Below are 56,475 nucleotides of genomic sequence, written 5' to 3'. Positions count from 1 at the left end.
GCATTGTTTAAGAAGATAGTTTCTGTCAACATCAACACATAAAAGAAAGGTTTCTTTTGGATAGCAAGTGTCGCCTCCTCCACTCGTGCCTCTAAAAACGATTCTCGTTTTAACAGCGTTCACTTTTTCTGGAATCCACTGCGTATATGCAGTGAAATCTAACCATTCCAATTGTTCGCCGCTTCTTATTAACGCTGTTTTGGCATACCACGAGGAACCGTCATAAATCTTGACATCCAATTGTTCTCCAGCACTTGTATAGCCTTCCAATCCAACCTCAACCTTATTTATCGTCGCATTTTCTGGAACCGCAAAGCCATATCCGCCATACTCTTGTTCTGCATTTTCTATGTTCGCCGATGCTCTTGCATTATCGCTTGCATAAGCATTTTGTGGGTTAGTCCATCCAGCAACAATTGTCGTGGTTGAAGTAGGATTTTTCGTAACAACTTGCTGCGACACTTTACCAAGTCATCCCCAAAAAAGCTTCAACGTTTCCCGTTGCAGCTGCGTAAACTTTAAGAGTTAATTGTGTTGCGCCATCACCGACAACTTTAATCGGAGTCTTAAACTGCTGACCAACGCTTGCGTCTGCCAAGAAGCGTCCGCGCCACTTAACCGTGGAACCCCAGTAAATCGTAACGTAGCCTTTCACATTTCCTCCGCCTATAACTTCCGTAACATAACGTGTTTCGCCGTTGGAAGGTGTAACCGTCAAAATTGTTAGTTCTCCTGCAGCTGAAGGCGCGGCGACACCACCATCAAAAATGTAGTTGGATTCTCCAGGCGGAGTATTCACGTTCACGCTTGACAGTTTCGCGAGAATTTCCACTAACCTATCGTGTATGCGCTTATACGCTTGGTCATATTGACTCCAAGGAGGCTCAACCATCATGCAACCCAACTCAAACGGTTTTGTGCATAAACTAAAAAGGGAGGAATAGAGAAAATGCGGGTTTACTGTTGTTTAGCGTCTTCGCTTAGCGTCGCGGCTATCGCTCCTCCGAAGCCTATGATGAAGGCAACGTACGGCGTCAAAACTGGCAGACTTGTCATTACAGTCGTCGCCACAGAACCAATGAACCACATTATGGAACCCAAAACGAAGCCGCTGGAACCCGCAACAACCAATTTGCGGTTAATGCTCACCATTTTTCTATTTTCACCTCCTAACACGCCTTCTGGAAATGTTTGGCGTGATTTTGAAAGCGAGTTTCCCGCCTCTTGGAAGATGTATGTGGCATTTCAGTTGAGAGGGGAAAGGAGAACAAGAAAGAGGCGTCATTTTGCTGCACCTTCCAGAGAGGTTTCGGGCTGCGTTTTTTCCCAAAGAATCCAGCCAAACTTCACAGCGTTTCTGCGGAACTCTTCAGGACGGATTAATCCAAGCTCTGCGGCTTTCAACATGTCAGCCGTTACGATTTCAGGTGTTTTTTCAGCGCCCCAGTTCAGTCGAACCTGCGCCTTCAACGGGTCTAATCCAGACTGAGTTAATACGACATTGAAAATGTCATGTTCAACTTGGCGCTTAATGTAACGCTGAATAGGCTTAATTAGCATGTTTTGCAAGTCCAAGGCAGCTCGAGCTGAGGCTTCCGTAAAGCCGGAGTGCTGAAAAGCCGAGGCAAGGGTGTTTCGCATCCAAGATAAAACTGGTTTATCAAATGGTCTATGTAGTATTCAAAGCGGGCTCGCGGGTCAAGAGCGACTGGTTTTATGTCTCCTTTTCCGCTGTAGAACAGCCACGCGCCTTCTTCGCTTCGGCTTTTGATGGCTCTCTCGAATTTTTGGATTGTTTCCTCATCCGCCTTTTCTAGTAAAGCCAAAACATCTGGTCCCGCATATTTTTCGAAGATTTTTGGCATGATGCGTTCAATTTTGGCTTTTATCCAAGCGTATGCGGGTCTCTTATCATTGTTAATCGTTAAAGTATGAAGCAAGACTTGTAGAATGCCAAGTCCAAAGCCAGACGGGTTAAGATTGTTAATGCGCCAATGAATAATTGCTTCAGGCCTGAGAGTCTCTCCGCCATAAGCGTAGCGAAGTTTGTAGCCTTCTACTTTATAGGGAATCTTTAAACCACTATTTTGTATGTAGTTTTGCTCGATGCGTTCTACGGCGTCCACTGAAAGCCTACTTAGCCTGTGGAGATTTTGCGGCGTGATTTTAAGCCAAAAGTCGTTTCCACAAGCGATTAATACACGCGCCATGTCACAGAGCAAAGCATCCAAATTCACATTTTCGTTAAACTGGTCTATGACACGTTTTGCTTCTGTAGCCTTCTCGTAATTTTCGTTCACAGTCGTGTAAAAGCCCATGCCAACAGCTGAGGCTGCAAGAAGGTCAACGCTTGCCTTGCATGCTGGGTCTCTTTCATAAAGTTTCATCACATCAGCTAATGGGATAGTGGGCGTTTCATATACTATGGATGCTTGTGGAGAAGCGTAGCCGCCTCTGTTTTTGAGCGAAAAAGCCTCAACAAGCCGCTTCAAAACCTTGCTCACTGTAAACCCTCCAAAAGCTTAAGTCCCTTTTCAGTAATCACGTAAGGCGCGCGGTGTTTCTGTTCGCTTTTCTGCACGTAGCCGTTCCGCACGAGATACGCAAATATGCCTTCAAAAGTGGCGTGTGTGCCAAGTTTTCTAACAGTGCGTTTTTCCAGTTCTGTTCTGCCTAAGGATTGTCTGCTGAGCTCCTTCAATACGATTTTTGCGAGAGTTAATCTTTCATGCAAATTTCTCAAGTGCAAACAACCTCCATTGGTTTCTGTGCGCTAAAAAATGGGGGATTGTGAAGCGTGCAAACCATCAGAACCTGTAAGTCTTGCTTGTTGTCCATGCCGTAAGTGTTTGAAGCAGTGTCTGGCGTGTACCGTGTCATTTCGGTGCCGCATAAGGGGCAGTGTTGCCAGCAATCGCAAACGATTATGTCGCTCTTGCGTTTTGAGTAGTAAACTTTTCCGCATGAGAGACATTTGCCTTCAAAAGTTGCCATTTTCATCCTAGCCTGAAAACGCTTATAGGGACGTGCTAATGTTGGTCATTTTGGCTACTGCTTTGCTTCGCAAGATTCCCAAGCCGAATCTTGTTGTTGCTCTCACGCCGAACTCGCCTGTTTTCGGGTCTGCCCAATCTTCAACCGTGACGTCTCTTCGCAGAAGCATGACCGCTGCCACGCGGGTGTCGATTGCGTAGGCTGTTCCGTTAGGCACTAATGTGCTTGCCATGACTTTCATTCCGAGAACACTGCCTATAACGCCGCGTTCAAGGTCTACTTGTTCTGAGGGCAAGTATTGTGCGTGGATGAATTTGTCGTCGCTCAAAAGTTGATGTAGCTGAATTTCGTTCACTGCCAAAACTGTGGGACGCCAGTTTTCACCTCTCACTGCATTATGCAGCTTGAGCAATCCAGACCAGTTTAGTGCTGCGCCTGCATTATCGATTGGTGCTCCACCGGCTAAATCAGCATTCACTATTGCGCCGTAAAGTTCCAGTATCTTGTTTGTTTCGTTTTCGCCGAGTGCTCTGCCCACTTTTTCCGTCATACTGTCCATAACGTTCCATGTAGCGTCTTCCAAAAACTCTCTCGTCCACATTTCAGAGGCTTCAGCGACAATGTTAGTGTATATGTCCACGGTGCTGATTTTCTTGCCGTTCAATCTTGTGTATGCGCCTTCTGCGTAGCGATATGCAACTGCTCTCTCGTCGAGTGGAAATCTTTCCATGGTTTCGGTTGTTGGTCTAACCGTAATTATGTCTCTGCCTATCATTTCAGGATTTGCGGCCTGCACGAGCGTGTCATGCATGTGTCCCAACGCGTTTGCCGTATCGCTGAACAAGCGTTCTTTGATGCCGACTTCGCAGTATCGCTTTAGGAATGGGTGAGTGATTGTCTTATGCTTTAGGTCTTCCATGAGCTGCTTGAATTCAAAGTCTGATTGCATGAGGCTTTCGAAAAGTTTAGGCTTCATTCATAATCACTTCCCTACCACGATGAAGATTAAGTCGTCAGCTGCCGAAGCAGATTCTAGTGCGGTTCCAAGCTTGCGGTTGTAATAAATAGTGTAGGTGCTCGTGCCTCCTTCATTTACTGCCTGGTCTGTCAGCTGAAGTATTCTTTTGGACGCATCTCCACCGTACACTGCTTTGCCACGTGTTACGGTTCCGCCAACCTTAACTTTGACCCTGCCTCGAACGAGAACTGGACACGGCTGCCCTGAAGCAACGGTTTTGACAGCTATGCCTATGCAATCTTGAGCTGAAGACGCTGGGCTAACCTTGTCGTCAGCACTTAAGTAAACCGGGTCTCCTTTTGTTATTGTCGCTGCAGCTTCGAAAGTTTCAATTATTGCGTTTGGGTCATCTGTTTCGCCTATGCTCATCCAAGTTTTGCCTGTATTATCTGCCATAAAATTTTCACTCCACATTTTCAATTTTGGTTTCAGCAAGCTCAGCCTTGCTTACTTCCCAAGTCACGTTCAGTGACTGTAAAGATTCCAGTTTGCGAAGTCTCTCTTCAATGTTAATTAACCATTGAGTCAGCAAATCATTTGAGAGAACTGCTTTTTTGGCTAATTCATAGACGCGTTTCTCTTGATTATCCATCACTGTTTAGCCTCCTTTGAAGTTTGAAGATGACGCTGCGAAGTTCTTGGCACATTCTCTGCGGACCTAAACCCCAACTTCTCTCAACCATGGAACTTGGCAAAACATTTTGAACCATTTTTATTACATCTTCAATGGGAATAGCCGCTTTCTGGTTTTTCAGTAAACTTTCCGCAAAATTTCGTGGAGCGCTTGTTTGGGTCATGTATTGCGGATGCAAAAGAAACCAGTCGCGAATTCTGGTTTCGTCCCACATCTTCGCTTTAGAGAAAAAGATGCTTTGAACTCTTTGTGTTTCAGGCTCTGCACGCAACTTGCCAATGATAGCCAAAATGCCGTTTTCCTTGTCAAGCCAAACGGTGCTAAAATGTTCGGGCAAAAATGCTGAGATGTCTTGATAAAAGCCAAGAACATATTCGCCAGCAATTATCGGCTCGAATGTTTGTTCCTTAACTTGCAGTTTTTCCATGATTTGAATATTTGTTTCTGGAATTCCAGGCACAGCCACAAGGCTTAATTCTGCATTGTGCAAGCCATGCGGGATTTTGCCATCCAAAATGTCTATTGTTTCATAATCTGCACCAACACTCACGTGTCTAATTAAGCCCTTGCGAATTTTCTCTGCAGTTTCCTCGTCATAAATTTCAGCTTCGTACCAGAGGTTTCGCCCGTCCCATTCCGTTTTGACTATTTTTCCGACTGCATTAGGTACGGTAATATGTTCAACATAGACCGGCGCCGAAACAAGTTTCTCAGCGAAATCTTGAAGCTCTTCGGGCTTGTAGATATTAAAGTTTCGGCTGATGCCCGCAGTCATGGCCACTCCGCGAATCCGCAAAGGCTTTTCAACCATTTTTTCTAAAACTTTGAATGGCAAAATAGCGGAAACATGCTCCTTAACTGGCTGATGCTTTTCGAACCATTTTTTGGCTTTCTCAAGCGTCCATCCCTTAGAAACTTCAAATAGGTAGCTTTGAACTTCCATTGGATGCTTTCCTTTAGGCTTGCCAACAATGGCTCTGATTCCTTCTTCTGCGCTTAACACGATAGTGCGCAGAGTGTCCTGCTGGAATTCTTCTGGGCTGCGATGCCCGCTGCGTATGTAATCGGTACTTGTTTCCCAAGGCAATTTCACATCAACCTCGCACAACTAACACCAAACTAATATACGAAGAAAATGAAAAGGCGAATTGCACAACACAGTAACCCTCGCGTAGACCAATCTACAGTCATAGCGAGTGGACTTAAGCCTAAAAAGTGATTCCCAATGCCTAGAAAATGCATCGTTAAAGTGGTTCTCAGCAAAGAACAGAGAGGAATCCTTGAAGAACTGGCAAAGAGACTTGGAATAAGCGAAAGTGAAACATTACGAATGGCTTTAATGGATTATGCCAAAGAACTAAGTTTGCTTGGAGAAAAAGTTCGCAAAGCGAGTAATTCCACAATTTGATGGAAATTTTTAGACGCAAACGAGAAAACGGAAAAATTTTAATCCGATTCAAACTCCGAGTCAAAGAACAGCGTAGTTTAGGATTAAATTTAAAAATCCACAACGAATTTATTTATAAGCATCGCAAAATAGATTACCCGGCTATATCCCTAAAAGGAGCCCAAAAGTTGAAGGAAACAACTTTCGAAAAAGTTATGCTCGAGGCTGTAGATGAGGCCTTAGCATCCCTTGGTGAATCAGTTAGACAAGCAATCTATTTCCACCTTGAAAAAAAATTTAAAATAGCAAAAAGCGAAATTCCCAACCGCGTTGACGATTTCGCAAAAGGCTTAGAGAAAATTTTCGGCTTAGGGGCTCGTTTCATAGAAATTCTGATAATGAAAAACCTTTACGGAAAAATAGGCGAACCGCTTAAATGGGAAGAAAACAAAGAATTCTCCTTTATTGGTTATGTTGAGGCAGCCAAGCAAAGTTTTTCAGAAAAGGAGAAAATTAAAGCCTAAACAAGCTCGTTTCTCTCTGACTTTTTGAATTCAGATTCAGAGTTCACAAATGATTTATCAATGCTTCATGGATTTCTCTTTAAAACTTACGTTAATCTATCGAGGTAATAATTTGCCACAAAATAACTTTAGCAAGATTCTATTGTCAGCAGTGGAAGAAAGCTTATCCTCCTTAGGAGATTCACCTAAACAAGCCATACTTTTCCATCTGGAAGCCTCTTTCAAAATAGAAAAAGAAAATATACCTGCCAATCTGACAGAATTTACAAAAGCTCTTGAGAAAATTTTTGGACCTGGTGCGTCATATCTTGAAAAGCTCATTTTGTCGCGTCTGTATGAGAAACTTGGTTTAGAGTTCAAGAATTCTGAGAGCGCGGATTTTCTGGAATCTGTGGAGAACGTGAAGAAATGGTTAACAGTTAAGGAGGAGTACGCGGTACGATGCTGAAAAGTTGTAGTTGCAGCAAGGTTAAGGATAGGCTTCGGCACGTTTATGAAATGTTACACGTTCTCACAGACGGCATAGATGAAATAGTATACGTGGTAGACCCTGAAAACTACGAGATATTATTTGCAAACAAAAAAACAAGAAAAGTATTTGGCGCAAAAATCGTCGGAGAAAAATGCTATAAAATTTTTCACGGAAGAAGAAAACCATGTCCATTCTGTACTAACAAAGAACTTGTTAGAAAAGGAACTGAAAGAACTTGCATAAGAGAGTTGCAAAACAAAAAGAACAAGAAATGGTACAAGTGCATTGACAAAGCGATTGAATGGCCAGGAAAAAAGTATGTTCGGTTCGGAATAGCCATAGATATAACGGCACACCAAAAACTGAAGGAGACACTTCAAATCAGCGAAAAACGTTACCGTCACGTCATTGAAAACGCACCAATAGTCATCTATACACTTTCTCCGAAAGGTACGATAACGTCCCTGAATCCGATTTTTGAAAAGATAACAGGTTGGCCGATAAAAGAATGGTTGGGCAAAAATTTCGCGTCAATTTTACATCCAGAGGACTTGCCTCGCGCTAAAGAAGCATTCGAAAAAATTTCGCGTGGAGCACGATTGCCGCCCGTTGAACTGCGTGTCCTCTCAAAATCCGGGAAATATTTAATAGGAGAGTTCATGGGCATACCTTGGCGTGAGAATGGAAAACTTATTGGACAATTTGGCATCGCCCGTGATATTACGGAACATAAACGGATGGAGGAAGCGCTGAGAGAGAGTGAAAGGCGCTACCGAAAACTAATCGAAACTGCACCAGTCGTTATCTATACACTTTCACTTGATGGTACAATTACTTCACTAAATCCAAAATTTGAAGAAGTCACTGGCTGGTCTTGTCATGAGTGGCTTGGCAAATCATTCGTGCCTCTTATTCATCCTGATGATTTGCCTCTTGCTATGGAAACTTTTCAAAAAGCACTTCAAGGTGAGGCTGCCTCATCTTATGAATTGCGTATTCGTTCAAAGTCAGGCGAATATCTAGTTGGAGAGTTCACTAGTGTTCCTTTAATTGAGAATGGAAAAATTATTGGAGAATTTGGAGTTGTCCAAGACATAACCAAAAGAAAACTTGTTGAAAATGCACTGCGCGAAGGTGAAGAACTTTTCCGTTCAGTAGTAGAAAACTCTCATGATACCATCGTAATCATAGATGATGATTTCAGAATAGTTTACGTTAACGACCAAGCTGTAAACTTGAGCGGATATCCCAAGAAGGAAATTATTGGACAAGATTTCAGAAAATATCTCCCAGAAAAAGACAAGGTTCTAGTCGAATCTAGATATATACGCCGCCAAAAAGGCGAAAGCATACAATCGCCATATGAATTCCGAATTGTTCGGAAGAATGGAGAAGAAAGAGACGTTGAAGCCAAAGTCACAATCATAAAAGATTCGCAGGGTAAAGTACGTTCAATCGTTCACTTGCGCGATATCACTGAACGTAAGAAAATGGAAAATGAAAGAAAACGTTTTGAAGAACGCCTCTCTGCATTGAACGTTTATGGCCAAAACTTGAACATGGCAAAGAATTTGAAAGAGCTTTACGAATTAACATTAGATGCTACTGAAAAAACTCTTGGTTTTGAATACGCTTCGCTTCTCATGATAGAAGGAAAAATGCTCTGCATGGTAGGCTACAGAGGCTATTCCAAAAATTTCTCAATTAAACTGCCATTAGACGGAGAAAGAGGCATAACTACAAGAGTTGCGAGAACCGGCAAACCCATTTTCGTTCCAGATGTCAGAAAAGATAAAGCCTACGTTGAAGGCGGAGAAGGCATCCGCTCTGAACTCGCTGTGCCAATTAAAATAGGAAAAAAGGTATTAGGCGTCTTGAATGTAGAAAGCAAAAAAACAGCTGCTTTTAGCGAACAAGACAAAAAACTTCTCGAAATATTGGCTTCTCACGCTGCAATTGCCCTAAGCAACCTCAAAAGGCAAGAAAAACTATCCGCGCTAAACGCTTATGCCAGAAGTCTAAACAGAGCAGAGAATCTGGACGAAATTTGCACTATCACTTTGAATGCCATGGAGAAGGTTTTAGGGTTCAATTTTGTCGACGTTTTCGTGGTTGAAGGAAAGAAATTGCGACTAGCTGCGACCCGCGGGCTAATGAATGGGCCAGTATTCAATCTACCTTTGGATGGACAAAAGGGCATAACCGTCAGAGCAGCAAGGACGGGAAAAACCGTTCTTGTTCCTGACGTTAGAAAAGATAAAGCCTACGTTGAAGCTGGAACGGAAGGCATGCTTTCAGAGCTTGCCGTACCCATAAAACTAAGAAACAAGGTTTTAGGCGTGTTGAATGTTGAAAGCGACAGAATTGCGGCTTTCGATGAAGAAGACAAAGAATTACTTGACCTACTCGCCTCTCACATTGCCATCGCAATAAGCAACCTTCGAAGGCGAGAACGACTGAAGGAGATTTCTAAAAAACTGGAGAATCTCATGAAAAACAGCACGGAAATCATGCACATTAAAGACATGCATACAAGACTTAAGGTAATCGCGAAAGCTATTCAAAACTTTGGATGGCGAAGAGTCGTAATTTCGCTGACAGACGAAAACCTCGACAGAAAAGAAATCGTTACAGCTGGGCTCACAGCAGAAGATAGACGGCTCTTGATGAAAAGAAGAGCGCCAGGACGTGTATGGCAAGAACGTCTAGGACCAAAGTTTGAAAAGTATAGGATAGGAGAGTTCTACTACTTACCATGGAACGATCCTTGGATCAGAGAACATGCTTTCAATGTCCCGCCTGGAACGCCCCAAGATGTGGCTGTAACCATTATGAGTGCAGTTCCAAGCAGATTATCCGAAGAGGAAATGGTTGACTGGCATCCGCAAGATATGGTTTATGCTCCACTTCGTACGCCTACGGGAAGGATAGTCGGCTTGTTAACTATGGACGACCCAGTAGACGGTCGAAAACCAACAAAAGAATCGCTGGTTCCTTTGGAACTTTTCCTGCATCAAGCAGCAATAACAATTGAAAACGCTCAGCTAATTGAAAGCTTGAGAAAAGCAAGAGAACAGCTTGAGACGTATGCTGGGCAGCTTGAACAGAAAGTAGAAGAGCGAACTCGCGAATTGAAGAAATCTCAGGAACAATTGCTTAAAGCGCAAAGGTTTGCGGTTATCGGTGAACTTGCTGGAATGGTTGGGCATGATTTACGCAATCCGTTGACAAGCATTGCAGGCGCCCAGTATTATCTTAAAAAGCGATTGAGTTCAGAGAACGAGAAAATAAAGGAGATGCTGGAACTAATAGAGAAGAACATAGCTTACTCGAACAAGATAATAAACGACCTTCTGGACTACTCAAGAGAAATAGAACTTGAGGCAATAGAAAGCGACCCTCGAACGTTAGTGCAAGAAGTCCTGTCAATTGTGGGCGTCCCAACTAACGTTAAAGTGAAGAACTTTGCTGAACACAAGCCAAAAATGGAGGTTGACACTGAAAAAGTGAAGAGAGTTTTCATGAACTTGATTAAAAATGCCATAGAAGCAATGCCTAAAGGCGGAGTATTAACAATAAAGAGTAGAAAAGTAAAGGACAAAGTGGAAATCACCTTTTCAGACACAGGAGTCGGCATGTCAAAAGAAACATTGCGAAAACTTTGGACGCCGCTTTTCACAACGAAGTCCAAGGGAATGGGTTTCGGTTTGCCAATCTGCAAGCGTTTTGTGGAGGCCCATGGCGGCTGTATAACTGTGGAAAGTGCTCGTGGAAAGGGAACAACCTTCACTGTTACCCTTCCGATTAAGCCGAAAATGAAAGAAGGAGGTGAAAAATTATGGGTGAAACCGCTCGAATCCTCATTGTCGACGATGACGAAAACATAAGAAAAGTGTTAGTGACAATACTTGAAGAAGAAGGATACACCGTTGAATCAGTGGACACAGCTAAAAAGGCAATAGAAGCCACTAAGAAAAAGTTCTACAATGTCGCGCTAATAGACATTAGGCTTCCAGACATGGAAGGCATAGAACTTCTAACGCGAATGCGAGAAACAACACCAAGAATCCGCAAGGTAATCATCACTGGCTATCCGACTTTACAGAATGCAGTTGAAGCCGTGAACAGAGGCGCAGACGCCTACATAATGAAGCCCTTCGACATGGACAAAGTCTTAGCGACAATAAAAGAACAGTTAAAGAAGCAAGAAGAAGAAAAGCGATACAGTCAAGAAAAAGTTGCAGAGTTCATCGAGACAAGAGTCAGAGAATTAGACATCGAAAAAGAAATGATGCGCAAGTAGATTTTCAAAAGTTTTTTCCATAAAATTTTCCCAATTATCTTCTCAAATTTTAAGTTTTTAATGTTTTAGCCGTTGCGTTTAGACAGGGTTTTCTTCATGAATTTCCAATGGTGCCCTATTTGAAAACCGAGTTTTTGTAAAAGCGTCACAGAAGGCAAGTTTTGCTCTGCAGTGTATAACGCAACAGAGTCAAATCCTTTCTCAAAAAGAAAATTCATCGCTTTACGTGTTAGTGCTGAAGCTAAGTTTTTGCCGCGATGCTCAGGAAGCGTAGCTGCGGGTCCGAGGTAGCCGCGTTTTGCTCCAAAGAAATTGTTGTATTCTGTGTCTGGTTTGGCAACCACGACAGAAACTATTTGGTTATTATATTCTGCGATTTGAATCCATTCTTCATTGAAGACCTTATGCTCTTTTTTCCACCGTTCAATTGTTCCTTGCTGCATTCTTTCCCAGCCGAATCCAGCGTTAACGGCTTCGACAAATGCTTTTTCCTCTTCGGGCTTTAAAGTGCGCAAAATGATGCCTTCTGGAATTTCTGGAAGAGGCTTTTTGCCGTCAAGCTTTGCTATCATATGATATAGCCCGCCTTCTGGCATGTAGCCTCTCTCAATCCAGTCGTTAATTTTTGGGCTTCCAGCGTCAACGACGGAAAAGACTGTTTCTCCTTTAACGTGCTTTTCAATTTCACGAACCAACGTGTCTTCTACAAGCTTTTTGTTAGGTCTTTGGGAAACGACGAGCCACTGGATTTCTTCGCCCCAATGTCCACTTCTGTATGAAACGGAACCTATGACTTCGCCATTTTCCTCTACCATTAGAATAGTGAATTTTCCTTCCCGAATCCATGAAAGAAGGTTGTCTTCAGTGTAAGGCGTAAACTCATATGTGCCCTTGTATGCGTCGTTAAGCAGTTTGACAAGGACTGGCAAGTCTTTTTCTGTGAAGTTTCGAATTTTAAATGTCATAGTTTAGCCTTTAAAGCACAAGTTTGAAAGAGTATAATAAATGTTTAGTATGTTGCGTGAATATACAATGGCAATTTTGGGAATAACACGTCAATCAAATGTTTATGAGTTTGTCTTATGATAAAATCTGGATAAATCATCTCAGGTTCCTGCCGGCTTCTATATCCCAGCAGCAACTGCACGAAGACAAGCGGATTCAAACCGAGGTTCTGTCTGCACAGTTTTCTATTCTATAAATTTTCGTGAATAATCCATTTTCTACTATAATCTTGATAGTGTAACGCCTAATTTTGTTTCTTCGAGAAGTGGCAATGCGTATTCGTATCCGAATTGACGGTAAAAGTAGGGGATTCCTTCGATGGCGCAGAGGTCGTATCCTTGCTCTGCCGCTTGCTTGTGGAATTCCTCTACAAGCCTTCTCTGAAGTCCTCGATGACGATATTCGGCGAGCGTGGCAACTTGTCCCATCTCCGCCACTTGAAGAGGTATTCCGCCGATGCTCCATTCGACTGAAATCAAGTTGAGGGTTGCGACGATTTTGTCATGATGTTTGATGACTAAGAAGTTTTTGAGCGTCATTGTTGGGTGAGGATTGATTAGTTTTTAGGTGAAAGTGTCCACGCCGCTGGTTTGTCCGAAAACGATGCGCATCTGCTCGAGATATTGTAGTATATCTTCTTTTTGTAAATAGCCTAAGGTGAATGTGCTATTTTCGCTTTTGATGTTAGACATAAAGTTGTTTGATGCTATTAGGTAATTTATTGATTACTGCTTTTGCTATGGACTTGAGCGTTGTTAATGGCGTTTTAGTTACTAAAATTGACGTTTTGAATAGGTGGGTCATCCATAGGGCGTTGCACACGTTCTTTAATATTGCATTGCCTACTTTCATGCTGAAAACTTCTAATATGGCTAGCTCATCTGTGGTTTTCTTCTTTTTCATCTGTTTTATTTTTATGTTTAAGGTGTTTTCTTGTGTTTTTAGTATGGTTATGATGTTTGTTGTGTGCATCATTTTGCTCGCCACTAGACATCGTGTATAGCAAGTTATAAGATACTTATTTCCATAACCAAATATATCCCAAATCGACACATAAACCAACATTCTATAAAAAGACTCAATTGATAAACTTTAACTCAAAGAGATTACAACCTTCAAAAGAGGTAATCACTTGAAAAACATTCACCAATTTCTTAAAGTTGAGCATGTCAGAAAAACGGGGCATTTATACTTCAACCTGCTCAACTTCCAGTTTTTCAAAAATGGCGAACGAGGACAAGCCCTATTTTTCGGAAGCCCCAAATTGTTGTCGCATGTAGCGGCGATACCATATATCCTAGCATTAGAAATCGTGTTCTTCAGGAAAAGGCGTCATTTTGTTAAGTGTGGCGAGCGTGTTATTGGGATGTTTGTTTTACGAGAAAAGCCAGATGCTTTGTACATTAGCAGTTTGGCTGTTGCTCCAGAATATAGAAGATTCGGCATAGCCACATACATACTTCAGTACGCTAAAACACAGGCTAGACGGTTGAATAAGAAATGGCTTGAGCTTGGAGTATCAAAATTGAATGCGCCTGCACTGCGGCTTTACAGAAAATTCGGATTCGCAAACAAGGAAGAAAGGAAATGGTCTTTTGTCTTAAGAAAGAATGTTAACAACCATTAATAGCTTCTTAATTTTTGGATTTTTATGGAAAATTTTAAGCATGCCATGTATCGTCTGAAATTGAGTTTCTTTCGTCCAAAAAAGTCTGTTTTGCCATCATTTGTTTTCTGTGATAATGTTTAACATGAACATGTTCTGTTAACATGCTTTGTCAAGTATTTCCATATTGTTGTAGAAACATCTTATATAATTAAACTCTACATTTAGCGTCTACTTTAGCTAACAAAACACTAAAATTGGGAAGCATATGAAGTGTCCATATTGCGGGTCTGAAAACCTCAAAACTCTTGAAACAAGAGATTCACCAGACAACACTGTTAGAAGACGCAAAGAATGCGTAGACTGCGGAAAACGCTTCACATCCTACGAGTATGTGGAAACCATAGAACTCATGGTCCGCAAAAAAGACGGCAGACTCGAACGCTTCGACATCAACAAAATTATCCGCGGACTTCAGAAAGCATGCGAAAAAAGACCCGTAACTATGGACCAAATTCACAAGTTAGCGGAACGTGTCCGACAAGACCTCATGCTCCACGGCAAAGAAGAGGTCACCTCGCAAGAAATCGGCGACCTCGTCATGAGATATTTGAAAGGCTTAGACCGTGTAGCATACATTCGTTTCGCGTCTGTTTATAGGCAATTTGAAGAGCCTGAAGACTTTAGAAAAGTGCTCCTTGAGGTGAAAAAGTGAAGTTTGTAAGAAAACGTGACGGAAGATTAGAACCCTTCGACCAAGAACGCATAACAAATGCCATTTGGAAAGCCGCAAAGGCTGTCGGCGGAAAAGACCGCGAAAAAGCCAAACAGTTAAGCGACAAAGTTGTTGCTGAACTGCGTAAACGTTTTGGAGACGAAGGCGTTCCAACAGTCGAAGAGATTCAAGACATAGTTGAGAAAACATTAATCGAAGATGGACATGCGCGAACGGCTAAAGCTTACATTCTCTATCGGAAACAGCACCAGGATCTTAGGGAATTAGCTGCGCTTTTGAGCTCTGCAGACCTTGTGGACCAATATTTGGACATTGAGGACTGGCGTGTCAAAGAAAACTCAAACATGAGCTATTCACTGCAAGGCTTAAACAATTACTTGTCATCCACAATCATAGCAAAATACTGGATAACACGAATCTACCCGCCGAACATTGCAGAAGCACATTTCAACGGAGACATTCACATCCACAACCTAGGCGTCTTGGGACCCTACTGCGTCGGCTGGGACATAAAAGACTTATTACTCTCGGGGTTCGGCGGTGTTCCGGGAAAAATTGAAAGCAAACCTGCAAAACACTTCAGAACTGCACTCGGGCAAATTGTCAACTTCTTCTACACTCTCCAAGGCGAAGCCGCAGGCGCTCAGGCCTTCAGCAACTTTGACACTTACCTAGTTCCCTTCATACGTTACGATGGGCTAAGCCAGAGAGATGTTGAACAAGCGCTTCAAGAATTCTTTTTCAACATGAACGTACCCACACGAGTTGGTTTCCAAACACCCTTCACAAACGTGACTTTAGATTTGAAAATTCCAGATTTCATGAAAGACGAGCAAGTAATCATGGGCGGAAACGTCGCAGATGAAACTTACGGCGACATGCAAAAAGAGATGGACATATTCAACAGTGCTTACGCAGAAATAATGGGTCAAGGAGACGCCAAAAACAGAGTTTTCACCTTTCCAATACCCACTTACAATGTGACAAAAGATTTTGACTGGGACTCGCCAATAACACAGAAAATTTTCGAAGTAACCGCCAAATATGGAGTGCCATACTTTTCCAACTTCATAAACACCGACATGAAACCCGAAGACGTACGCAGCATGTGCTGCCGCCTAAGAATAGACAATAGAGAACTCTATAAGCGAGGCGGAGGACTTTTCGGAGCAAACCCGTTGACAGGCTCTATAGGCGTAGTAACGTTGAACCTTCCAAGAATCGGTTATTTAGCAAAGGATGAAGACGAATTTTTTGAGCGACTAGACGCGCTCATGGAAATCGCCAAAACCAGCTTAGAAATAAAACGCAAAGGTTTGGAAAACTTCACAGAAAACGGTTTATACCCATACTCGAGACGTTACCTGCGTAATGTTAAAGAAACCTATGGAAAATACTGGAAGAACCACTTCTCAACGATAGGTTTGATTGGATTAAACGAAGCTGTTCTGAACCTTCTTGGATGCAACATAGTTTCGCCTGAGGGCTTAGGCTTCGCAGTTAAAGTGCTAAATTTCATGCGGGAACGACTGGTTGAGTACCAAGAGGAAACAGGAAACATTTACAACCTCGAGGCAACACCCGCTGAAGGAACAAGCTATAGGCTTGCACGCCTGGACAAAAAGCGATATCCAGATATAATTGTGGCTAACGAGAAATATCTGGCGAAAGGCGCCGAACCATTTTATACGAACTCTTCGCAGTTGCCAGTGGACTACGAAGGCGACTTGTTCGAAGCATTGGAACATCAAGAACAACTTCAGACGCTCTATACTGGCGGAACAGTCTTTCACATTTACTTAGGCGAAAGACTTTACTCATGGAAAGCTGCGGCTGAACTAATTCGTAAAGTAACTTGGAACTCGCGTCTACCTTACTTCACGTTGACGCCAACATTCAGCATATGCCCAACACACGGCTACATTAACGGCGAACACAAACAATGCCCCACATGCGGCGCAAACTGCGAAGTCTATTCGCGAGTAGTCGGCTACTTACGCCCAGTTGACCAATGGAACGACGGAAAACAAGCAGAATTCGCCATACGCAAGACTTTTGACAAATCAGCCGTCATGCCAGCAATTGCAACAGTGCCAGCGTGAGAGAAAAAGCATGAAATTCAGCGGCATACAAAAAACAAGCCTCATAGACTTTCCAAACAGAATATCCTCCGTATTATTCACGCCAGGCTGCAATTTACGTTGTCCTTTTTGTTACAACTGGCGAATAGTCGTAGACCCTAAACCTCCATTTTTGCAAGAAGAAGCTGCCCTTAAGATTTTGGAGAGCCGCAAGAAATTTGTGGATGCTGTTGTAGTGACTGGCGGCGAGCCAACAATGCATAAGGAAATGCCACGTTTCCTGAAGAAACTTAAAGCGAAGGGTTTCTCGGTTAAGCTTGACACTAACGGGTTTTATCCGAAAGTGCTGGAAGAATGCTTGCCGCATGTGGATTATGTGGCGTTGGATGTGAAAACTTCTCTAGAAAAGTATCCCCGTCTAGGCGCTAAGGATTTCTCGCCGTTGCTGCAAACTATTGAGATTCTGAAAACTGGAAAAGTAGAATATGAATTCAGAACAACTGTGGTTCCAAGCTTCGTTGATTCTGAAGACTTACACAAAATAGCTGAACTTGCGAAAGGTGCAAAAACCTTTGCTTTTCAACAGTTTATTCCAGAAGACACCTTGGACAAGAGCTTCCAAGCTGTTAAGCCTTACCCGCCAGAACACATCACCAAATTCGCTGATGCCATAAAGGGATATGTTGGAAACGTAATACTACGCATTTAAAGGCATAAAGAGAAATTTGAATTTTCTATTATGAAATGTTACAGAGAAGGCTTCAAGCGTGAAAGATACTGTGCTGTTTGACCTTGGCAACACTCTAGCTTACTATTTTGAGAGGCGCGAGTTTCCAGAGATTCTCAAACAAGCCATCACTGAAGTGCAGACGTATCTTCGCAAAAAGTGTCTTCTCCACGTTGCTTCTGATGTCATGTGGAGCAGAGTGGAAGAAGAAAATTATGAAGCTAGCGATTATCGCGTTAGACCTTTAGAAGAGCGTCTCATCCGAATTTTTCAGATAACTGAGTTAGTAGGGTCAAATGAAGTTGTTAAGGACATGTGTTGCTGTTTCATGAAGCCAATTTTTGCCAGAAGCCACCTTTACGAGGACACAGTACCAACTCTTAAGGAACTGAGGGCTGAAGGCTACAAGATTGCTATTGTTTCCAACACAACATGGGGAAGCCCAGCTTTTCTTTGGCGTGAAGAAATAGAACGGTTAGGCTTAAGCAAATATGCGGATGTCGCTGCTTTCTGCAGAGATGTGGGATGGCGAAAACCAGCAAAACAAATTTTTGAATACACGCTAGAAAAATTGCAAGCGTTACCGCAGGACTGCGTTTTCGTTGGCGACGACCCAAGATGGGACATGGTGGGACCGCGCAATGTTGGAATAACGCCGATAATTATAGACCGCAAAAGAATAGTACAGCATGTAGAGGAAGCATATTGCATCAGTAGTCTTTACGAACTGCCTAGTAAATTGAAGGGTCTCTAATTGCAAAGCGTAAAGTTTAAAGGTTTAAGGCTTCGTTTAGGTTTCGAATGTTCCGCTAACTAGAGGTTTATGATTTGAGCAAAGAAGAGGAAAGCATAGAGGAACGCAAAGCTAAAGTTCTAATCAAACTCCGCGGATACAAACTCATAAAAAAAGAGAAACATAAAGAAGCCACAAGCTTCATCGTTGACATTCCCAAAGAAAAAGAAAAAGCCATCATATGGTGTATTCCAGAAGAAGCCACCGTAGGCATAACAGACATTAACCGCTTGCAGAAAGCCATGAAAGACGCAAACATTGAAAGAGGCATAATAATCACTGGCGGAAGATACACTCACGCTGTAAAACAGAGCGCCAAAAAGAAGAAAATCGAGCTTCTGCCCAAAACCTTCCCAGTTTTCGACCTCTTTGAGCATAAGCTTGTTCCAAAACATGAAATCATAACAGAAGAGGAAAAGAAACAGCTACTCGCGCAGTATAAGGTTGAACCTTACCAGTTACCCCAGATTAAGGCTTCAGACCCTGCTGTCAAAGCGATAGGCGCTAAACCCGGCGATATACTGCGAATAATTAGGAAAAGCGCAACCGCAGGCGAGCACATAGCCTACCGCTACGTAGTAGAATAGGCTTGTTCGATTCATAATTTTAGTTGTTTTTCTTCTTCGATAACCTTCTCAAAGTGCTGCTCTGCACGCTTATACTCATTTAACAAAGTTTTGCCAAGTTTCGTTAGCCTTGCGCCTCCGCCTCCGGATTTGCCGCCTCTGTATGTTTGTATTATTGGTTCGCCGAGGATTTTTTCCATTTTTTGCAAGTAGCTCCACACGTAACGATAGGACATGCCAAGTTTTCTTGCGGCTTTTGAAATAGACTGTTCCTCTTCTATCTGCTCTAAAATTTCGGCTCCGCCTTTGCCTAGAACGGGTTTTCCTTTGTATTCTATCCATATTTTGCATGAAAGCTTGAGCGTTTTTTGGGTGGACATGCGTTTAGTGGTATTTGTTTCGTTATGCTTATAAGTTTACTTCGTTATGACTAACAGAGCATATCGAACCTTGAGGAGGCAACGGCATCCTTAACAATTCAAATGTATCCATAAAAAAGGTAACAGCGGCATTATTCTTTGGTTTTTTCATGGGGGCAGTAGCGGGCTTAATTGGTGTGGGTGGAGGAGAATTCCGCATTCCCATACTATTTTACATACTTGGGCTTCCCGTCGTAACGGCAATCGCAGTCAATCTTCTTATTGGACTGTTAACAGTGTTAGTTTCATTTTTGAGAAGAATCCAATTGAACCCCCTCAACGGACATGCAATCAACGTCGGCTTAGCCATGTCAATAGGCTCAATCGGAGGCGCCTATTTAGGAGCGTTATTAACTAACAAAATTCCTGAAAAACCATTAAAAAAGATATTAGCTGTTTTCTTGATCGTCATCGGATTAAAAATTGGACTTGAGCCCTTCATTCACATTCCCTTTTCGCCATTCACATTCACACTGGATATGTGGCAAGAAACAGCGTTGGCTATTCTAATAGGCATCATTATAGGAGTTATTTCTGGAACGTTAGGAGTTGCCGGCGGAGAATTTCGTATTCCAGCGTTAATCTACCTTTTCACTTTCGACATCGTTATCGCTGGAACAACGAGCCTTCTGGTTTCCATACCCACCGTTGCCATGGGCTTTGTTAAACATCATCAGATGGGCCACACAAACCGCGGAGCCACAATAATTGCAATATTAATGGGTGTGGGGTCGGTTTTTGGTGCGTTGATAGGCGCGTCTTATGCGAATGTCATAGAACAGGACATCCTCAAAGTGTTGTTGGGCATGATTCTCATCTTGGCAACTGTGCGAATGATTACAAAGCCTTAGAAGAATGTTCGTTAGCTCCTTCGATAGAAGCTCCTTTTATTATGTTTCTCTCGTTAATCAATTCATATAAAATGACCAGTGCTTCGCCTAAAGGGATTCTTAATCTTGCGGCTAACTCAGTCGGTGACGTGTCTGATTTTTCGTTTAGAACGACTTCTCTTGTGTAAGCTTTATGATGCGGATACATGACGAGTGCGTGAACTGTTTCAATGAGTATTGGCCACAATTTTTCTTTTGTATAATCCTCAATGCTCATACTCCATCAATAAAACTAATATTATGTGAAGCGGGTTATTCAGTTTACTCTTCTTACAGGTTTTGTTAAGGCTGAGAGTTGCATAACAAAGTTTATTTCCGTCCAAACCTTTTAGGATTAAACTCCCAAAAAGTGAAGGATACGCAATGATTAAGGCTGTGATCTTTGATCTTGACGGAACGCTTGCAAGCTTCAATGTAGATTATCGCGTCGTAAGAGCAGAAGTTAGAAGTTTCCTCGTAAATAAAGGCTTGCCAGCTTCAGTTTTATCCATAAACGAAAGCATTTTTGAAATGTTGAAAAAAGCTGAAATTTTCCTCAAAAACAACAATAAACCAGAAAAAGTGTTTACAGAAATTCGAAAGAAAGCTTTGGAGATAGCTGAAAAATACGAGTTGGAAGCGGCGAAAACTACGAGTTTGCTTTCAGGCGTTTTGGAAACTTTAAAGAGTCTGAAGAAAATGGGGTTGAAGTTGGGCGTGTGTACAATAAACAGTAAGAAATCAACCGACTACATTTTGAAAAGATTTAAAATAGCGGAGTTTTTTGATGCGATAACTCCACGCGACAACGTGAAATACGTTAAGCCAAACGTTGAGCATTTAGAAGCCACCTTAAAGGCGTTGGAGGCTAATCCTGAAGAAACTATGGTTGTTGGAGACGGCGTCAGCGACATGAAGTGTGCAAAAGAAGTGAAGGCAATTGCTGTGGGGTTGCCTACAGGCGTTTCTTCTCCTAAAGAACTAATCAGTTCTGGCGCAAACTATTTTGTTACGTCGATTACGGATTTGCCAACGCTTATAGAATACATCAACAAAACTCCAGAAACATAAGGAGTATATTAGAAAAAGCCGTTACAGAGTAGCCTATTGCACCGTGTAAGTCACATACCAGAAGCATTTGCCATAAAAAACGTTTTCTATATCAAATCCGCGGTCATATTTACTGAAAATCTCCACAAGTTCCTCTCTGGAAAAATAATTTTTAAGAACCAAATGTTCACTTCCATTCTTTAGTTTCCTCAATTTATACGTGTCCTCTTCTCCCTTCCTAATCACTAATGTTCCTCCAACACCCGAAACGTAAACATTGTCTGCAATGAACATTTTAGAGCGGCTTTGCAAAATTCGATGAAACCCTTGCATGAAACAGTCAATTTTGCTTTTTGGAATATGCGAAAACCAGAAATTCGCTAGTCCTCCATTAAACGCGCCTTTTTTAAAGGCTAAGGTATACGCGTCTTCCTTGCAGAAATGAACGGGGCATTCATAAAGTTTCCTTTTTGCAATTTCAAGCATCTCTTGTGCAACATCTATCGCTACTATGCTACGTGCGGTCTTTGACAGAATCTGCGTCCAATACCCAGTTCCACACGCTATCTCAAGAACCTTTCTATCCTTCAATGTTTTCTTTAACGCGTTTGCCAAAATTTGCAGTTCTTCTCGACGAGCCGGGTCATCTCGATGATAAATTTCTTCATATTCCTCTGCGCGTCTTCTGTAATATTCTTCCATAACAATCGCAGAAAAAAGGTAAGAATTAAACTGCTTAAATGTTGCGTTCTAAACTGGTTTGAAGAAGTATCTAGGCCACTGTGGCCATTGCTGAGTCGCTGCGCATGTTCCAAAATCCATCGTAAGCTGCATTCCTATCTTTATGTGTTCTGGAGAAGCTCTTATCATTCCTGGAATTTTCACACCACTTTCAAGCTGCACTATACCAACAGCGTACGGAGCCATTCCCTGAAATTGTGAAGGCGCCACGTGAATAACCGTGTAGGTTAGCAGTTTTCCTTTAGGTGAAAGTTCAATCCACTCGAAATCTTTTGAGAAGCAACTGTCACATAATGGTCTCGGTGGAAGGTGCACTTTTCCGCATTTTTTACATTTTGCGCCCATAAGTTTTCCCTGAAGTAAGTGCTTGTAAAACTGCTCTATCGTGAAGGCTTGAGTTTGCTCCGCCATTTTTTTATCCCCTCCTGTAAATATGAACTGTGGCAGTCGCTCCTGAGCCTCCAACATTATGTGTTAAGCCTATTTCCGCGTTTTTCACTTGTCTCTTGTCCGCTTGTCCTGTAAGCTGCAAGAATATTTCGTATGCTTGTCCAGTTCCAGTCGCGCCTACTGGATGTCCCTTAGCTTTTAATCCTCCGCTAGTGTTGACTGGTATTCTTCCTCCGAGTTTTGTTTCTCCTTTTTCCGTTAAGTGTCCACCTTCGCCTGGTTTGCAGAATCCCAGGTCTTCATAAGCAATTATTTCAGCTATTGTGAAGCAATCGTGAACTTCTGCCACGTCAATGTTCTCGGGTTTAACATCAGCCATTTCATACGCTTTTTTAGCGGCTAACCGCGCTGCCGTAAGCGAAGTGAAACTTTCCCGTTCATACAAGCCGATGGTGTCGCTTGCTTGTCCACTGCCTATTATGTGCACTGGTGTGTCAGTGTATTTTTTGGCTAATTCTGGCTTTGTCAAGATTAAGCAGCTTGCTCCATCAGTAATAAGCGAACAATCATAAAGTTTGAGAGGCCAAGCAATGACACGTGAAGACAAGGCATTTTCAAGCGTTATCTCCTTCTGCATGTGCGCTTTAGGGTTTAGGCTGCCATGATAATGATTTTTCACCGCAACAGCTGCCAACTGCTTTTCTGTTGTGCCATATTTGTGCATATGTGCCGTCGCCATAAGCGCATATAATCCTGGAAAGGTTATGCCATGCCACTGTTCGAAAGGATAATCTGAAGCCATGGCTAAATATTCCGTAACTTCAGCCGTGCTTCTATGCGTCATCTTTTCAACACCGCCAACCATCACAACATCAGCTAAGCCTGAAAGCACAGCGTAAACTGCGGCTCTCAAGGCGGCTCCTGAAGAAGCACACGCAGCTTCTGTTCTCGTGGCTGGAACATGCAGCAACCCAGCCCAATCAGCCATTGTTGCGCCAGTATGCCCCTGGTGCTCGTAGGATTCGCCCATGTGTCCAACAAACAAGGCTTGAATGTCTTTCTTCGGGTTTAGGTTTGGGCAGCGGTCAAACGCTTCCTTGGCGGCTTCTGCAAAAATTTCCCTTGCGTATAAGCCTTCTAGTTTTCCAAATTTTGATAAACCAGCAGAAACAATTGAGACAAGAGGTTTTCCCTTCAAAGCCTAATTCCTCTTAAGAGCTTATGCCCATTGTAGAAAGTCGAATAATGTTTGAACGAGTATTTAAATTTCTTCAGTTAGTCACCAAGTTTTTCATGTAAGAAAATATTAACGAACAAATCTGAAAAAAGATAAAAGTGGAAAGGATGTTACTTGGGTCCGAATGTTTTCCTAACCCAAGCCCGCGTTTTTTCCATGTCTTCTCTGAAGCGTTTTAGCTCTTCAGGCGTTCGTTTTGGCGGTTTTGGTTCTTCTGCGGGTGTAGCGTAAACGTCTAAGAGGTCGCCTTTTGGTTGCTTCTCGATGTGTATGTTCACTTTTAAGCCAATGTTCACTTTCTCTGGGTCAATGTCTCTCATGGTCATAGGCAAGCAGGTGTTTGTTCCTTCTATGCGTACCATTGCACCGACCAGCGGCTGTAGGTGAGCCATGGAAGGCCACGCAATCGCCATGACAGTGTATGAAAACACTTCGCCTCTTTTTGGAAGCTCAATCCACTCTGTCTCTTGAAGTCTACATTTGGGATTATAGCAATGCGCACGTGGGGGACAATAAACTAGTCCGCATTTTGGGCATTTTGTTCCGTAGAGTTTCCCTTCTAAAAGCCCCATAAAGAATTTTGAAACCTTGCCATAGCTGTGATGAAACACGCTACCATGAGGTCTATGCACAATTAGAAATCGCTCAGGTTTTAGGTCATTCAATGTAGGGCCATCGTTCATTTCGATTATTTTCCACCCTTCAGGTCTCCAGCCACCTTTACGTTCCCATTCCGTCCACCATTCTTCGTCGATTTTCTTTTCTTTGATTAGCTTTTCTGGACCAGGCTGTTTCATTTGCTACACCTCCAAAACCACGGCGCCAGCTTGACATCCTGTGCCGCCGTGTCCATGTATGAAGCCTCTCTTCGGGTTGCTCAGTTGTCTGCCTGGAGCACCCCATTTTTTGCCTATCTGGTTGCTAAGTTGCCAATACACATCAACAACTTGGGCGATTGATGTTGAACCAACTGCATGTCCTTGAGCTGTCAGAGCACCGCTGAGTTGGCATGGAAGTTCACCGTGCGGAGCGATCACTCCTTCTCGAAGTAATTTCTTTCCTTCGCCTCTCTTACAGAAGTCAAAATCCTCTAGTCCAGCTAAAACCACGCCTGCGTATGGGTCAAAGATTTCGACCAAACTTATTTCTTTTCTTGGATTCTTGATGCCAGCATCCTTATAAGCCATTCTTGCGGCTACGCGAAGTGAACCAAAGTTGGTTAGATCTGGGTAAGGTGACAGAGGGCGTGGAATTTCTTTAGGCCATATTTTTTCGTCTTCTGGATACAAGCCTTTCCATGCTGGATTGTCTGGGCGGTCTCCAGGTCTCATAGTGTCTGTTCCAAAGCCTACGCCAGTAATCCAAACCGGATTGTCCGTCAATTTCTTGGTCATCTCTTCGTTCGCTAAAAGCAAAGCTGATGCGCCTTCGCTTGTCATTGCACATTCATAGAGCCTATATGGCCAAGAGATTAAGCGTGATTTGTAGACGTCTTCCACCGTGATTTTGCTGAAGCCATGTTGGGCGGGCCATTGTGCATAGGGGTTGTCAAGCGAATTGTTGTGGCATAGAACTGCGACTTCTGCTAAGTCTTCTTCTGTTTCGCCGTAAACGTGCATTCGGCGGGTTTCAAGTGTGGCGTAGAAAGCGTTATAGGTGAAGCCTGAAACGAAGTCCCAGTCTGTGTCGCCTGCGATGGCTATGGCTTCGTTGACTTTCTGTATTGGCAGTTCATTCATTTTTTCCCATCCTACCACGAGAACAACTGGAAACATGCCTGAACGTATCCATAATGCTGCGTTTACTATTGCGTCGATTGGGGTAGCTCCGCCAGATTCAACTCGATAGGCGGGCACACCGCTTAAGCCTAAGTAATCGTGGATTATCCAGTGCATGCATTGTTGTTGTTCTAGGATGTCGCTGAAGTAGGAGTAGCAGCATGCATAGCCTTTTCTTATGAAATCTCCAAGTTGTAAGTTTGGCACGTCGTCCAATATCATTTTAACAGCTTCTGCGCACATCTCTTCTTGCAAAGTGTGTCTTGGATTGTCAAATCTTGATATGCTCCCTGCGACTATTCCGACTTTTTTCGTCAATTTCTCCACCTCAATTTTGAAAGTGTAGTTAGTTGATTCCAACAACTATAAGATTTTTGTGGAAAAATAATGCCATAGTCAACATGAAACATTTCAAGAATCCTTTTATAACCTCAATTAGCAATTTCACTGATATGCAAATACTCAATTTAGGCGCAGCCTTGCCAAAAAACGAGTATTCAACAGAAAAGCTTTTAGAAACTTTTCCATGTTCGCTTCCAGAACGCGTCAAACAAAACGTGCTTAACCTTGGGGTTCAGCGGCGCTACCTTATCAACCATCCAGACGCAAAAGAAGCCATGAACGAAGACGCAATAATCGAGTTATGCTCTGAAGCATGTGAAAACGCTGTTCAAAACGCTGGTCTCTCTGCGAAGGATATTAACTATTTTATTGCAGCCTATGACGCCACTCCATTCTTGAGTCCCGGACTCAGCCAACTTCTAGTTCGCAACATCGGCTTCACGCCTTACATTAAGCATGTTAATGCTCAAGGAATAGCCAGCACAGCTTTTCCCAAAGCCTTAGAACTTGCAGAAAACTATCTGGCGGCACATCCGAAGGATTACGCGCTCATCTGCGTTTCCGGAGTAAGCTCCTACTGGTTCCAAAATCAAGTGCGTGGCATGACAAACGTTATGGAAATTAGACAAATAAATCAAATTAAAAGCGTGGCTAAAAGGCGTGTTGAGTTGCAAAAGTGGGTTGCAACTATGGAGTTTTTCCTTTTCGGTGATGGTGCAGCCGCGTGTGTTGTTGCCAATAAGGGAGAAGGCTTAACTGTGGAGAAAAATGTGGAAGTAACAAATGTTGGAAAAAAAGATTACTTAGCAGGATACGCAAAACTTTCAGCTTCAAACAAGCCGTTTTCGTTTGGTTTCTATTCACATCTTGATAGAAAAATTCCAGAACTCGGAGTTAAATACACAAGTTTGGCTCTTAAAAGACTGTTTGGCAAAACCAGCAGAGACGCCATAAAAATGGTTAAAAAATGGGCAGTTCACACCGGCAGCGAAAAAATACTCGCTGCCTTAGCCGAGCGTAACGAGATTCCATACGAAAAAATTAAGGAATCTCACGAGATTCTAAGAGAATATGGCAATTTGGCCGGTGCAAGCTTACCGTTTATTCTTGAAAGAATCATCTCGAACACGAAACTTGTTGAAGAAGACGTTATTACAATGCTTGGATATGGATGGGGATTTTCAGCTGCTGCTTGTCTACTGAAGTTTAAGCACTGACCGCCAGTGATTTGAAGCATCCTTTTTCCTTTCAAAAGCCCAAGATGACAAGCTTTCACTCTATCTGTTGCCTTTTTATTTTTAACGTAAAAACAGGAATTTTTAACCGATAAGAAAATATCTTTTTAGGGTTGATACTCATATGTTCCTCACAAAGTAACGACTCCTTAATGGAGGCAGAGCATGACAATATTTGATGAAAAACAGATTAAAGAACTTAAACAAGAACGTGAACGCTGGGAAAAAACGACGCTTCCAAAATGGCTGGAACAATGCAAAGAGTGCAAGAGTGAATTCAGAAATCACTCTGGAATGCTAATAAAACGTTTGTATACGCCCGAAGACGTTAAAGACTTAGATTACATGCGTGATTTGGGTTTTCCAGGCGAATATCCATTCACACGCGGCGTCCACGCGACAATGTATCGTGGGCGTTTATGGACTATGCGCATGTTCGCGGGTTTCGGCACTGCTGCAGACACTAACAAGCGGTTTAAATATTTGCTGAAGGAAGGCGAGTCTGGCTTAAGCACGGCTTTTGATTATCCTACGATTATGGGTTACGATTCAGACCATCCCATGGCGAAGGGCGAAGTGGGCGTGTGCGGAGTAGCCATATCCTCTTTGCAGGACATGGAAGTCTTATTTGACGGTATACCCTTGGACAAGGTTACAACTTCAATGACAATAAACGGGCCAGCACCCATACTTCTTGCCATGTACGTTGCGGTTGGCGATAAACAAGGAGTGCCGAGAACAAAAATTGGCGGAACCACACAGAACGATAATTTGAAGGAGTTTTTCGCTCAGAAATTGTGCATTTTTCCGCCGAAGCCCTCTGTGAAACTTACCACAGACGTTATTGAGTATTGTGCTAGGCACTTGCCAAAATGGAATCCAGTCAGCATAAGCGGCTACCACATTCGCGAAGCTGGCGCTACAGCCCTTCAAGAATTAGCTTTCACGCTTTATGATGGAATAGCCTATGTAGAATCCACCTTGGAAAGAGGCTTAAAAGTGGACGAGTTTGCACATCGCTTGTCCTTCTTTTTCGCATCCCACAACGACTTCTTTGAGGAAATCGCCAAGTTCCGCGCAGCCCGAAGACTCTGGGCGAGAATCATGAAGGAACGGTTTAAGGCTAAGAACCCGAGGTCTATGTGGATGCGTATGCACGTTCAAACTTCTGGGTGTACACTGACGGCGCAACAGCCATTAAACAACATTGTGCGCACGACAATTCAAGCGTTAGCTGCTGTTTTAGGCGGAACCCAATCGTTACATACTAACTCATTTGACGAAGCCTTGTGCCTACCAACCGAAGAGTCTGTTAGAGTGGCTTTGAGAACGCAGCAGATAATCGCCTACGAAAGCGGGGTAGCTAACACAGTTGACCCGCTTGGCGGTTCATATTACGTTGAAGAATTAACGAACGAGATGGAAGAGAAAGCCATGGAATACATCCAAAAAATTGACGATATGGGTGGAGCAATTGCAGCAATAGAGAAAGGCTTTTTCCAGAAAGAAATCGCAGACAGCGCTTACAAATATCAACGGGAAGTAGACGAGAAAAAACGCATAATCGTAGGCTGCAACGAGTATACCATTGAAGAGGAAAAATGTCCAATAGAACTTTTACGTGTCGACCCAAAGGTTGAAAAAGAACAAGTCGCCAGACTGCAAAAACTAAAAAGGGAACGTGACAACAGAAAAGTGAAAGAAACGCTTGAAAAGCTGCATTACGCAGCAGAGAAGGATGAAAATCTCATGCCAACAATAATAGAAGCAGTAAAAGCCTATGCGACATTGGGCGAAATTACTGACGTGCTGCGAAAAGTTTACGGAGAATATAAGGAGTTAATCATAATTTAGAGAGGCGAAAAAACATGCAGAGTAAAAAGAAAATTAGAGTGTTAATTGCGAAGCCAGGACTTGACAGCCATGATAGAGGCGCTAAAGTCGTAGCCCGCGCTTTGCGAGACGCTGGAATGGAAGTAATCTACACGGGGTTGAGGCAGACTCCAGAGCAGATTGTTGAGACTGCACTGCAAGAGGACGTGGACGTCATTGGATTGAGCATTCTGTCTGGAGCGCATAAGGCTCTCTTTCCACGCATAATGGAGTTACTCTCTCAGAAGGGCTTGACGGACGTGATGGTTTTCGCAGGTGGAATAATTCCAGAAGAAGATATTGCAGAACTGAAGAAAATTGGAATAAAAGAAATTTTTGGTCCAGGCACGCCAACAGAAACCATAATCAAGTATGTATTGGAGAACGTTCCAGAAAGAGCGTAAAATCCGCAGAAAGTGCATGAGCTTTGTTGACAATTGACGAGATAGTCAAGGGTGTTCTAGCCGGAAACCGCAGAAGCATAGCAAGAGCCATAACTATAGCTGAAGACAACACTCCCGAAGCTCAAAAGTTAATAGCTGCAATCTATCCGCACACGGGAAAAGCTCACATAATAGGGCTAACCGGTCCCGGCGGCTCTGGAAAAAGCACGCTCATTGAGAAAATGGTGCGCGAATACAGGCGCAAGGGCAAAACAGTTGGCGTTGTAGCCGTGGACCCATCGAGTCCCTTCACGGGAGGCGCATTTCTCGGCGACAGGATTCGTATGCAAGAATTGAGCACGGATGAGGGTGTTTTTATACGGAGTATGGCAACGCGCAATTACGCCGGAGGAATAGCCAAAGCCACTAAGGACGCGGTTAAAATTTTGGATGCCGCGGGCAAGGATATTATTTTAGTTGAAACTGTGGGAGCGGGGCAGTCAGAAGTTGAAATAATCAAGGTAGCACAATCGATTGTGGTTATTCACGCGCCGGGTCTTGGAGATGACATACAAGCCATAAAAGCGGGGCTGATGGAGATAGCGGATATCTTCGTAGTAAACAAGGCAGATAGAGAAAACGCAGACAAAGCCGTGATGGATATTCAAGCGATGCTGCAACTAAACAGTAAGGAAACTGCATGGAAACCGCCCATTTTGAAAACGACGGCTTTAACAGGTGAAGGAGTCTCGCAACTTATCGAGAAACTGGAAGAGCATAGACATTTCTTGGAGAAGGAAGAAGAACGTAAGAAGAGTCTCTTGCGGGCTGAAGCTGAACTGGTTGAAGCAGTAAAAGAGAAAATAGTTAACGTAGTAATAGACGAGCTGAAGAAAGAAGGAAAGTTTGAAGAATTATTGCAGAAAATTCTAAACAGAAAAATAGACCCTTCATCCGCTGCTGAAAAACTGTTAAGCGGAAAGTTGAAGAAGGCAACACGCAATGCCTAAACTTGAAAAAGGACTCGTTCAAGTTTACACCGGAAACGGTAAAGGAAAGAGCACAGCAGCTTTTGGGCTTGCCTTAAGAGCGATAGGTAGAGGATTAAAGGTTTACATTATCCAGTTTATTAAGGGAGGATTCGACTACGGCGAGCTTTACATTGTGGATAAACTTCCAAACTTAACTTTGAAAGCTTTCGGCAGAGGAAAATTTGTAACAGAAAAGCCTCCAGCAGAAGCGGATATGCAGTTTGCAGAGGAAGCCTTAGCCTTGGCTGAAAAGATTGTTAAAGGCGGCGAATACGACATAGTAATTCTGGACGAAGTTAACGTGGCTTTAAACTTGAAACTGATTAAAACTGAAAGAGTTGTTGCATTGATAAAGGCTAAGCCGAAACATGTTGAGCTTGTTTTAACTGGGCGATACGCGCCAAACGAGCTAATTGAACTGGCTGATTTAGTGACGGAAATGCGTGAGGTCAAGCATCCCTACAACAAGGGCTTCGAAGCAAGAAAAGGAATAGAATACTAAACCTTTGCTTCAACAATGTCGCCATCACACAGTTTAGACAGCTTCAAAATTTTCATTTTGCCCACATTAACAATAATTAGTGACATTGTATTTTGGTTTGTTGACTATTGTGGTGGTGTTGGCAAGTTTTTTGGCGCACTAAAATGTGAATGGCTAAGGTGTCGAATATGCTTCGAAGTCATAACTTACGGAAACAATCGAAGTGTCTGCGGCTATTTTCTGATGGTTGGCGGAATAGCTATCAGCGTCTGGGTTCCACGCACGCCTCTGAGTTGCTGGATTTTCTCGATTATTCTACCCAAATCCTCCATCTTTGGAAACTCCACATAGACTACAGCGTCAAACTGTCCAGTTACCGCATGTGCCCTTCTTACGCCTTCAATTTTAAGCGTAGCTTCTGCGACTTCCCATATCATGCCAGGCTCCGCATTAAGGAGAATGTAGGCTTCCAAACAATCTTTCCTCATTTATTATATCTGTCGGCTAGAACATAAAAAACTTAAGAAAACCATTCATCAAGGCAGTCTATGCTCGCTCTATTTCAACGCTGACTTCCTGATTAGCCATTAGCTTTCCGAGAATTTTTGCTTTATGAATTACTTCCTGTACTATTTCGCTTTCGGGATGCTGAAAGAAACGTAGTTTTATTCAATGATGCACAGACATTATTTAGAAGCTTTGTCTTCTCTTTTCGAAAGAGTCTTAATCATTTGCCCTCACTTATACAATATTGGTGATTGCAAAATGGAGAGTGCAAAACTGAAAGAAGCAAGACGGAATGAAATTGGTTATTGTGGAAATTACTGTCGAACGTGCCATTGGTATACTGACGTTATAAGAATGCCTGCCAAACAGCTATTAAGTCTTGTTAGAGCGCATTTTGAAGTTGAAGGATGGATTGACCACGAAGGTGGCAGTTCTAAAGAAACAATAAAAGGGCTCGAAATTCTCTCTAAATGCGCATGCGCATTTAACTGCAAAGGTGGTAGTGGCTGGAGTGGCTGTCCAGTTCGCAAATGCTGCGTTACGAAGGGAATAGAATTTTGTTTTGAATGCTCCGATTTTCCATGCGAAGCAAACTGGGGAGAAAAAGGCCCATATTCAAAAGTTTTCAATAAGACGAAGATAGAAAGGCTTCGGGAAATGAAAGCGATTGGAGTAGAAGAATGGATTAAGAAGCAATGGATATAAAAACTGCACGAGCCTATTTCTGTTTTTTTCTTAAGAAAGTTTTGAAAGTTTCCTGTAGTTTTTTAAGTGGCAATGTTGGGCGTAGAAATTCTGGTTTGAAAGGGTGAATTTCGCTCTCTAATAACTCTTTAAGCCGTGCATAATAAGCCTCAAACTCCTCCGCGTTGTTGCTTTTGAATTTGAATATGGGAATGCCGCCTTTTGGTGTTTCCCAACGTTCATCCCAAGCAAAAACCGAGCTTGCGTCGCCGAATAAGGCAATGTTTCTTTCGATTATTATTTCTCTTTCGACATTGAATAGAACAACTAATCGATTGACGTTTTTAACTCGTGTTGCGAGCAGAAAAGTACGTGTAACATTATCCGGCGCGGTGGAGTCAATGATGACGCTGTATCCCTTTTCAAGAAGCATGTCACGCGTTTCAGCAATCAAAGAATACACTAGAAATTCGTCGCGGCACGGTGGAACTTCGTTAAAAAGCATCTGCCTTAACTCGTCAACGCCCACTCTCGCAAAATTTCTATGCTCAGCAACCAAGCGTCTTGCAAGCAAGGTCTTTCCAGTTTTTGGATAGCCGCTTAAAACAACATTCCACAATCCTTTAACTGCGACATTCATCCATGAACCGCCCGAATAGAAGTTAACATTTTGGTTATAACTAATTCAGTAAATTATAAATATGTTGGTTCCTTTAGACTTTTGATGCTTTTAAAGGTGGTTAAATGAAAAAGTTAAAGGCGTTAATGCTGGCGCTTGTGGCTTTGCTTCCAATTTTTGCGGCTGCTGCTGCAGCCTATGCTTTTGAAAGCTCAATCTACGGCAGAGTCATCGTTACCTACGCGATTCCGCCTACGGATGACTCCATGACCAATCCAGATTATAAGTTGCTAAGTTACCATTGGTACACAACCATTAACTATTACATAAACCCCAGCAACAAGTACGGCTTTTCCACAACAGCCGTAGTTAACACCATAACTGCTTCAGCCTACACGTGGGACAAAGAAACAGCCTACCAAGTTTTCAGCTATAGAGGCACAACAACCCGAACCGCTGGAAGACGAGACGGCTATAATGTTGTCTCATGGGGCGCATATCAAGCAGGCGTGATAGCCGTCACATACATTTGGGCCAGTGGTTCCAGAATAGTTGAAACTGACTGTAGAATGAACACATATTATACGTGGAGCCTTTCTGGTGAAGCTGGCAAATTTGACGTGCAAAACATTATGACGCACGAGTTTGGACATTGGTGTGGTTTAGCCGACTTATACAATGATGTTGACTATTGGCTGACAATGTACGGCTATGCAAATTACGGAGAAACATACAAGCGGACGCTGGGATTGGGCGACATTCTCGGGTTAGAAGCAGTTTACGGAGCATAAAAAGCTCCAATCTCTCGCCACTCTTCCCTTTTTCTACATACCAATAAGTGTTTGTGCACGATTAAGCCTTTATAAGAAAAGTGCAGTTTTTAGCTATCAACAAAGGATAAAAGATGTCGCAGCAAAAACTATCTGAAAAGCTTCATATTTTACTGTTAGGCGCGGCACATTCACTGAACCATTCATTGTTTGTGATTGCACCGCCTTTGCTGGCTTTGATAATGGCTGACTTGGGCGTGACAAAATCTGTTATAGGCGCCGTTTCGACAGCAGCGTCTTTTCTGTATGGTGTTGGCGCTTTAGTTGGTGGACCATTAGGTGACAAGATTGGAGAGACCAAAACGATTACTGTGTGCCTTGCTTTTTCTGGACTATCCACAGTCATTATGCTTGCTGCAAGCGCGTTTAGAAGCATTTATCTTTACGGTTTAGCGCTAATTTTAATGGCTTCTTGGGCTAGCCTTTACCACCCCACTGCAAACTCGCTTATCTCAAAGGCCTTCAAGGGCAAAGTCGCCGAATCCATGGGATTGCATGGAGTGGGCGGAACGTTAGGCGTCGTGTTAACTCCCACAGTAGCATGGATTATAGGCTCAACTTTTGGTTGGTCATGGGCTTTCGTCACTTTCGGCATATTGTGCATTCTACTTGCTTTTCTTTTTGCGAAAAAATTCAGGAAAACTAACAATGGAAAAAATTATGGCGGAACAATAATTGACGCTTTGAAAATTCGCGAGCTTTGGTTGTTGCTGATTTTCAATGTGGCAATTGGACTTTTCATGAAAGGTGTCGAACTGTACTTTCCAACATACATTAATGAGAATCGGCAAGTTGACCAGGCGTGGGCGTCTGTGGCTCTCACGTTGGTTTTGGCTGCGGGGGTTCCTGGACAATGGATTGGTGGTAAAGCCGCTGACATGTTTGGTTCGAAGAAGGTTTTGATTGCCACATCCTTGGGCGTGTGTGCGGGCTTTTTGTGTCTTCTTTTTGTGCCGATTTATGTGGTGGGAGTTGCTGCTTTCATTCTATTATATGGCTTGTCATTTTATGCGCACCAACCAGCGTTAAACTCGCTTGCTGGTTTTCTTTCTCCACAAAACCAGAGAGGAGCAGTTTACGGCGTGTTCTTCTTCACTTCCTTTGGCATAGGCTCCATTTCACAGTTAATCGCTGGATTCATCGCTGACTCGTATGGTTTGGATGCTGCATTTTACCTCTTAGCAATGTTTGCAGTGGCTGCGCTTTTGCTTTCGTTTAAGCTTCCCAAAAAGACAGAACACACATGAGAGTAATGACCTCTTTTTCCTAGATGGATAGAATTCTGTAGGCTATTCCGCCCAGAAAAAGAGCAAGCCCAACGTCAATCAGCGTTATTGTCAAGGCTTTTCTCCACCCAAACTCCCGCTTTAACGCGGCAATTGTTGCGAGACATGGAATGTAAATCATCGTAACTAAAGCAAAAACAATCATTTGAACAGCCGTCAAGGATTGCAGCGGAATAAGCTCTGCAAGCAAGATAAGCGTTAACTCTTTGCGTAGAATTCCAAAGATTAACGGAATGCCAGCTAATACTGGAAGCCCAAGCCAGCCACTTATGAGTGGACTTGCGCCGTTAACGATGTAATTTGTGAATCCGGTTGCGTCTAAAGCTACTATTGCTAGGCTTCCAGCTATTATTATTGGGAATGCAATGAAAACGAAGTCGCGTGTTCTGCTCCAGGTTTTCACTAAAATGTTCTTGATAGACGGCCTTTTGTAAGGCGGCATCTCCATGATTAAGCCAACTGGTTCGCCTGGCAAAACCTTGAAGGCTATTCTTCCTAGGGCAAAAACAAGAACTAAATCAAAAATGTATAAGCCTAAAGCTGCATGCAACCCAACAAACCTTCCAACGAGCCCGAGAATTACTACGGTTCTGGCTGCGCATGGAATCAGAACGACTACAAATGCTGATAGGAGCCGTTCACGTTGTGTTTCCATGATTCTGCAGCCTATGCATGCTGGAACGTTGCATCCGTAGCCGAGCATTAAGGGTATGAAGGCTTTTCCGTGCAAGCCTATTTTGTGCATGAAATTGTCCATGAGGAAGGCTGCACGTGGTAAGTAGCCGCTGTCTTCTAAAAGTGCAAGGAGTATGTAGAAAGGTACAATGTATGGTAAGGCTACGGAAATTCCAGCAAACACTCCAGACAACACTCCCTTGTTGATTAGGTCAACAGCAATCTCGGGCAGAAACTGCGACAACACATTTGCAGTTTGGCTAGTTAAAATGCCAAAAGTGTAGTCAAAACCTGCGGACACAAAGTTTCCGCCAATAAAAATTAGCGCGAAAATAGCCGCTAAAATACCCGCCAGAATGGGATATCCCAGAATCTTGTGTGTGGTTAAAGCGTCTATTTTTTGCTCTAAACTTATTTTTGGAGGAGTTTCAACGGTTGTTACTGCTTTTGCTATTTTTGTTGCAAGACTGTATCTTTCAGATGCTATGATGACTGGAGAGGGTTCACCGTGAATTTTTTCCAATTCACCAGCTAACTTTTCTGCGTATTCAAGAACTTCTTTGCCATTTTCGTAATTTCTTATTTTTCCACTAACGTCTTCGTCTCTCTCTAGGAGCTTAATTGCAATCCATCTTGCCGGGTAAACTGCACAGATTTGTGGAAGCTTTGTGCTGACAAGTTTTTCGATTGTTTGTACGCGTTTCTCGATTTCTTTTCCGTAAGTGACTCTTAATGGTTTGAACTGTTCTTCTCCGGTTGCAACCGCTATGACTGTCGAAAGAAGCTCGTTTATGCCCGCACCGGTTATTGCAACCGTTTGGGTGACGGGCACGCCTAGAGCTGATGAAAGTTTTTCTGCGTCAATTTTTATGCCTTTTTTTGCTGCAAAATCAACTTGGTTCAAATTCAATATAATAGGCGGGTCAAGCTCTAAAAGTTGAAGCGTAAAATACAAATTACGCTCAAGCATTGAAGCGTCAACAACATTTACTATAACGTCTGGTTTTTCAGTGGCTATGTAATCTCTCGAGACAATTTCTTCCATAGAAAAAGTCGAAAGCGAATAAATGCCTGGCAAATCAATAATGCGTATTGTGTAGCCTTCAAAATGCAGTGTTCCCTCTGCTCTTTCTACCGTTTTTCCAGGCCAATTCCCCACTATCTGGTTTAAGCCCGTGAGTTGGTTGAAGATTACGCTTTTTCCAACGTTCGCGTTTCCAGCCAACGCTATGCGTAATTGTTTACCCATTAGCTTCAGTCCTTGAGGGTTTGACAAAAACTTTTGAAGCGACGCCATAGCCAAGCGCAAGTGCAGTGCCTCTAACTTCGATTTCTAATGGTCCACGGAAAGGGCATTTTCTGAGTAGTTTGACTTCGACTCCCGGTGTCAGACCCATTTCAGCAAGTCTTCTAACGAGCCCGCAACCTCCATGAGTGTAAGCTATTACTCCGCTTTTTCCTTCTTCAAGGCACGTTAGAGAAACCATTTCTTTGCTGTCTGTCGCAACCTGCGGCTTTGCAACCGCTCTTCTGTGTCTGAAACGCATTATTTTTTCGCCTCCATTGGTTTGACCCAAACGCTAGAAGCATCGCTGCAGCTCAGACTGCGTTCTTTTCCGTCTACGCAGAGAATGAGTCGAGCACCTTTTTGCTTGGCAATATGGATTGTTGCGTTGGGTTTTATTCCTTTACTTGCCAAGAGCTGTAATTTTTCGCGGTTCTCGTCTGGGATTTTTACAACTTTGCAGATTTCGTTTAGCCTCATTTCCGTTAGTGGATAACATTCTTGTTCTTCTATTTCGCCATGTTCACTGGGAATGGGATTTCCATGAGGGCAAACCGCGGGGTATTCAAGCTTCTTTTCTAAAAGTGCGATTACTTCTTCTGTTAGGGCATGCTCGAGTTTGCAAGCGTTTTCGTGGACGTCGCTCCAGTCAGCATTTAATATGTCAGTGAGTAATCTTTCCGCAAGTCTATGTCTCCGTATAATGTGTAGAGCCAACGCCTCGCCTTTCGCTGTTAGTTTGACACCTCTGTATGGTTCATGTTCCACAAGGTCGTGTTTCTCTAAATGTTCGATTGTGTTTGTTATTGAGCCGGGCACAACATCCAGTTCCGCGGCTAACTCTTTTGTTTTGGCAACTCCGCTCCGTTTCTGGAGTTTATAGATTGCTTCTACATACTCTTCTGCGTCATAGGAAAGTTCCGTTGTCATTGATTATCACTTGAATTTACGAGCTCTCGTAACTTTTAACGTGGACACGCGAATAAACCTTTCGTCCCGAACGAACAGGAACGAAGCTTATAAATACATAGAAACGCAAAGCAGAACACTCAATACATCATCATATATGCGTGAAAAACACTTTAGAAGAAACAAAGTCTAAAGGAAACAATACTGATTCTTCCCTGTTTTCTAAAATAACTACACCCAAGCGATTGGTAATTCTGCGGAGTTTTAGGTTGCGAAACATCAGCGAATATATGCAAATTATCGCATAAATTTAAAAAAATAGTGTACTGTTAACTGAAGAATGTTGAAAATTTAAACAAAAACCTAAATCTAATATACTCCAAAACAAGCGAGAATTCGAAGCATGTTCTTCTGTAGTGTGGCAACCGTTTAGCGTAATACTTTTACAGAAACAGCTATTATCAAACGATTTCTAGAATTTGCATGAGTGAAAAAAGTTTTCTTATTGTCGATGTGCTTATTGTTCTCCGATAACTTGAATTATGACAGTCCTTCTTCTGGAATGCACATCTGTTTCGATGAATAGTAGCGATTGCCAGGTTCCAAACTCCACTCTGCCGTCGACTACTGGCAAAGTTTTGTCAGGCGGCAATAGCAGAGACCTTAAGTGCGCATGGGCGTTTGACGGATGATTGTATGCACCATGTTTTGGAACTAATTTCTCAAGTAACGCTTTGATGTCATTTAGCAGGCTGTAATCGTTTTCTGTTAAAACCAATATGCCCGTAGCATGAGGCGCAAAAACGTGAACTACCCCATTCTTTACGCTTGACTTGGCAACCGCTTCCTGCACTTTATCTGTCAAATCTACAAATTCTATTTCGCCTTTTGTTTGGAAACTAAAACTTGTATTAAACACTTTGAAGCCAGACAAAGCGTTACTTCACTCCAGCAGTTTAGTCATTATTATTTCATCTGTATATTTGCCATCTTTAAAACGCTTTTTGGGAATAAACCCTGTTTTGGCAAATCCGACTTTTTCGTAAACGTGGAGTGCGCGTTTGTTAGTTGCAAAAGCTGAAAGCGTCAAAACCTTCAAACCCATTTTTTTAGCTTGCTCTATTAGCGTCTTCATCATTTCAGTTCCAATGCCAACGTCTCTGAAACCTTTCTTAATGGCTATGCCTATCACGCCCACATGCTTCTCGTAGCCGTCTCTCTTGTTTATCTCCGAAACCGCAACAACCTTCCCATCTATCTCGGCAACCAAGTAAAACAACTTATCTTTTTCTAAGTTGCTGAGAACTCTCGCCAAAAAATCAATCTCCTCTTCCCTCGAAACCTTTTCACTCCTAAGAATGTCGGCGCCTTCTTCGACCAGCGAGTTTATAAGTTCCAGAAAATCATTCAAGTCCTCCCACTTTGGCGTCCTCAAAACTACTCCGCGGCCGTCCTTAGCTTTGAAGCGCTTAAGCTCTTCTCCAGGTCGCATATCTCAAACTTAATGGTTTGGGCGCTTTAATACTTTTCAGAGCCTGCGGAAAAGAGTGAGTTTTGTTGATGCTTTTGTATACAGCTGCGCAGAATTAATTTTTGGAGGGTGTTGGTGATATGGAAAACAATAAGGTAATACATAACTCACTAAACCAACCAGAAAAGAAATATTCAACATCAGAAAATCGAAGACATTAACGATTTAGCCTACAGTAACCAAAACACTTTTACACATTCATGGAAGATAAACGCAGAAAAGGCTCCTTTTCCTAACGTAAAAACTTAGGCTAATTGCTTGGTGAAGACTTTTTCTGCAGTATACAGAAGCATCAACCAAACTCTACAAGAAAAACAATTCTTACGCAGGGCAGATTATTGTCGAATGTCGTGTAAAGCAAAAATGGAAAGCGCAGTCCAATCAATTGTGAAATGCTTGAACAATTAAAATGCATAACCATAAAGTGAAAAAGAGAGATAGCTGCAGATTGCAACTTCAATGAAAATACTTTTCAGCCTTTTGCATCTCTCAGCTTACCACAAAAGCAGTGTCCTAAGAAAACCCCGAGCAGAAAACTCAACAAGACACAGCCACAGAGAGAGCGCAATGAAATAGCCTAAAAAGTCAAAATGCATTCAGAAAATTTCGAAGCAATCACGAACTAGCTGCTGTTAAACTTCGCTTGGAGATTTTCGACAGTTTTTATATGAGGCTTTGGTTAAGTCCATGCTTAGGGTTTGTTGGCGAAATAGAAAACGCCAGAAAAGGCTTAGAATTGTGAAAAAGGCTCAATTTGAGCTAATCATTTTCGGCTTTCGCTTGGGTTGTGTTTGAATTTTCTGGATTTGCTGTCTTCGAAGCGAAACAAGCGTGAAAATTCCAGTTAATTGGCAATGCATGTTTGAATTTGGCGTTAATTTTGAAAATAAGCTCTTCGAACATTTTTCATTTTTAGACGAGAAAAGACGGTATGTTGTGAGTTTCTTAATATTGCCGATTTAGAAATAACCGCTATAATAATTCGCCGCCATGGTTTGTTGTAGAGAGGAAACAGGTAGAAGGCAGTGTGAAGGTGTTCAAACTTGCCAGTTAGCACTTTTGGAGATGACGTGGAAATAATCGAAAAAAACGTTAACGGTAGAACAATGACTGTAACATGGGACTGGGGCAAATTCAAAAGCACAGAGGGCTTCCCAGTCGACGACAACCTCATAAACTGGGTAATCGGACAAGAACAAGCCCTAAAAGAATGCTTTCTATGCCTTGACGAATGGGTACACAAGCTTAAATGGCTAGAAAAAACAAGATGGTACGAAAGCTGGAGCGACCCAAACAAGCCTAAACCGTCAGCAAAAGCAAGCATAAGCCCAGGACCCTACCTTCTGTTATTAGGCGACCCTGGAACTGGCAAATCATTAATTGGCAGAGCCTTAACAGAAAAACTAACGCAAGTCTACAAGGAAAACGGTATAAAACTTTTCGATGTCTTATGCTGGAGAAACACCGCTTTACCCAGCCAACCCAAAGTTTCAATTCACCAAGCTGGCGAGGCAAAAAAAGTACTACAAAAGGAACAACTTAAAGAGCTGAAAAGAAAATTTCTCACAAAAGTGGGGTTCAAAAGTTTACAGGTTTTCCTCATCGCCATGGGTTTATTCCTCATATTTTTAGGCTTCTACTTCATGCTCCAAGCTTGGATGACTTGGAATGCAAATCCAATGTATTTGGGAGAACCGCTTCAGCAATATTATAATTACAACTTCATGGATTATCTAGCCAGCAAGTTTGTTGGACTTGTTCCTTTAACGTTCATTCCAGGCGGTAGCCTAATCTTCTTCGGCGTTTTCATGTGGTGGTTCTCCAAACTGGGCGGATTAGGCAACATGAAAGGAATCGCGGGAGCTCAGCAAACAGAAGTGCCAAAACTAATAGTTGACAACAGCTCTGGACACGCACCATTCGTAGATGCAACAGGACACAGAAGTGCCCAACTTTTCGGTTCAATAGCTTGGGACCCGTATCAAACTGGTGGCTTAGGCACTCCGGAGCATCAGAGAGTCACTGCGGGCGACGTTCATAGAGCGTCGTTAGGCATATTATATATTGATGAGATAAAAAATCTCGACCCAGAAGAAGCCATTACATTGTTAACGGTTCTTGAAGACGGCCAGTTACCAATAACTTTGAGAGGCAAATGGCACGGAGGCGACACCGCTGCAATGGCAGTCTCAACCGAACCTGTGCCTGCAATAACTTTTCTTGTCGGCGCCGGGAACTTCGATAGCATAGGTCAAATTCACCCAGCCCTCATGGACCGCATTTACGGCTACGGTAAGGTCGTGCGAATGAACAATGACATGCCCAACACATTGGAAAATAGACGCAAATATGTGCAGTTCATAGCTCAAGAAGTTAAACGTTTCAATCTTATACCCTTCAGCAGAGAAGCATGCGAAGAAATCGTGGAGGAAGGCAGACGCCGAAGCAACAAAAGAGACGCTTTAACCACGCGGTTTAGACCGTTAATTTCCATTATTAAGACGGCTGCTACGCTTGCGATGAACGAAGACTGTGAGATTGTTGAAAAACGTCATGTTAGAGAAGCCATAGAACGCCACTGTAAAACGATTCAGAGACAAATATTGGAGCATGAAATGAACGAAAGAGGCAAACTATTGGAAATAAAGCCTAAAGGTGTTAAACTTGGACAAATTTACGGTTTAGCAGTTGTTAGAGACCCATACAGCGGCGAAATGACAGGAAGCGTCTTGTCTGTTAAGGCTCACATGTCTAAAAAGAGTGAGCTTCCAAGAACATATCCGATTAAGGGCTATTACAAAGTTACTGGAGTGGCGAAGGGACAAAGCTTCATTTCAGACAGCATAGCCAAAGTCAGAAGCGTCATACTACAAAAATATGGTATTGACATAGCACAAGACTACTTAACGCACATAGATTTTGCCCAATCCTACGGTGTTGACGGCCCATCAGCAGGCGTGACAATGGCTATCCTTTTATGTTCGCTTATTGAGGGAAAACCAATCAGGCAGGATGTGGCGGTTACAGGCGAAATCAACCTGGGCGTTGGAGACACAATTCAGATAACTGCTGTGGGCGGCGTTTACGAGAAGATTAAGGCTGCTGAAGCGTGGGGTTTCAAAAAAGTTGTCATTCCACAGAAAAACTACGAGCATTCCATCGACCCCAGAGACTACAAGATAGAGGTTGTTCCAGCATCAACCTTAGACGACTACTTAAAAGAGTGCCTAGTCGAAAAGCCCGCACTCACCGTGTGGGCTCAAACCTACAAGCGTCGAAAATCGTAGCAGCCCAATCGCCTCATTTTTGGCTTATTTTCTTTGAAAAGCTCAAATGTTCCAGTCAGCTCCTAGGCTAAGTGGCAAACATTTTTTGTTATTTGAATGCAGATTTTTACGGTTTTGTAAGCTTCGTGAGTTAGGTATTACTTGCGTTTTTCATGTCTCACCATAATTCACTGGTATACAAAAGCATCAACAAAACTCACTTTTCTGAAGCTGAACGTTATTTTTAAGAAGCCACAATAAACATAATGGGTGTGTGGAGAGAACTTCAGTGGTCAGAGAAATTGACAAGGATGAACTTCGGCGATGGCGCAAGAGAGGCTTCTACAGTGAAAATGTTCTTGTAAAACTCTTACTAAAAAATGGATATCACGCTGCACGTGTTCCCGTGAGCAATCCAAGTCTTAACCCGTTGCCCGACATAATCGCAAGAAAAGCTGCGCATATCTACGCTTTTGAAGTAAAAAATGCTGGGTACTACGCTTATTTTCCAAAGCAGCAAATCGAGAAACTCTTCAGATTCCTTGATGAGCTCATTCCAATGGAAAAGGAGTTTAAGCATGCAATTCTCGCTGCGCATCTTGGCAAACGATGGGTGTTCAAGGAAGTTCCATGGAAGGATTGGGAGAAAAACAAGCTTCCAGAAAAGGCGAGAATTTTGCGAAGGGACAGGGGAAACTTTGACTTAGAGAAGGGGAGCTCATAATTAATGCAGACTGAACAGAGCGTTGTTCAAGCATCTAACCTGTGCAAAATTTATGAAATAGGCGATGTGAAAGTTGAAGCTTTCAAGGATGTAAGTTTCTCTGTTGAAAAAGGCGAATTCACAGTCATAAGCGGGCCTTCAGGTTGTGGAAAAACGACGCTTCTAAACATTGTAGGCGGCATCGATAAGCCCACAAGTGGAGAAATAATTGTTTTTGGCGAAGACTTAAGCGTCAAGGATGAGGATTTTCTTGCAGACTTTCGATGCCACAAGGTGGGCTTTGTTTTTCAATCTTATAATTTAGTGTCTACGTTGACCGTGGCGGAAAATGTTGCTTTTCCAATGGAGTGGGCTCGGAAACCAGAAGACCACATTGAGAAGCGAGTAGGCGAATTATTAGCGATGGTTGGGTTACAACACAGAGCTGCGCACTTTCCATCCCAACTCAGCGGCGGCGAACAACAACGTATAGCTTTTGCGCGGGCATTAGCAAATGACCCGCCACTGCTTCTCGTTGACGAACCAACAGGAAATCTCGACGCAAAAACTAGTCAAAAAATTGTTCAAATACTCGAGAAACTGAAGAGCGACGGAAAAACCATCATCGTTGCAACACATGACGAGCATATACTTCGGCTGGCGGACCAGAAATTGCGCCTTGAAGATGGAAAGCTGGTAAGCTAAATTGAGCCAAACTTCTTTTCCCGTTAATGATTTGTTTCGTAGAAAACTTCAGACAAGCTTGGTTGTTGTCAGCTTAACCCTTTGTGTTGCGTCAACACTTTTTCTTTTGTTTTTCTGCCAAAAAATAGGCATAGGCATTACGGCTGCTGTTGAAGATAAGCTAACTGCGGGTTTTTCAACAATTTTTACGCCTTTCTTAATCTTTATGGGCGTTTTGGTTTTTGTTGTCGGCGCGGTTATTGCGTCTTTTATGGTTTTTGTTATGATGTCTCAACGCGTAAGAGACATTGGACTGATGAAGGCAACCGGATGCCCTAACGAGTTGATTTTTGGCTATTTCATGACTGAGCTTCTCGTAGTCACGTTTGCAAGTTGCGTGTTAGGCGTAGCTTTGGGAGTGCTGGCTGATTTGGCTTCAACAAGCCTTCTCAGCACTCTTGGGCTTCATGTGCCACAAGCACCAATCAACTTTTGGCTCATCCTGCTGGTTTTTGCTATATTCCTCTTTTTTGGGTTGATTTTTGGCGCAAAACCGGTTCTTGACACGACAAAAATTGAGCCTGCTAAGGCAATTTCGCCAGTTTACTATTTTGGGTTAGGTAAGGAGTCTGGTTTTAGGGCTGTTTCAAAGTCAAATTTGACGTTTAAAATAGCCATGAGAAGCTTGTTTAGGCGTAAATCTGCAACACTTCGCATTATTCTGTGCTTGTCCACGGTTTTCATATTGGTAACGGTGGCTGTTGCAGGCGGAATTATCGCTAACCAAACCACGAAAAACTGGGTTGAAAAAGCCATAGGCAGAGACGTAATTTTAATAGCTCATCAAGACATGTGCAGCCAATATGCATTGTTATTGTCAAAATTTTACGAAGCAAAAGAAGAACCATCACTCAATTATACCGATGAAAAATATCTAATACCCAAAGCAATTCTCAATGGCTTGAATTCAACGCCTGAAATTTCAATGATTGACACACGCCTAATCCTTAAAGCACACATTCTGGAAATACAAAATTACACAATCAACCCGTCTACAGGAGAAACCATGCCCGTAGGCGATGACCGCGAAGGAGACGCCATCCTTGTTGGCATCGAACCTGAAAAAACAGTGAGCGAATGGTTTTTGGATGGACGTTTTCTGGACAATAAGCACGCACAAGAAGCGGTAGTTGGAGATTCCTTAGCGCAGAAACTGTTCTCTTCGCCTTTAGATCAAGGATTAAAATTGTTTGACGAAACTTTTGCGGTTTTTGATGTTGTAGGTGTTTGTTTAGACCCAATTAACAATGGAAACGTTATTTATATTCCTCTGGAAACTTTGCAAAATATCCTAAGTGTATCAGAGCCTAACATTGTTATGGTTAAAATTGACCCTTCAGCTAATCGCACTGAGGTTTTGAATCGGATAAGGGTGAATGTTAGCGCTGTGAATGCTGATTTTGTGGTGTTTGAGCTTAATGAATTGTTAGATAAGACTCTGGGTTTTCTCGGGTTCATCTGGTCTGTGATAATGTTTTTGCCGTTGTTTTCGTTAGCTTCAGCATCTCTCTATCTAATAGGCTATGTTATGCTTGCAATTGCTGAGCAGCGTCAAGAGTTTGGTGTTTTAAGAGCTTTAGGTGCTAAGCCGAGGACTGTTTTGGAGATTGTTGCGGGGCAAAGTCTCAGTGTTTTGTTTGCAAGTTGCGCTGTTGGCATCGCTTTGGGCGTCATAATTACGTTGATGATTTTGATGCCAGAACCGTTAGTTACCAACTACACTATTATGGAAATTGCTGGGTGGCTGCTAATGGCTTTGTTGGCGACTTTCACTTTCAGCTTATATCCTGCGGTCAAATTTGCAAGGAAATCAATCAGAGAAATAATGTAGCCATACATGCATAATTATTGCATGTCAAGAGATGCTCTGCCTTGCATGTTTTTCGTTAAATGCTTCAACGAATCTGCAAATGCGGGTAATTGAGTTAAGAAGTCTTGCAGTTGAAGAACAGGAATTATCGGCACACCATCATAAAACTTGAATCTACCCGAAACAAGCAACAAAACCGCAGGAACAACTTTGATTCTTTCCCATGAAACACATTCAATTTTGACAGAAGGATTTGGCAGGGACTCGGCAAAGGTAAACGTCCTTTCTACTTGCTCCTCAACGATTTTCCTTAACGCAGAAGGATACACTCCATGATGCCAATGCTTACAGTCCAAGCAAACTGCAATTGGCTTTTTGCAGCCGACTACATCTATTTCCCATCGACGTCCGAAGTGTTTAAACCTCACATTTCTATAGACGCTGTAGCCATTGCGCTCAAACGCAAATGCCGCTATGTCTTCAAATTCTTTCCATTGAAGGAAACTGCTTACACGCTCTAAGTCGGCTCCTAATTGCACAGCATATACCGCTAATTTAACACGCTGCAGACTATCAGCCTCCACAACGCTTTTCTGCAAATAAACGCACCCATCATTTTGCAATTTTCGGAGCAACTTTTCAACAATCTGGAGAGGCAGTTGTGCATCTTTTTTAACTACTTCTGATGAAACTGCACCTTCTCTGGTCAATTTTAGAAGGGAAATTATCAAATTTGCTTCAATACCCACTAGAATAGCCACCGAAATTAATGCAAAAATGTAAAGAATAGCAAGCTTTTAAGAATTGCTTAAAAGCTTTTCTATACGAGAACATGGTATTTCTCCGCGATAAAGTATCGCATGATTGGGCGATTTTCAGAACGCCGCAGAACCTCAACAAATCCCGCTTTCCGAAAAGAGGAAACCAAACCAGTATACGCGAAAGGGTCAGGCATTCTTCCCTTTTTAGGCTCAACTGGATATCCTTCAACAATCTTACCGCCTTGTTTACGCACATGCTCAACCGCAGCTTTTAACAACTGCACAGTAAGTCCCTTACCCCTAAACGGTTTAGCAACAAAAAAGCAAACAACAGACCAAACTGGTTTAGCGTCAACCCGCTTTAGAACACGAGACCTTTCTAGAGTCGGATAGGCTTCTCTTGGAGCAACTGCACACCACCTAACTGGTTCGTCATCCGCATAAACAAGAATTCCTGGAGTCTCACCAGAATCCACTATTTTCTTCAAGGTTTTTCTGTTTAATTCTCCCCTTTGACGCATGAAATCAGACCGCTTTAGCCTCCACCACATGCACCAGCAGCCGCCACAGGCGCCTCGTTCGCCGAATAACTTTTCAAGGTCAGTCCATCGTTTAGGCGTTAACGGGTAAAACTCTACGTTTGAAATCTCTGAACGCTTTAATGGCATACTATCCCCACTTTTCCTAACCTCTTAACCTTTCTAAACCGTTTCGGACGCTATCTGAACAGTTTAACACACTCAATTACCTGCCAAGCACGATTAATGCAAAAACAACAATTAAGCTTTCCACAATAATATTAAACAGTCAAGCCAAGTTTCAACCTATTTATAAGGGGGCTATAGATTCCGCAGAACACAAAAAAGACGATAATGAATATTACCGTTGAGTATGTATATAAGAAAACGCTGCATTCTAATAATAAGTTTGAACAGTGAAAAACCCATGTGCCTTGAAAATTACCGTCAACTAGCCAAAGCATTAAAAGCTCCACCAATGTTCACAGATGTTCTCCCGTTAATAGTTAAACCCGAAGAAACAGAAATCCTCCTCAAACTCTGCGAAAAAGAACAAACAATAGCAGAACTATCCAACACTCTAAAACAGCCACGAGCCATCATAAACCGCCATATCAACACTCTGTTCATGAAAGGCTTCCTAACAAAGAAAAAAGACAAAACAATTCATTACACAGTAAAACCCTTCAAAAGCATAATCTCCAGATACCTAGGCGAAAACAGAGCAAACATCTTTGGAAAATACGCTGCAGCATTAGTAGACTACTGCTTCGAAGAACACGTGAACCGCGCAAAAAACGACCCAAACCCAGAAGCAAAAATCTTGCCAATACCAGAAGCCATCACAGAACCAGTCACAATAGTTTTACCCACCGAAACCGCAGTCACAATCCTACAAGAAGCAAACCACATATCACTCCGCAACTGCGAATGCAGACTAACCTACAAAAACTGCAATAAACCATTAAGAACATGCCTTGCACTAGATGACTTCTCAAAAGAACTCACAGAACGAAACGCAGCAGAACAAATCTCCCTCGAAGAAGCCAAAAAAGCCCTACAAATAGCCAACAAACACGGTCTCATCCACCAAGCACTCTACACGGATTGGCAAAAAGGCGAAGTATTTGACATATGCAGTTGTTGCCCATGCTGCTGCAACTACCTAAGAACATACATAAACTACGGCGTAAAACACCACATAGCAAAATCCGGACTAACCGCAACAGTCGACTTAGACAAATGTAACGGATGCGGCACGTGCCTAACACGCTGCATATTCCAAGCCAGAAAACTCGAAAACAACAAAAGCATAGTCATAAAAGAAAACTGCCATGGATGTGGACTCTGCGTAACCACATGTCCAACAAACGCCACAAAACTGACAACACCAATAATAACCTAACTTGCTCCTAGTCTTTCGCAAACAGATTATAGAAAACCTCACATGCAATGATAATTGACCGCCGAAATCACGTATTTTCCGACAAACGGTTCTTATCAACCACTGCTTCAGCCCAATTTCCATACTTTATCCAAAGAATAGAAACAACTCCTCCTATAACATTGCTAACAGCGAAAGCCAACCAAACCCCCAAAGAACCCATTGCCAAAGTAAAAGCTAAAACATAACCCAAAGCCAACCGTATTCCCCAAAGTCTTGACACGCCAACAGCCGTCGGAAACAACGTGTGCCCTGACCCTCTCCCAGTGGACATGGCATTTGCGAACAAACCGAAAAACGGAAGCGTCGGCAGTAACATCTGCATGAACAGTTCAGTCTCATTCACTATGTTCGGGTCATCCGCAAACACATCAACCACAACTCCTCTAATCGGATAGATAATGCCCGCTACTAACACCATAAGACTAAATATTAAAAGAGCCGCTTTAAACGCAACCTCCCTAGCCCTTTCACGATTTCCCGCTCCCAAGCTTTGCCCTATCATTATAGCTGGCGCACCACTAAGCCCCCACAACGCAGCATCCACAATGTCCATTATCACAAACCCTATGGAAAAAGCAGTAGCTGCAAAAATGCCTAACATGTTAACAAGCCTAAGTTGCATGAGAAAAGCAAAACCATTCGTCAAACCAAGCGTCAGAATTGGCAAACCTATACGCAAAAATAGACGAACCCACTCAGCATCTATTTCCTTAGTAAACCTTATCTTAAGCTCAGGATAATCCCTCCGAAGCAAATAAGTCAAAGCACTTATCGATATTAGCTTCCCCAAAACATCAGTAAGAGCTGCACCCATCACCCCCAAACGAGGAAAAGGTCCAATGCCCAATACGAAAAACGGGTCTAAGATAACGTTGATGCCCACGGATACCACATTAACTATGGCTGGTCGCTTAGTGTCTCCGACGCTTTGAAGTAATGTGGTATATGTGAGAGCTATGTAATTAAAGAATACATCGAAAGCTATTACGCCAGAGTATCTCATGACGTCCTCAAATATTTCAGGCGGAGTAGACACAACCCACGTGAAAATTAAGCCTCTAAGAGTTAAAAGCGAAAGACTCAACATGGCTCCTGCAAGAAAAGCTACAGTAAAGAAACGTGACGCTTCCAAACTAGCCTTCTTGTAAGCTTTGCCTCCAATATACTGCGATACCATGCTTAAACAAGCAGTTGTTAAAGCCATCACAAGCGCTTGAAAAAGCATTAAGACAGGCCACATTTGTCTAGGAACTGCCACTGCAATTTCGTTGTAACTACTTAACCAGTAAGCGTCTGCTACGTTGTAAGTAACAACTACCAGCTGATTTACAAGAGGAGGTAAGCCCAACCAAAAAATTGTGCGAATGATTGGTCCGCTGACAATCTTATCCCTGTATTTGCTTATTTCAGGAGATTTTGCTGGTCCTTCAGATTCGCTGGACATAGAGCTTTTTGAATGTGGAACCAATCATAAAAGATTTTTCTTGCAGTCACGCATAAGACATGTTGCCATTTACATGAAAATCAACCGCTAATTTTCGCCTTAATCTTTGGAATAAACTCTTTCTGCATTTGCACAACGCCAAAAGTTGTAATCCTATATTTGTCATCACTGGTCTTCATAACCATATCGCTTTTGACAAGCTCACCAAGTCTTGTGCTTACAATCTTTCCACTCTTCCCTAACTTAGCTTGCAACTCTTCCTTAGAAACACAATCACTCTGCAATAAACCTAAACCATAACCTACATTAGCAGCCAAAAGCCACAACAACAAAGTCTCATTATCCGTAAGCCTATCCTTACCAACAAGCAAACTTGCACCTTCCTTAGAAAAACCAATCAAGCCCTCACACGCCTTAACAAGCTCTTCCAAATCTACATTAAAAACAAGCCGCTTAGCAACGTCGAAAGAAGGCAAAAACTCGCCAAAAAACTTGCTTAAACTCAGCCAAACATCTTCAACACTGCCCGAAAAAGTCTTCTCTACATCACCATAACGCACATGAACCGTAACATCACGCGATTTATCTTGTTGTTTATTAACCAAATTTTCCACGTCCATTTTTTAGCGTGAATAAGTGAAGTCTGAAATCTTTAATACCTCCGTATGTCTTGATTCTTCAATTTCCCTTATTCTTGCTATCAGAAAATTCTTCCATTTTTCTGGTTGCTTGTAAATGTGAAGAAAGACAACATAATAACCATTTTTTTCGTAAATTTCTTCCCTATACCTATAGTTAAAATCTTCTGAGCCACAAACCTCTATATGCATTCCTAACTTCGGAATATAGAAATCGGGTGTCCACACTCTTGGTCTGTCTTTTTCATCATAAACAAATACTGGAAATTCGTAAACCCATTTGAGACCCAATTCCGTCAGAAAACTAGCAACTCTTCTCTCCGAATCTGTCATATCATCGAAGACTGAACTCATTAACAATCATCTCCATAGTTAATCACATCGTATCAACATTTAAACAATAGGTGGATTAGATACTGTTGCATGTACAGCCTAACCCATCTTACCTCGAAGCTTAGCCAAAACTTCATCCTCAACCCAACGCTCGCCCTGCACAGTTAACTTAAACTCTGGCTTATTGGGGTCTGGCTTAAACACTTGTCCGCGTTTAGTCATCTCATTCAACCGTGCAGGAACCATACATTTTATTCCACTTGACTCCAGAAGTTTCTGAATCTGCGCTGCAGTGTTCTTCTTCTCCTCAGAAGCATACAAGGTCAACCCAATCGCTTCATAATGTGTAAGATTCTCACGCGCCACAATCACGGGGCCTTCAGTCGTAAACTCCACAATGCCCTTCAACTGGACACCTGAAGGAACAAGTCTGTTCGAAACAAAATCCAATACTTTCTCCACAAAATCTTTCGGAAAACTCTCCAACAAGCCCAGAACTTCTTGCGCATTTTCGCCTTCCACTACAATCTCGCCGAAGGGCGTCTTAATCCGCGCTTCAACCTTTCCCATAGAGCGTTATCCTCCTAAGCCAACGTTTCCTTCTCGGCTAAAATATACACGTGACCCGCATCAGTCTTCCACCGTCTGATTCTTCCTTGCTTAACAAGTCCCATGAGAACCCCAGCTAAAACTCGCCCAGAAAAATCCAGCTCATTAGCCTTTAACGCTTCTCTTAACTCATCCATAGTCCTCGGTCGCCACTTTCCCCAATCAGTCTCAAGAACCCGCAAAATGGCTTCGCCGCAATTGTCTGTGCGCATAATTTTCGGGTACTTCTGCGCTGGAGCTCCCGCTTCTTCTTTGGGTGCTTCCTTCTTAATTGTAAGTGTCGCGACTGTTTTAGGCTTGACAGTTTCAAAGGCTTTTTGCACGTTAACCATTAAATTCGGCAAATCTTCTACGGTTTTTAAAACTTCTTCGCGTGTTCCGTTAATTTCCACTTCATACTCGCCCATTTTCACGCGAAAACCAAAACACTCGTGTTTTTCTTCCATTTTCTCCCTCACCATTCAAATGCAAATATCATACGGATACTTAAAGTGCATACTCCTTTTAGAATTTACGAAAAGTGAAAGTTTTCCGTGGATTCCGAAAGGTTTTGCCATGTTGCTACTTCCTCTTCCTATAAATTGGCGCTTGCATTTTATCGTCAAATCTGACATATTCAAACCCTGCCTTGATAAGTTCATCCTCTTCCTCTGTGGTTTTTGGTCTTTTAACAACGTATTCATCCGCTTCAAAGTTTACCAGTGTAGTATAGACAAGTGTGCTTTGAATTTGTTTATGTCCCAGCAATTGCCTAACATGTAGGATGTCCTTTGTTTTTGCGTATTCCATTGTTGCCTTCCAATGACGGAAAGTGTGGAAGTGAATTTGTAGGAACCTGGGGTTCTGAAGGTTTCTTGCTAAACGTTTTCTTGCAAGCTGCAAGCATTCTTTTATTGAAGCTGCTAATGGCGGGTTGGGGTTGAATATGTATTCGCCGTATTTTTTAGGTAGATTCTTTATCATGGCGATTGCTTTTTGCGAAACCTTTAATGTTCGAGTGTTTGAGCCTTTTTCGGCTTCGTTAATGCTTATAGTGTTATGTTCAAAGTTTACGTCTGTCCATTTTAACCGTGCAATTTCTCCTGCTCTTGCACCTGTGTCCTTTAAGATTTGAAGGAAAGCCGCGGTTGTTTTTCCACATGCAGCTATCAACTGGTCCAGTTCGGCTTCTAATGGAATGAACGGTTGTTTAGGTTGGTATTTAACTTTGAATGGTGTCCATTTTATATCCATGACTTTGCAGTATGAAGTGTAAGCTGAAACTCGGTTTTTCTTTTGGCATGGTGTCAGTTTTTCCGTTGCCAAAACCGTTTCGACACTTTCAGGATTGCGCAAGTCTGCTCCATGCTTGACTAATTGAGCTAACTGGTAACTTCTCGTTTTTATGCTAACGTCGGATAGTCCACGCTTCTTTAGTTTCCATGCATATTCAAGGATTAAACCGTGCTGCTGTGCGGTTTCTGTGGCTCCCGCTTCCCGCTTTTCACTTGTTGCTTTTGCCGCTTCCATGACAAGAACCTTCTTGCCATGTGCATCGCTATTGCATTGTGTCAGACAATTCTTAAAAGACTTATGCTGAGAATATTTCTCAACTGTGCCAACCGTTGGCACAGTTAAGTCTGTCCTTTCAACTTCGTCAACCGTTGACGAAGTTAAATCGGTTCTCTCAACTGTATTAACGGTTAATACAGTGTTTTTAGGCATATCTGATATGCTTTTCTCTGAGAACCGATAACCACAGTTTCGGCAAAGCCACCTTTGAACTGTTGAACCACCACTAAGATAACGTAAACCATCCTTATAGAGAAGCTGAGAACCACATTCTGGACAGCACAGCCGAGCCATTAGCCTTTAACCTCTCTTTTTCCTTGATAGCCAGAGTGCAAAGCCACAAGGTGCCTGTCTAAGTCTGCTTGAGTGGCGAAAAACTTTGACTTGCCAATACTTCTGCAAAAGTGGCATTGAAGCAAATCTTGCGGTTTCTGCTCTTGCAACTGGCTTTCTACCGAGTTACTAAGTGTACCGAGTTGCAGAGGTGTAGGAGCCTCTTTTTCAACATTGTTTTCATGGACTTTCTCCATAGTTTCAGAAGTGCTTACACTCTCGGAACTCGGTACACTCGGTAACTTAGTAGAAAACTCGTAACCATACTTTCTCGCTATTCTTTTCAGTTTGTTTACGTCAAAAACATAAGCCTTAATCGAAACCCAATTGCCTTCCAAATCTTTCTCTTTTTTTACTTGAGTTTTTCCACTCAGAATCTCCCTAAGCCTATAACCAACCTTGTTTTTTGTCACGTCGTCGAATTCGCTTGTGTGCATGACATAGTCTTTTTGCGAGTCTATTTTTGCATTCAACTCTTCTTGCAGGTTGCTCCAAATTGTAGAGAATGGAATCGTCGGTAAACCCTCCAAGTTGCTGTTAAACAAGTCAACTACCACTTTGACAATTTTCCCTTCCAACGTGTCTTGTTTTCCACTCAGCCTTTCTTTCTGCTGCTCTTCCAGAAAATTTACAAGGTTTTCGTAAGCAGGCAAGCCGTAGGCAACTTGCAGCAGAGGCTTCCACAGTTCTTTTAATCTTCCCTTAATTTTAAGTTGGATTTCTGGCAACTCTTGGTTTCGAGTTAACATTCTCCATTTTAGCAGTTTGTTTCGCAAAGCGTTTAACTGTTCCATCTGCTCTTTGGTTAAGTCAACCCATTCAAGCTGCGGATAGCCCTCAACCATTGCGACGAAAAGGAACCTTTCGTTGAAGCCTTTTACCTGTGGAATCTGCTCGCTTGCACACGCTTTGAAGCAGAACACATTGTAATACTTAATATACCTGGAATATTCTGTTGTTATCATTCTCGGGACTTTGGCTCCTCGACTGTAGCCAGACTTGTAGATTTTAATCTTGTCCGTGTCCTTGTGGATTCCTTGAACTTCATCTTCTAAGATGCAGCCAATTGAATCTGAATCTTCCAAGTAGCCATACAAGTCTGCTGCTGGAATAGTTACTCCAAAAAGCGGTCTGTAACAAAGTTTGTTTAACACTTTTAGAACCGTGCTTTTTCCACTCTCGTTGTCTCCGAAAAAGAAGAGGTACGGCACAGTGTGCAGTTTCTCCTGCTGGTAACTCATTAAAACGCAAACTGCAAGAATATCCCGGTAAATTGGCTCCACGTCAATCAGCTTTTGAATCCACAGTTTAACATCTTCAAACAAGCTGTGAACGTCAACTTCTCCTTCATAGAAACCGTAAGGCTCGTAAGGCACGTTTCTGGCTTCTTTCGGAAGAAAACATTTTCCTTCAACTTCAACCTTTTCCGCAATAAAGAATTTTCTGCTGTTCAAAATCAAGAAGCATGGTTTTCCATTGTGGTAAATTGCCTCGAAACATCCATCTGGCAACACGCCAGAATCTTTCAATTGTTTCTTCGCTGATTCCTGCTCTTTCACTTCCGTTTTGGCTAGACTGCAGTTTTCCATGTCGCATAGGCTTGCCAGAATATTGTCGCTGCATCCGTAAACGTACCGTTTTTCCACTGCACTTTTAAAACAAGCGGAAAGTTCAGTTTCAGGTAAAGGGGGCTGATTCCGTTGGTTCCACTCTTGAAGCTGCTTCCATGCTTTTTTAGGCTCCAATTTCTTGAAGTTGCAGAGAAAACCAGCCAACCTTACTGCATATTCATTCCGCAGTCCCTGCTTTGTGCCTTCCATCAAACTCCGAATGCACGGAGGAGCCTTGCCTCTGTAAGGTTGCTTGGCTAAGTCTGGCTTATCAAACCAAAATTCACTCGTAATGCGAGCAATTTTAACTCCAGCCTTTGCCAAAGCTTCCAAAAACAAGTTTTCCAAGTTTTCAACAATTGTTGCAGTATTGTCATTTAGCCTTCTATAACCTTTGCTTGGAGCCATTATTAACAGCTTGTTTTCACCAACCAGTTCCAAAGCAGCCACGTTATGAAAAGCTGAAACGCTTTTTGGTTTTTTACGTGTAAAATAAATCCAATGTTGTCCTCTGCTTGGAGTCTCTTCCATCTGAGTTATTGGCATAAACTTTAAAACTTGCTTGCCTTTGTCTACGGTTTCTTGTGGCAGGTTTTTAACATCAAAGTCTACGGCTCCAACATAAAGCTCATTGTGCATTTGCTGTCCGCAGATTATGGCAAAGCCATCAGCTTCATTCCATGGCAACGCTTCAAAGTTAAGCTCACTCTGCCTTTCGCTTCGCCATTGGCTCCATTTATGCAGTGGCTCTTTGCCTCTGAGCAAAACAATGTTGCAGCCAAGAAGCCAATATTGTCTGGCTGCACCCTTTAAATCCATTTTTGGAAACTCCTAAGCAGTTTGGAGAAACTGGTCCAAGGCTGCACGGATGACTTCACTAATTTTTTTGAATTTACCCTGGATGATTAGTCTTTCAATTTTTTCTCTGTCTTCCTTTGGCAGTCGGAATGCGATTCTTCCTTCATATTCAGCTTTTACCTTCGGCATTTTACACACCTTTGTGTAGAACGTTTTTAAATTAGCGGACAAATAAAGTCCTGGTGAAGTTTCAACATTTCACTTGGTGAAATGTATGACGGCTGAAGACAAAGTTACCGAATGTTTAGCTAAATATGGTATCGTAAGAGAAGCAGACGTCATCGCTTATTGTGTAGCTGCTGGATATACTGAAAGAGCAGTTAAAACGGCAATTCAGAAAATGGAAAAACAGAAGAAAATTTATAGAGTTGTGCATGACAGGCTTAAACCAGTCGGTGTTTATTTCCGTTTGAAAGAGCAAGCTGAAACTGAAGAGAAGCGTTCCGCTGAAGCTTTTATGCTTCCAAATCCCAACTTGAACGAGAGGGAACGAAAGCTTTACTGCTTGGACGTCGACTTTCTTAACCTTGTCAAAGAGTTAGATAACGAATGGTATCAAGAGGAACTTGAAAGGTTTAATTTGAAATATGGCGTTACACAAAAAAAGGGAAGTTAAGAGGCTGTGATGCTCGTAGTATTGTTACATTCCTCTTCTTACGTAGCCGAGGATTATCACTGCTCCAACTATTATTGGAATGATTACGAGCAGTGTCATTGCAACCCAAATGTTGCTTTGCAATGCAGCCCAAGTGCTGTTCGCTTGCGCAGTCCAGCCGGCTTGAGATTGGCTGTTAACCAAACTTTGAATCACTATGATAGCTATCAACAGCGAAACCATGATTCCAACCAG

The 56,475-nt window shown here is 42.5% G+C and carries 66 protein-coding genes and 1 pseudogene (2 of these 67 cut by a window edge); 28 read left to right on the top strand and 39 right to left on the bottom strand.

Going from position 1 to position 56,475, the window contains the following annotated elements; genetic code table 11:
* The 11 genes from QXW63_01880 to QXW63_01830 form a co-directional block, all read right to left on the bottom strand.
* On the bottom strand, window positions 1-462 hold the start of the coding sequence (locus QXW63_01880; GenBank protein ID MEM3460649.1) for a hypothetical protein. Its footprint begins 606 nt before the window's first position; 462 of the gene's 1,068 nt are visible here — the first part of the coding sequence; its start codon is at window positions 460-462; the stop codon falls past the left edge of the window.
* Between the two features lies 1 nt (window position 463).
* Window positions 464-892 (bottom strand): hypothetical protein, encoded by a 429-nt coding sequence (locus QXW63_01875; GenBank protein ID MEM3460648.1) that lies wholly within the window; start codon window positions 890-892, stop codon window positions 464-466.
* A 65-nt stretch (window positions 893-957) separates the two neighbouring features.
* A complete protein-coding gene (locus tag QXW63_01870; GenBank protein MEM3460647.1) occupies window positions 958-1,152 on the bottom strand; it encodes a hypothetical protein in 195 nt (64 codons plus the stop codon).
* Between the two features lie 129 nt (window positions 1,153-1,281).
* A complete protein-coding gene (locus QXW63_01865; GenBank protein MEM3460646.1) occupies window positions 1,282-1,575 on the bottom strand; it encodes a hypothetical protein in 294 nt (97 codons plus the stop codon).
* Complete coding sequence (locus QXW63_01860) at window positions 1,554-2,504, bottom strand: hypothetical protein (protein ID MEM3460645.1); 951 nt, start codon at window positions 2,502-2,504, stop codon at window positions 1,554-1,556. Before QXW63_01860 ends, QXW63_01865 begins: the two co-directional genes overlap by 22 nt.
* Window positions 2,501-2,749 (bottom strand): hypothetical protein, encoded by a 249-nt coding sequence (locus QXW63_01855; GenBank protein ID MEM3460644.1) that lies wholly within the window; start codon window positions 2,747-2,749, stop codon window positions 2,501-2,503. Before QXW63_01855 ends, QXW63_01860 begins: the two co-directional genes overlap by 4 nt.
* Window positions 2,740-2,994 (bottom strand): hypothetical protein, encoded by a 255-nt coding sequence (locus QXW63_01850; GenBank protein MEM3460643.1) that lies wholly within the window; start codon window positions 2,992-2,994, stop codon window positions 2,740-2,742. The genes QXW63_01855 and QXW63_01850 overlap by 10 nt, the downstream gene beginning before the upstream one ends.
* Window positions 2,995-3,016: 22 nt before the next feature.
* Complete coding sequence (locus QXW63_01845; protein MEM3460642.1) at window positions 3,017-3,970, bottom strand: phage major capsid protein; 954 nt, start codon at window positions 3,968-3,970, stop codon at window positions 3,017-3,019.
* 6 nt (window positions 3,971-3,976) lie between these two features.
* Complete coding sequence (locus QXW63_01840; GenBank protein MEM3460641.1) at window positions 3,977-4,408, bottom strand: DUF2190 family protein; 432 nt, start codon at window positions 4,406-4,408, stop codon at window positions 3,977-3,979.
* 7 nt (window positions 4,409-4,415) lie between these two features.
* Window positions 4,416-4,607, bottom strand: coding sequence for a hypothetical protein (locus QXW63_01835; GenBank protein MEM3460640.1), 192 nt, complete (start codon window positions 4,605-4,607; stop codon window positions 4,416-4,418).
* On the bottom strand, window positions 4,597-5,733 hold the full coding sequence (locus QXW63_01830; protein MEM3460639.1) for a hypothetical protein: 1,137 nt from the start codon (window positions 5,731-5,733) through the stop codon (window positions 4,597-4,599). The genes QXW63_01835 and QXW63_01830 overlap by 11 nt, the downstream gene beginning before the upstream one ends.
* A 138-nt stretch (window positions 5,734-5,871) precedes the next feature.
* On the opposite strand from QXW63_01830, the gene QXW63_01825 reads away from it, so the two are divergent.
* From QXW63_01825 to QXW63_01805, 5 genes are all read left to right on the top strand, one after another.
* A complete protein-coding gene (locus QXW63_01825; protein MEM3460638.1) occupies window positions 5,872-6,054 on the top strand; it encodes a ribbon-helix-helix protein, CopG family in 183 nt (60 codons plus the stop codon).
* A gap of 167 nt (window positions 6,055-6,221) precedes the next feature.
* Complete coding sequence (locus QXW63_01820) at window positions 6,222-6,557, top strand: hypothetical protein (protein ID MEM3460637.1); 336 nt, start codon at window positions 6,222-6,224, stop codon at window positions 6,555-6,557.
* 142 nt (window positions 6,558-6,699) lie between these two features.
* Window positions 6,700-7,005: a hypothetical protein gene (locus QXW63_01815; GenBank protein ID MEM3460636.1), complete on the top strand. Its 306-nt coding sequence runs from the start codon at window positions 6,700-6,702 to the stop codon at window positions 7,003-7,005.
* The gene (locus QXW63_01810) at window positions 6,999-10,916 is read left to right on the top strand and encodes a PAS domain S-box protein (protein MEM3460635.1); all 3,918 of its coding nucleotides are present in this window, start codon (window positions 6,999-7,001) and stop codon (window positions 10,914-10,916) included. The genes QXW63_01815 and QXW63_01810 overlap by 7 nt, the downstream gene beginning before the upstream one ends.
* Window positions 10,868-11,332: a response regulator gene (locus QXW63_01805; protein MEM3460634.1), complete on the top strand. Its 465-nt coding sequence runs from the start codon at window positions 10,868-10,870 to the stop codon at window positions 11,330-11,332. The genes QXW63_01810 and QXW63_01805 overlap by 49 nt, the downstream gene beginning before the upstream one ends.
* A gap of 65 nt (window positions 11,333-11,397) precedes the next feature.
* Here the strand turns inward: QXW63_01805 and QXW63_01800 are convergent, their stop codons facing one another.
* The 3 genes from QXW63_01800 to QXW63_01790 form a co-directional block, all read right to left on the bottom strand.
* Window positions 11,398-12,297, bottom strand: a complete 900-nt coding sequence (locus QXW63_01800) for a GNAT family N-acetyltransferase (protein ID MEM3460633.1) — start codon at window positions 12,295-12,297, stop codon at window positions 11,398-11,400.
* Between the two features lie 261 nt (window positions 12,298-12,558).
* Window positions 12,559-12,876 carry a GNAT family N-acetyltransferase gene (locus QXW63_01795; protein ID MEM3460632.1) on the bottom strand — a complete coding sequence of 106 codons (318 nt, stop codon included), beginning with the start codon at window positions 12,874-12,876 and terminating at the stop codon, window positions 12,559-12,561.
* Window positions 12,877-13,021: 145 nt separating this feature from the next.
* A complete protein-coding gene (locus QXW63_01790; protein ID MEM3460631.1) occupies window positions 13,022-13,312 on the bottom strand; it encodes a hypothetical protein in 291 nt (96 codons plus the stop codon).
* A gap of 157 nt (window positions 13,313-13,469) precedes the next feature.
* Here QXW63_01790 and QXW63_01785 point away from each other — a divergent pair, with 157 nt between their 5' ends.
* The 7 genes and pseudogenes from QXW63_01785 (at window position 13,470) to QXW63_01755 (ending at window position 18,867) form a co-directional block, all read left to right on the top strand.
* Window positions 13,470-13,964, top strand: a complete 495-nt coding sequence (locus QXW63_01785; GenBank protein MEM3460630.1) for a GNAT family N-acetyltransferase — start codon at window positions 13,470-13,472, stop codon at window positions 13,962-13,964.
* Between the two features lie 247 nt (window positions 13,965-14,211).
* On the top strand, window positions 14,212-14,658 hold the full coding sequence (gene nrdR / locus QXW63_01780; GenBank protein ID MEM3460629.1) for a transcriptional regulator NrdR: 447 nt from the start codon (window positions 14,212-14,214) through the stop codon (window positions 14,656-14,658).
* Complete coding sequence (locus QXW63_01775) at window positions 14,655-16,781, top strand: ribonucleoside triphosphate reductase (protein MEM3460628.1); 2,127 nt, start codon at window positions 14,655-14,657, stop codon at window positions 16,779-16,781. The genes nrdR and QXW63_01775 overlap by 4 nt, the downstream gene beginning before the upstream one ends.
* Before the next feature lie 10 nt (window positions 16,782-16,791).
* Window positions 16,792-17,469: an anaerobic ribonucleoside-triphosphate reductase activating protein gene (locus QXW63_01770; protein MEM3460627.1), complete on the top strand. Its 678-nt coding sequence runs from the start codon at window positions 16,792-16,794 to the stop codon at window positions 17,467-17,469.
* Between the two features lie 58 nt (window positions 17,470-17,527).
* A complete protein-coding gene (locus QXW63_01765; GenBank protein ID MEM3460626.1) occupies window positions 17,528-18,241 on the top strand; it encodes an HAD family hydrolase in 714 nt (237 codons plus the stop codon).
* Between the two features lie 74 nt (window positions 18,242-18,315).
* Window positions 18,316-18,609, top strand: a pseudogene (locus QXW63_01760) (restriction endonuclease).
* Between the two features lie 9 nt (window positions 18,610-18,618).
* Complete coding sequence (locus tag QXW63_01755; protein ID MEM3460625.1) at window positions 18,619-18,867, top strand: DNA-directed RNA polymerase subunit H; 249 nt, start codon at window positions 18,619-18,621, stop codon at window positions 18,865-18,867.
* 11 nt (window positions 18,868-18,878) lie between these two features.
* Here QXW63_01755 and QXW63_01750 read toward each other — a convergent pair whose 3' ends face one another.
* The gene (locus tag QXW63_01750) at window positions 18,879-19,226 is read right to left on the bottom strand and encodes a LysR family transcriptional regulator (GenBank protein MEM3460624.1); all 348 of its coding nucleotides are present in this window, start codon (window positions 19,224-19,226) and stop codon (window positions 18,879-18,881) included.
* Between the two features lie 86 nt (window positions 19,227-19,312).
* On the opposite strand from QXW63_01750, the gene QXW63_01745 reads away from it, so the two are divergent.
* On the top strand, window positions 19,313-20,116 hold the full coding sequence (locus tag QXW63_01745) for a sulfite exporter TauE/SafE family protein (GenBank protein ID MEM3460623.1): 804 nt from the start codon (window positions 19,313-19,315) through the stop codon (window positions 20,114-20,116).
* Here QXW63_01745 and QXW63_01740 read toward each other — a convergent pair.
* Window positions 20,103-20,372 carry a hypothetical protein gene (locus QXW63_01740; protein ID MEM3460622.1) on the bottom strand — a complete coding sequence of 90 codons (270 nt, stop codon included), beginning with the start codon at window positions 20,370-20,372 and terminating at the stop codon, window positions 20,103-20,105. The genes QXW63_01745 and QXW63_01740 overlap by 14 nt on opposite strands.
* A 146-nt stretch (window positions 20,373-20,518) precedes the next feature.
* Here QXW63_01740 and QXW63_01735 point away from each other — a divergent pair, with 146 nt between their 5' ends.
* Entirely contained in the window at window positions 20,519-21,205 is a 687-nt protein-coding gene (locus QXW63_01735; GenBank protein MEM3460621.1) for an HAD family hydrolase, read from the top strand.
* A gap of 33 nt (window positions 21,206-21,238) precedes the next feature.
* Here the strand turns inward: QXW63_01735 and QXW63_01730 are convergent, their stop codons facing one another.
* The 5 genes from QXW63_01730 to QXW63_01710 form a co-directional block, all read right to left on the bottom strand.
* The gene (locus tag QXW63_01730; protein ID MEM3460620.1) at window positions 21,239-21,886 is read right to left on the bottom strand and encodes a methyltransferase domain-containing protein; all 648 of its coding nucleotides are present in this window, start codon (window positions 21,884-21,886) and stop codon (window positions 21,239-21,241) included.
* A gap of 48 nt (window positions 21,887-21,934) precedes the next feature.
* A complete protein-coding gene (locus tag QXW63_01725) occupies window positions 21,935-22,336 on the bottom strand; it encodes a Zn-ribbon domain-containing OB-fold protein (GenBank protein ID MEM3460619.1) in 402 nt (133 codons plus the stop codon).
* A gap of 4 nt (window positions 22,337-22,340) precedes the next feature.
* Window positions 22,341-23,513, bottom strand: coding sequence for a thiolase domain-containing protein (locus QXW63_01720; protein ID MEM3460618.1), 1,173 nt, complete (start codon window positions 23,511-23,513; stop codon window positions 22,341-22,343).
* A gap of 149 nt (window positions 23,514-23,662) precedes the next feature.
* Window positions 23,663-24,349, bottom strand: a complete 687-nt coding sequence (locus QXW63_01715; GenBank protein MEM3460617.1) for a Zn-ribbon domain-containing OB-fold protein — start codon at window positions 24,347-24,349, stop codon at window positions 23,663-23,665.
* A gap of 3 nt (window positions 24,350-24,352) precedes the next feature.
* Complete coding sequence (locus QXW63_01710; protein ID MEM3460616.1) at window positions 24,353-25,648, bottom strand: thiolase domain-containing protein; 1,296 nt, start codon at window positions 25,646-25,648, stop codon at window positions 24,353-24,355.
* 32 nt (window positions 25,649-25,680) lie between these two features.
* On the opposite strand from QXW63_01710, the gene QXW63_01705 reads away from it, so the two are divergent.
* The 5 genes from QXW63_01705 to cobO all read left to right on the top strand — a co-directional run bounded on the left by QXW63_01705 (window position 25,681) and on the right by cobO (window position 30,695).
* On the top strand, window positions 25,681-26,889 hold the full coding sequence (locus tag QXW63_01705) for a 3-oxoacyl-[acyl-carrier-protein] synthase III C-terminal domain-containing protein (GenBank protein ID MEM3460615.1): 1,209 nt from the start codon (window positions 25,681-25,683) through the stop codon (window positions 26,887-26,889).
* Window positions 26,890-27,072: 183 nt separating this feature from the next.
* A complete protein-coding gene (locus QXW63_01700; protein MEM3460614.1) occupies window positions 27,073-28,761 on the top strand; it encodes a methylmalonyl-CoA mutase family protein in 1,689 nt (562 codons plus the stop codon).
* 14 nt (window positions 28,762-28,775) lie between these two features.
* Window positions 28,776-29,183, top strand: a complete 408-nt coding sequence (locus tag QXW63_01695) for a cobalamin B12-binding domain-containing protein (protein MEM3460613.1) — start codon at window positions 28,776-28,778, stop codon at window positions 29,181-29,183.
* Between the two features lie 26 nt (window positions 29,184-29,209).
* Window positions 29,210-30,172: a methylmalonyl Co-A mutase-associated GTPase MeaB gene (gene meaB, locus QXW63_01690; GenBank protein ID MEM3460612.1), complete on the top strand. Its 963-nt coding sequence runs from the start codon at window positions 29,210-29,212 to the stop codon at window positions 30,170-30,172.
* Window positions 30,165-30,695, top strand: a complete 531-nt coding sequence (cobO, locus tag QXW63_01685; protein ID MEM3460611.1) for a cob(I)yrinic acid a,c-diamide adenosyltransferase — start codon at window positions 30,165-30,167, stop codon at window positions 30,693-30,695. The genes meaB and cobO overlap by 8 nt, the downstream gene beginning before the upstream one ends.
* 212 nt (window positions 30,696-30,907) lie before the next feature.
* On the opposite strand, the gene QXW63_01680 is transcribed toward cobO, so the two are convergent.
* Window positions 30,908-31,162 carry an Lrp/AsnC ligand binding domain-containing protein gene (locus tag QXW63_01680; GenBank protein MEM3460610.1) on the bottom strand — a complete coding sequence of 85 codons (255 nt, stop codon included), beginning with the start codon at window positions 31,160-31,162 and terminating at the stop codon, window positions 30,908-30,910.
* A gap of 277 nt (window positions 31,163-31,439) precedes the next feature.
* Between QXW63_01680 and QXW63_01675 the strand changes: the two genes are divergently transcribed.
* Window positions 31,440-31,886 carry a DUF3795 domain-containing protein gene (locus QXW63_01675; GenBank protein ID MEM3460609.1) on the top strand — a complete coding sequence of 149 codons (447 nt, stop codon included), beginning with the start codon at window positions 31,440-31,442 and terminating at the stop codon, window positions 31,884-31,886.
* Window positions 31,887-31,899: 13 nt separating this feature from the next.
* On the opposite strand, the gene QXW63_01670 is transcribed toward QXW63_01675, so the two are convergent.
* Window positions 31,900-32,505 carry an AAA family ATPase gene (locus QXW63_01670; protein ID MEM3460608.1) on the bottom strand — a complete coding sequence of 202 codons (606 nt, stop codon included), beginning with the start codon at window positions 32,503-32,505 and terminating at the stop codon, window positions 31,900-31,902.
* Between the two features lie 104 nt (window positions 32,506-32,609).
* Between QXW63_01670 and QXW63_01665 the strand changes: the two genes are divergently transcribed.
* Window positions 32,610-33,275, top strand: a complete 666-nt coding sequence (locus QXW63_01665; GenBank protein ID MEM3460607.1) for a hypothetical protein — start codon at window positions 32,610-32,612, stop codon at window positions 33,273-33,275.
* Between the two features lie 113 nt (window positions 33,276-33,388).
* Window positions 33,389-34,561, top strand: a complete 1,173-nt coding sequence (locus tag QXW63_01660) for an MFS transporter (GenBank protein ID MEM3460606.1) — start codon at window positions 33,389-33,391, stop codon at window positions 34,559-34,561.
* Between the two features lie 19 nt (window positions 34,562-34,580).
* Here QXW63_01660 and feoB read toward each other — a convergent pair whose 3' ends face one another.
* The 5 genes from feoB to QXW63_01635 all read right to left on the bottom strand — a co-directional run bounded on the left by feoB (window position 34,581) and on the right by QXW63_01635 (window position 38,961).
* The gene (feoB, locus tag QXW63_01655; protein ID MEM3460605.1) at window positions 34,581-36,584 is read right to left on the bottom strand and encodes a ferrous iron transport protein B; all 2,004 of its coding nucleotides are present in this window, start codon (window positions 36,582-36,584) and stop codon (window positions 34,581-34,583) included.
* A complete protein-coding gene (locus QXW63_01650; GenBank protein MEM3460604.1) occupies window positions 36,517-36,822 on the bottom strand; it encodes a FeoA family protein in 306 nt (101 codons plus the stop codon). The genes feoB and QXW63_01650 overlap by 68 nt, the downstream gene beginning before the upstream one ends.
* Window positions 36,822-37,490, bottom strand: coding sequence for a metal-dependent transcriptional regulator (locus QXW63_01645; protein ID MEM3460603.1), 669 nt, complete (start codon window positions 37,488-37,490; stop codon window positions 36,822-36,824). The genes QXW63_01650 and QXW63_01645 overlap by 1 nt, the downstream gene beginning before the upstream one ends.
* A gap of 496 nt (window positions 37,491-37,986) precedes the next feature.
* Window positions 37,987-38,403 carry a secondary thiamine-phosphate synthase enzyme YjbQ gene (locus QXW63_01640; GenBank protein MEM3460602.1) on the bottom strand — a complete coding sequence of 139 codons (417 nt, stop codon included), beginning with the start codon at window positions 38,401-38,403 and terminating at the stop codon, window positions 37,987-37,989.
* A gap of 9 nt (window positions 38,404-38,412) precedes the next feature.
* Window positions 38,413-38,961 (bottom strand): GNAT family N-acetyltransferase, encoded by a 549-nt coding sequence (locus QXW63_01635; GenBank protein ID MEM3460601.1) that lies wholly within the window; start codon window positions 38,959-38,961, stop codon window positions 38,413-38,415.
* A 1,082-nt stretch (window positions 38,962-40,043) separates the two neighbouring features.
* On the opposite strand from QXW63_01635, the gene QXW63_01630 reads away from it, so the two are divergent.
* The 4 genes from QXW63_01630 (at window position 40,044) to QXW63_01615 (ending at window position 45,544) form a co-directional block, all read left to right on the top strand.
* Window positions 40,044-42,287, top strand: coding sequence for a S16 family serine protease (locus QXW63_01630; protein ID MEM3460600.1), 2,244 nt, complete (start codon window positions 40,044-40,046; stop codon window positions 42,285-42,287).
* 268 nt (window positions 42,288-42,555) lie between these two features.
* Window positions 42,556-42,990: a hypothetical protein gene (locus tag QXW63_01625; protein MEM3460599.1), complete on the top strand. Its 435-nt coding sequence runs from the start codon at window positions 42,556-42,558 to the stop codon at window positions 42,988-42,990.
* 3 nt (window positions 42,991-42,993) lie between these two features.
* A complete protein-coding gene (locus QXW63_01620) occupies window positions 42,994-43,674 on the top strand; it encodes an ABC transporter ATP-binding protein (protein ID MEM3460598.1) in 681 nt (226 codons plus the stop codon).
* Between the two features lies 1 nt (window position 43,675).
* On the top strand, window positions 43,676-45,544 hold the full coding sequence (locus tag QXW63_01615; protein ID MEM3460597.1) for an FtsX-like permease family protein: 1,869 nt from the start codon (window positions 43,676-43,678) through the stop codon (window positions 45,542-45,544).
* 14 nt (window positions 45,545-45,558) lie between these two features.
* On the opposite strand, the gene QXW63_01610 is transcribed toward QXW63_01615, so the two are convergent.
* Window positions 45,559-46,272 (bottom strand): restriction endonuclease, encoded by a 714-nt coding sequence (locus tag QXW63_01610; protein ID MEM3460596.1) that lies wholly within the window; start codon window positions 46,270-46,272, stop codon window positions 45,559-45,561.
* A 71-nt stretch (window positions 46,273-46,343) separates the two neighbouring features.
* Window positions 46,344-46,952, bottom strand: coding sequence for a GNAT family N-acetyltransferase (locus QXW63_01605; GenBank protein MEM3460595.1), 609 nt, complete (start codon window positions 46,950-46,952; stop codon window positions 46,344-46,346).
* 277 nt (window positions 46,953-47,229) lie between these two features.
* Between QXW63_01605 and QXW63_01600 the strand changes: the two genes are divergently transcribed.
* Window positions 47,230-48,207: a 4Fe-4S binding protein gene (locus QXW63_01600; protein ID MEM3460594.1), complete on the top strand. Its 978-nt coding sequence runs from the start codon at window positions 47,230-47,232 to the stop codon at window positions 48,205-48,207.
* A gap of 67 nt (window positions 48,208-48,274) precedes the next feature.
* Here the strand turns inward: QXW63_01600 and QXW63_01595 are convergent, their stop codons facing one another.
* From QXW63_01595 to QXW63_01560, 8 genes are all read right to left on the bottom strand, one after another.
* Window positions 48,275-49,693 (bottom strand): MATE family efflux transporter, encoded by a 1,419-nt coding sequence (locus tag QXW63_01595; protein ID MEM3460593.1) that lies wholly within the window; start codon window positions 49,691-49,693, stop codon window positions 48,275-48,277.
* A gap of 80 nt (window positions 49,694-49,773) precedes the next feature.
* Window positions 49,774-50,298, bottom strand: coding sequence for a hypothetical protein (locus QXW63_01590; protein ID MEM3460592.1), 525 nt, complete (start codon window positions 50,296-50,298; stop codon window positions 49,774-49,776).
* Between the two features lie 18 nt (window positions 50,299-50,316).
* On the bottom strand, window positions 50,317-50,685 hold the full coding sequence (locus QXW63_01585) for a hypothetical protein (protein ID MEM3460591.1): 369 nt from the start codon (window positions 50,683-50,685) through the stop codon (window positions 50,317-50,319).
* A gap of 78 nt (window positions 50,686-50,763) precedes the next feature.
* A complete protein-coding gene (locus QXW63_01580) occupies window positions 50,764-51,234 on the bottom strand; it encodes a hypothetical protein (GenBank protein ID MEM3460590.1) in 471 nt (156 codons plus the stop codon).
* 14 nt (window positions 51,235-51,248) lie between these two features.
* Window positions 51,249-51,719: a hypothetical protein gene (locus QXW63_01575; protein MEM3460589.1), complete on the bottom strand. Its 471-nt coding sequence runs from the start codon at window positions 51,717-51,719 to the stop codon at window positions 51,249-51,251.
* A gap of 115 nt (window positions 51,720-51,834) precedes the next feature.
* A complete protein-coding gene (locus QXW63_01570) occupies window positions 51,835-53,118 on the bottom strand; it encodes a tyrosine-type recombinase/integrase (protein ID MEM3460588.1) in 1,284 nt (427 codons plus the stop codon).
* Window positions 53,118-55,586 (bottom strand): primase C-terminal domain-containing protein, encoded by a 2,469-nt coding sequence (locus tag QXW63_01565; protein ID MEM3460587.1) that lies wholly within the window; start codon window positions 55,584-55,586, stop codon window positions 53,118-53,120. The genes QXW63_01570 and QXW63_01565 overlap by 1 nt, the downstream gene beginning before the upstream one ends.
* 12 nt (window positions 55,587-55,598) lie before the next feature.
* Window positions 55,599-55,754, bottom strand: a complete 156-nt coding sequence (locus QXW63_01560) for a ribbon-helix-helix domain-containing protein (protein ID MEM3460586.1) — start codon at window positions 55,752-55,754, stop codon at window positions 55,599-55,601.
* Between the two features lie 85 nt (window positions 55,755-55,839).
* On the opposite strand from QXW63_01560, the gene QXW63_01555 reads away from it, so the two are divergent.
* A complete protein-coding gene (locus tag QXW63_01555) occupies window positions 55,840-56,241 on the top strand; it encodes a hypothetical protein (protein MEM3460585.1) in 402 nt (133 codons plus the stop codon).
* Window positions 56,242-56,265: 24 nt separating this feature from the next.
* On the opposite strand, the gene QXW63_01550 is transcribed toward QXW63_01555, so the two are convergent.
* Window positions 56,266-56,475, bottom strand: partial view of a hypothetical protein gene (locus tag QXW63_01550; protein MEM3460584.1) — the 3' portion only. Its footprint extends 78 nt past the window's final position; 210 of the gene's 288 nt are visible here — the last part of the coding sequence; its start codon lies beyond the right edge, outside the window; its stop codon occupies window positions 56,266-56,268.

The sequence above is a fragment of the Candidatus Bathyarchaeia archaeon genome, assembly GCA_038873195.1.
Classification (GTDB): Archaea; Thermoproteota; Bathyarchaeia; order Bathyarchaeales; family Bathycorpusculaceae; genus DSLH01.
Note: the sequence above shows the minus strand (reverse complement) of the source record. Positions and strands in the feature narration are given on the sequence as shown.

What these genes read in the sequence shown, in the direction of transcription:
- QXW63_01875 (MEM3460648.1), bottom strand. Translation starts at nt 892, where the DNA reads ATGGTTGAGCCTCCTTGGAGTCAATATGACCAAGCGTATAAGCGCATA.
- QXW63_01870 (MEM3460647.1), bottom strand. Translation starts at nt 1,152, where the DNA reads ATGGTGAGCATTAACCGCAAATTGGTTGTTGCGGGTTCCAGCGGCTTC.
- QXW63_01850 (MEM3460643.1), bottom strand. Translation starts at nt 2,994, where the DNA reads ATGGCAACTTTTGAAGGCAAATGTCTCTCATGCGGAAAAGTTTACTAC.
- QXW63_01845 (MEM3460642.1), bottom strand. Translation starts at nt 3,970, where the DNA reads ATGAAGCCTAAACTTTTCGAAAGCCTCATGCAATCAGACTTTGAATTC.
- QXW63_01840 (MEM3460641.1), bottom strand. Translation starts at nt 4,408, where the DNA reads ATGGCAGATAATACAGGCAAAACTTGGATGAGCATAGGCGAAACAGAT.
- QXW63_01825 (MEM3460638.1), top strand. Translation starts at nt 5,872, where the DNA reads ATGCCTAGAAAATGCATCGTTAAAGTGGTTCTCAGCAAAGAACAGAGA.
- QXW63_01810 (MEM3460635.1), top strand. Translation starts at nt 6,999, where the DNA reads ATGCTGAAAAGTTGTAGTTGCAGCAAGGTTAAGGATAGGCTTCGGCAC.
- QXW63_01805 (MEM3460634.1), top strand. Translation starts at nt 10,868, where the DNA reads ATGGGTGAAACCGCTCGAATCCTCATTGTCGACGATGACGAAAACATA.
- QXW63_01800 (MEM3460633.1), bottom strand. Translation starts at nt 12,297, where the DNA reads ATGACATTTAAAATTCGAAACTTCACAGAAAAAGACTTGCCAGTCCTT.
- QXW63_01795 (MEM3460632.1), bottom strand. Translation starts at nt 12,876, where the DNA reads ATGACGCTCAAAAACTTCTTAGTCATCAAACATCATGACAAAATCGTC.
- QXW63_01790 (MEM3460631.1), bottom strand. Translation starts at nt 13,312, where the DNA reads ATGATGCACACAACAAACATCATAACCATACTAAAAACACAAGAAAAC.
- nrdR (MEM3460629.1), top strand. Translation starts at nt 14,212, where the DNA reads ATGAAGTGTCCATATTGCGGGTCTGAAAACCTCAAAACTCTTGAAACA.
- QXW63_01770 (MEM3460627.1), top strand. Translation starts at nt 16,792, where the DNA reads ATGAAATTCAGCGGCATACAAAAAACAAGCCTCATAGACTTTCCAAAC.
- QXW63_01750 (MEM3460624.1), bottom strand. Translation starts at nt 19,226, where the DNA reads ATGTCCACCCAAAAAACGCTCAAGCTTTCATGCAAAATATGGATAGAA.
- QXW63_01740 (MEM3460622.1), bottom strand. Translation starts at nt 20,372, where the DNA reads ATGAGCATTGAGGATTATACAAAAGAAAAATTGTGGCCAATACTCATT.
- QXW63_01735 (MEM3460621.1), top strand. Translation starts at nt 20,519, where the DNA reads ATGATTAAGGCTGTGATCTTTGATCTTGACGGAACGCTTGCAAGCTTC.
- QXW63_01730 (MEM3460620.1), bottom strand. Translation starts at nt 21,886, where the DNA reads ATGGAAGAATATTACAGAAGACGCGCAGAGGAATATGAAGAAATTTAT.
- QXW63_01725 (MEM3460619.1), bottom strand. Translation starts at nt 22,336, where the DNA reads ATGGCGGAGCAAACTCAAGCCTTCACGATAGAGCAGTTTTACAAGCAC.
- QXW63_01715 (MEM3460617.1), bottom strand. Translation starts at nt 24,349, where the DNA reads ATGAAACAGCCTGGTCCAGAAAAGCTAATCAAAGAAAAGAAAATCGAC.
- QXW63_01700 (MEM3460614.1), top strand. Translation starts at nt 27,073, where the DNA reads ATGACAATATTTGATGAAAAACAGATTAAAGAACTTAAACAAGAACGT.
- QXW63_01695 (MEM3460613.1), top strand. Translation starts at nt 28,776, where the DNA reads ATGCAGAGTAAAAAGAAAATTAGAGTGTTAATTGCGAAGCCAGGACTT.
- cobO (MEM3460611.1), top strand. Translation starts at nt 30,165, where the DNA reads ATGCCTAAACTTGAAAAAGGACTCGTTCAAGTTTACACCGGAAACGGT.
- QXW63_01680 (MEM3460610.1), bottom strand. Translation starts at nt 31,162, where the DNA reads ATGAGGAAAGATTGTTTGGAAGCCTACATTCTCCTTAATGCGGAGCCT.
- QXW63_01675 (MEM3460609.1), top strand. Translation starts at nt 31,440, where the DNA reads ATGGAGAGTGCAAAACTGAAAGAAGCAAGACGGAATGAAATTGGTTAT.
- QXW63_01670 (MEM3460608.1), bottom strand. Translation starts at nt 32,505, where the DNA reads ATGAATGTCGCAGTTAAAGGATTGTGGAATGTTGTTTTAAGCGGCTAT.
- QXW63_01665 (MEM3460607.1), top strand. Translation starts at nt 32,610, where the DNA reads ATGAAAAAGTTAAAGGCGTTAATGCTGGCGCTTGTGGCTTTGCTTCCA.
- QXW63_01660 (MEM3460606.1), top strand. Translation starts at nt 33,389, where the DNA reads ATGTCGCAGCAAAAACTATCTGAAAAGCTTCATATTTTACTGTTAGGC.
- QXW63_01650 (MEM3460604.1), bottom strand. Translation starts at nt 36,822, where the DNA reads ATGCGTTTCAGACACAGAAGAGCGGTTGCAAAGCCGCAGGTTGCGACA.
- QXW63_01645 (MEM3460603.1), bottom strand. Translation starts at nt 37,490, where the DNA reads ATGACAACGGAACTTTCCTATGACGCAGAAGAGTATGTAGAAGCAATC.
- QXW63_01635 (MEM3460601.1), bottom strand. Translation starts at nt 38,961, where the DNA reads ATGCGACCTGGAGAAGAGCTTAAGCGCTTCAAAGCTAAGGACGGCCGC.
- QXW63_01620 (MEM3460598.1), top strand. Translation starts at nt 42,994, where the DNA reads ATGCAGACTGAACAGAGCGTTGTTCAAGCATCTAACCTGTGCAAAATT.
- QXW63_01605 (MEM3460595.1), bottom strand. Translation starts at nt 46,952, where the DNA reads ATGCCATTAAAGCGTTCAGAGATTTCAAACGTAGAGTTTTACCCGTTA.
- QXW63_01600 (MEM3460594.1), top strand. Translation starts at nt 47,230, where the DNA reads ATGTGCCTTGAAAATTACCGTCAACTAGCCAAAGCATTAAAAGCTCCA.
- QXW63_01595 (MEM3460593.1), bottom strand. Translation starts at nt 49,693, where the DNA reads ATGTCCAGCGAATCTGAAGGACCAGCAAAATCTCCTGAAATAAGCAAA.
- QXW63_01585 (MEM3460591.1), bottom strand. Translation starts at nt 50,685, where the DNA reads ATGAGTTCAGTCTTCGATGATATGACAGATTCGGAGAGAAGAGTTGCT.
- QXW63_01580 (MEM3460590.1), bottom strand. Translation starts at nt 51,234, where the DNA reads ATGGGAAAGGTTGAAGCGCGGATTAAGACGCCCTTCGGCGAGATTGTA.
- QXW63_01575 (MEM3460589.1), bottom strand. Translation starts at nt 51,719, where the DNA reads ATGGAAGAAAAACACGAGTGTTTTGGTTTTCGCGTGAAAATGGGCGAG.
- QXW63_01570 (MEM3460588.1), bottom strand. Translation starts at nt 53,118, where the DNA reads ATGGCTCGGCTGTGCTGTCCAGAATGTGGTTCTCAGCTTCTCTATAAG.
- QXW63_01565 (MEM3460587.1), bottom strand. Translation starts at nt 55,586, where the DNA reads ATGGATTTAAAGGGTGCAGCCAGACAATATTGGCTTCTTGGCTGCAAC.
- QXW63_01560 (MEM3460586.1), bottom strand. Translation starts at nt 55,754, where the DNA reads ATGCCGAAGGTAAAAGCTGAATATGAAGGAAGAATCGCATTCCGACTG.
- QXW63_01555 (MEM3460585.1), top strand. Translation starts at nt 55,840, where the DNA reads ATGACGGCTGAAGACAAAGTTACCGAATGTTTAGCTAAATATGGTATC.